The sequence below is a fragment of the Sphingobacterium populi genome, from assembly GCF_001586775.1.
In the GTDB taxonomy this organism is placed as follows: domain Bacteria; phylum Bacteroidota; class Bacteroidia; order Sphingobacteriales; family Sphingobacteriaceae; genus Sphingobacterium; species Sphingobacterium populi.
In genome coordinates, this window is record NZ_LQXS01000005.1 from 1 (window position 1) to 57671 (window position 57671).

51 protein-coding genes, 1 tRNA gene and 1 pseudogene (1 of these 53 running past the window's edge) are annotated in these 57671 nt (G+C 41.2%); 23 read left to right on the forward strand and 30 right to left on the reverse strand.

Annotated elements, in window-relative coordinates; all coding sequences use genetic code 11:
• Window positions 1–542 precede the first annotated feature (542 nt).
• On the forward strand, window positions 543–1220 hold the full coding sequence (trmD, locus tag A0125_RS12230) for a tRNA (guanosine(37)-N1)-methyltransferase TrmD (protein WP_066756583.1): 678 nt from the start codon (window positions 543–545) through the stop codon (window positions 1218–1220).
• A gap of 102 nt (window positions 1221–1322) precedes the next feature.
• Here the strand turns inward: trmD and rseP are convergent, their stop codons facing one another.
• The 5 genes from rseP to A0125_RS12255 all read right to left on the reverse strand — a co-directional run bounded on the left by rseP (window position 1323) and on the right by A0125_RS12255 (window position 7290).
• Entirely contained in the window at window positions 1323–2654 is a 1332-nt protein-coding gene (gene rseP, locus A0125_RS12235) for an RIP metalloprotease RseP (RefSeq protein WP_066756586.1), read from the reverse strand.
• Between the two features lie 61 nt (window positions 2655–2715).
• Window positions 2716–3867, reverse strand: a complete 1152-nt coding sequence (locus A0125_RS12240; RefSeq protein WP_066757254.1) for a 1-deoxy-D-xylulose-5-phosphate reductoisomerase — start codon at window positions 3865–3867, stop codon at window positions 2716–2718.
• Between the two features lie 14 nt (window positions 3868–3881).
• Window positions 3882–4670 (reverse strand): hypothetical protein, encoded by a 789-nt coding sequence (locus tag A0125_RS12245; RefSeq protein ID WP_066756589.1) that lies wholly within the window; start codon window positions 4668–4670, stop codon window positions 3882–3884.
• A 29-nt stretch (window positions 4671–4699) separates the two neighbouring features.
• Window positions 4700–6820, reverse strand: a complete 2121-nt coding sequence (locus tag A0125_RS12250) for a S9 family peptidase (RefSeq protein WP_066756591.1) — start codon at window positions 6818–6820, stop codon at window positions 4700–4702.
• 128 nt (window positions 6821–6948) lie between these two features.
• Window positions 6949–7290 (reverse strand): DUF3276 family protein, encoded by a 342-nt coding sequence (locus A0125_RS12255; protein ID WP_066756594.1) that lies wholly within the window; start codon window positions 7288–7290, stop codon window positions 6949–6951.
• A 274-nt stretch (window positions 7291–7564) separates the two neighbouring features.
• On the opposite strand from A0125_RS12255, the gene A0125_RS12260 reads away from it, so the two are divergent.
• Genes A0125_RS12260 through A0125_RS12270 form a run of 3 tightly spaced genes read left to right on the forward strand, consistent with a single transcriptional unit; the run spans window position 7565 to window position 10231 of the window.
• Window positions 7565–8434, forward strand: coding sequence for a LiaF transmembrane domain-containing protein (locus A0125_RS12260; protein WP_197464873.1), 870 nt, complete (start codon window positions 7565–7567; stop codon window positions 8432–8434).
• 14 nt (window positions 8435–8448) lie between these two features.
• The gene (locus A0125_RS12265; protein WP_066756599.1) at window positions 8449–9492 is read left to right on the forward strand and encodes a sensor histidine kinase; all 1044 of its coding nucleotides are present in this window, start codon (window positions 8449–8451) and stop codon (window positions 9490–9492) included.
• Complete coding sequence (locus A0125_RS12270; protein ID WP_066756602.1) at window positions 9485–10231, forward strand: LytR/AlgR family response regulator transcription factor; 747 nt, start codon at window positions 9485–9487, stop codon at window positions 10229–10231. The genes A0125_RS12265 and A0125_RS12270 overlap by 8 nt, the downstream gene beginning before the upstream one ends.
• Window positions 10232–10246: 15 nt before the next feature.
• Here the strand turns inward: A0125_RS12270 and A0125_RS12275 are convergent, their stop codons facing one another.
• From A0125_RS12275 to A0125_RS12290, 5 genes are read right to left on the reverse strand one after another with little or no spacing between them, the layout of a single operon-like run.
• Window positions 10247–11989 (reverse strand): RecQ family ATP-dependent DNA helicase, encoded by a 1743-nt coding sequence (locus A0125_RS12275; RefSeq protein ID WP_410528183.1) that lies wholly within the window; start codon window positions 11987–11989, stop codon window positions 10247–10249.
• On the reverse strand, window positions 11962–12147 hold the full coding sequence (locus A0125_RS16555; protein ID WP_317038821.1) for a hypothetical protein: 186 nt from the start codon (window positions 12145–12147) through the stop codon (window positions 11962–11964). The genes A0125_RS12275 and A0125_RS16555 overlap by 28 nt, the downstream gene beginning before the upstream one ends.
• Window positions 12148–14208: a ComEC/Rec2 family competence protein gene (locus A0125_RS12280; protein WP_156472541.1), complete on the reverse strand. Its 2061-nt coding sequence runs from the start codon at window positions 14206–14208 to the stop codon at window positions 12148–12150.
• Window positions 14205–16211, reverse strand: a complete 2007-nt coding sequence (locus A0125_RS12285) for a helix-hairpin-helix domain-containing protein (RefSeq protein WP_066756608.1) — start codon at window positions 16209–16211, stop codon at window positions 14205–14207. The genes A0125_RS12280 and A0125_RS12285 overlap by 4 nt, the downstream gene beginning before the upstream one ends.
• Window positions 16212–16248: 37 nt before the next feature.
• Window positions 16249–17043 (reverse strand): hypothetical protein, encoded by a 795-nt coding sequence (locus A0125_RS12290; protein WP_066756611.1) that lies wholly within the window; start codon window positions 17041–17043, stop codon window positions 16249–16251.
• A 269-nt stretch (window positions 17044–17312) separates the two neighbouring features.
• On the opposite strand from A0125_RS12290, the gene A0125_RS12295 reads away from it, so the two are divergent.
• Window positions 17313–18575 (forward strand): DUF819 family protein, encoded by a 1263-nt coding sequence (locus A0125_RS12295; protein WP_066756614.1) that lies wholly within the window; start codon window positions 17313–17315, stop codon window positions 18573–18575.
• Window positions 18576–18590: 15 nt separating this feature from the next.
• On the opposite strand, the gene thrC is transcribed toward A0125_RS12295, so the two are convergent.
• The 3 genes from thrC to thrA are packed head-to-tail and all read right to left on the reverse strand — an operon-like array spanning window position 18591 to window position 23394.
• Complete coding sequence (gene thrC, locus A0125_RS12300; RefSeq protein WP_066756618.1) at window positions 18591–19898, reverse strand: threonine synthase; 1308 nt, start codon at window positions 19896–19898, stop codon at window positions 18591–18593.
• A gap of 15 nt (window positions 19899–19913) precedes the next feature.
• Entirely contained in the window at window positions 19914–20909 is a 996-nt protein-coding gene (locus A0125_RS12305; RefSeq protein ID WP_082785029.1) for a homoserine kinase, read from the reverse strand.
• Window positions 20910–20946: 37 nt separating this feature from the next.
• Window positions 20947–23394: a bifunctional aspartate kinase/homoserine dehydrogenase I gene (thrA, locus tag A0125_RS12310; RefSeq protein WP_066756621.1), complete on the reverse strand. Its 2448-nt coding sequence runs from the start codon at window positions 23392–23394 to the stop codon at window positions 20947–20949.
• Window positions 23395–23830: 436 nt separating this feature from the next.
• Here thrA and A0125_RS12315 point away from each other — a divergent pair, with 436 nt between their 5' ends.
• Together A0125_RS12315 and A0125_RS12320 are read left to right on the forward strand one after the other, a co-directional pair.
• Window positions 23831–24406 carry a C40 family peptidase gene (locus A0125_RS12315; protein WP_066756624.1) on the forward strand — a complete coding sequence of 192 codons (576 nt, stop codon included), beginning with the start codon at window positions 23831–23833 and terminating at the stop codon, window positions 24404–24406.
• Window positions 24407–24517: 111 nt separating this feature from the next.
• On the forward strand, window positions 24518–25036 hold the full coding sequence (locus A0125_RS12320; protein ID WP_066756627.1) for a phosphoribosyltransferase family protein: 519 nt from the start codon (window positions 24518–24520) through the stop codon (window positions 25034–25036).
• Window position 25037: 1 nt separating this feature from the next.
• On the opposite strand, the gene A0125_RS12325 is transcribed toward A0125_RS12320, so the two are convergent.
• From A0125_RS12325 to A0125_RS16185, 3 genes are all read right to left on the reverse strand, one after another.
• Complete coding sequence (locus A0125_RS12325) at window positions 25038–26483, reverse strand: lytic transglycosylase domain-containing protein (RefSeq protein WP_066756630.1); 1446 nt, start codon at window positions 26481–26483, stop codon at window positions 25038–25040.
• A gap of 141 nt (window positions 26484–26624) precedes the next feature.
• A complete protein-coding gene (locus A0125_RS12330) occupies window positions 26625–26843 on the reverse strand; it encodes a twin-arginine translocase TatA/TatE family subunit (RefSeq protein ID WP_066756633.1) in 219 nt (72 codons plus the stop codon).
• Between the two features lie 101 nt (window positions 26844–26944).
• A complete protein-coding gene (locus A0125_RS16185) occupies window positions 26945–27214 on the reverse strand; it encodes a murein hydrolase activator EnvC family protein (protein ID WP_231863233.1) in 270 nt (89 codons plus the stop codon).
• On the opposite strand from A0125_RS16185, the gene A0125_RS16190 reads away from it, so the two are divergent.
• Window positions 27114–27593: a hypothetical protein gene (locus A0125_RS16190; protein ID WP_231863228.1), complete on the forward strand. Its 480-nt coding sequence runs from the start codon at window positions 27114–27116 to the stop codon at window positions 27591–27593. The genes A0125_RS16185 and A0125_RS16190 overlap by 101 nt on opposite strands.
• Here A0125_RS16190 and A0125_RS12340 read toward each other — a convergent pair.
• The 7 genes from A0125_RS12340 to A0125_RS15905 form a co-directional block, all read right to left on the reverse strand.
• A complete protein-coding gene (locus tag A0125_RS12340; protein WP_066756637.1) occupies window positions 27525–28211 on the reverse strand; it encodes a murein hydrolase activator EnvC family protein in 687 nt (228 codons plus the stop codon). The genes A0125_RS16190 and A0125_RS12340 overlap by 69 nt on opposite strands.
• A gap of 133 nt (window positions 28212–28344) precedes the next feature.
• Window positions 28345–29067 (reverse strand): DUF4292 domain-containing protein, encoded by a 723-nt coding sequence (locus tag A0125_RS12345; protein ID WP_066756639.1) that lies wholly within the window; start codon window positions 29065–29067, stop codon window positions 28345–28347.
• 16 nt (window positions 29068–29083) lie between these two features.
• Window positions 29084–30766, reverse strand: a complete 1683-nt coding sequence (locus A0125_RS12350) for a tetratricopeptide repeat protein (RefSeq protein WP_197464874.1) — start codon at window positions 30764–30766, stop codon at window positions 29084–29086.
• A gap of 267 nt (window positions 30767–31033) precedes the next feature.
• Window positions 31034–31255: a DUF6814 family protein gene (locus A0125_RS12355; protein ID WP_066756645.1), complete on the reverse strand. Its 222-nt coding sequence runs from the start codon at window positions 31253–31255 to the stop codon at window positions 31034–31036.
• Window positions 31256–31295: 40 nt separating this feature from the next.
• The gene (locus A0125_RS12360; protein WP_066756648.1) at window positions 31296–32840 is read right to left on the reverse strand and encodes an MFS transporter; all 1545 of its coding nucleotides are present in this window, start codon (window positions 32838–32840) and stop codon (window positions 31296–31298) included.
• A 59-nt stretch (window positions 32841–32899) separates the two neighbouring features.
• On the reverse strand, window positions 32900–33790 hold the full coding sequence (locus tag A0125_RS15900; RefSeq protein WP_197464875.1) for a hypothetical protein: 891 nt from the start codon (window positions 33788–33790) through the stop codon (window positions 32900–32902).
• Entirely contained in the window at window positions 33775–34284 is a 510-nt protein-coding gene (locus A0125_RS15905) for a hypothetical protein (protein ID WP_197464876.1), read from the reverse strand. Before A0125_RS15905 ends, A0125_RS15900 begins: the two co-directional genes overlap by 16 nt.
• A gap of 314 nt (window positions 34285–34598) precedes the next feature.
• Between A0125_RS15905 and rplM the strand changes: the two genes are divergently transcribed.
• The 7 genes from rplM (at window position 34599) to A0125_RS12400 (ending at window position 43753) form a co-directional block, all read left to right on the forward strand.
• Complete coding sequence (gene rplM / locus A0125_RS12370; RefSeq protein WP_066756651.1) at window positions 34599–35042, forward strand: 50S ribosomal protein L13; 444 nt, start codon at window positions 34599–34601, stop codon at window positions 35040–35042.
• Window positions 35043–35053: 11 nt separating this feature from the next.
• Window positions 35054–35440 (forward strand): 30S ribosomal protein S9, encoded by a 387-nt coding sequence (gene rpsI / locus A0125_RS12375; protein WP_066756654.1) that lies wholly within the window; start codon window positions 35054–35056, stop codon window positions 35438–35440.
• 18 nt (window positions 35441–35458) lie between these two features.
• Window positions 35459–36271 (forward strand): 30S ribosomal protein S2, encoded by an 813-nt coding sequence (gene rpsB, locus A0125_RS12380; RefSeq protein ID WP_066756657.1) that lies wholly within the window; start codon window positions 35459–35461, stop codon window positions 36269–36271.
• Between the two features lie 176 nt (window positions 36272–36447).
• Complete coding sequence (gene tsf / locus A0125_RS12385) at window positions 36448–37284, forward strand: translation elongation factor Ts (protein ID WP_066756660.1); 837 nt, start codon at window positions 36448–36450, stop codon at window positions 37282–37284.
• Window positions 37285–38012: 728 nt separating this feature from the next.
• Window positions 38013–41174: a SusC/RagA family TonB-linked outer membrane protein gene (locus A0125_RS12390; protein ID WP_197464877.1), complete on the forward strand. Its 3162-nt coding sequence runs from the start codon at window positions 38013–38015 to the stop codon at window positions 41172–41174.
• 91 nt (window positions 41175–41265) lie between these two features.
• Window positions 41266–43059, forward strand: coding sequence for a RagB/SusD family nutrient uptake outer membrane protein (locus A0125_RS12395; RefSeq protein ID WP_066756663.1), 1794 nt, complete (start codon window positions 41266–41268; stop codon window positions 43057–43059).
• A gap of 16 nt (window positions 43060–43075) precedes the next feature.
• Complete coding sequence (locus A0125_RS12400) at window positions 43076–43753, forward strand: DUF3823 domain-containing protein (RefSeq protein WP_066756665.1); 678 nt, start codon at window positions 43076–43078, stop codon at window positions 43751–43753.
• Between the two features lie 137 nt (window positions 43754–43890).
• On the opposite strand, the gene A0125_RS12405 is transcribed toward A0125_RS12400, so the two are convergent.
• Window positions 43891–44235, reverse strand: a complete 345-nt coding sequence (locus A0125_RS12405) for a DMT family transporter (RefSeq protein ID WP_317038822.1) — start codon at window positions 44233–44235, stop codon at window positions 43891–43893.
• Between the two features lie 767 nt (window positions 44236–45002).
• Here A0125_RS12405 and A0125_RS12410 point away from each other — a divergent pair.
• From A0125_RS12410 to A0125_RS12425, 4 genes are all read left to right on the forward strand, one after another.
• Window positions 45003–45410 (forward strand): hypothetical protein, encoded by a 408-nt coding sequence (locus tag A0125_RS12410; RefSeq protein WP_066756670.1) that lies wholly within the window; start codon window positions 45003–45005, stop codon window positions 45408–45410.
• 207 nt (window positions 45411–45617) lie between these two features.
• Window positions 45618–46544: a hypothetical protein gene (locus A0125_RS12415; RefSeq protein ID WP_156472542.1), complete on the forward strand. Its 927-nt coding sequence runs from the start codon at window positions 45618–45620 to the stop codon at window positions 46542–46544.
• A 526-nt stretch (window positions 46545–47070) separates the two neighbouring features.
• Entirely contained in the window at window positions 47071–47625 is a 555-nt protein-coding gene (locus A0125_RS12420; RefSeq protein ID WP_066756676.1) for an outer membrane beta-barrel protein, read from the forward strand.
• Window positions 47626–47830: 205 nt separating this feature from the next.
• Window positions 47831–48766: a helix-turn-helix domain-containing protein gene (locus tag A0125_RS12425; RefSeq protein WP_066756679.1), complete on the forward strand. Its 936-nt coding sequence runs from the start codon at window positions 47831–47833 to the stop codon at window positions 48764–48766.
• A gap of 564 nt (window positions 48767–49330) precedes the next feature.
• Here the strand turns inward: A0125_RS12425 and A0125_RS12430 are convergent.
• Window positions 49331–49404 (reverse strand) — tRNA-Met (locus A0125_RS12430).
• A gap of 256 nt (window positions 49405–49660) precedes the next feature.
• On the opposite strand from A0125_RS12430, the gene A0125_RS12435 reads away from it, so the two are divergent.
• The 4 genes from A0125_RS12435 to A0125_RS12450 all read left to right on the forward strand — a co-directional run bounded on the left by A0125_RS12435 (window position 49661) and on the right by A0125_RS12450 (window position 54489).
• Complete coding sequence (locus tag A0125_RS12435) at window positions 49661–50038, forward strand: START-like domain-containing protein (protein ID WP_066756683.1); 378 nt, start codon at window positions 49661–49663, stop codon at window positions 50036–50038.
• Between the two features lie 204 nt (window positions 50039–50242).
• Entirely contained in the window at window positions 50243–51613 is a 1371-nt protein-coding gene (locus A0125_RS12440) for an LptF/LptG family permease (protein WP_317038823.1), read from the forward strand.
• A 110-nt stretch (window positions 51614–51723) separates the two neighbouring features.
• Entirely contained in the window at window positions 51724–52935 is a 1212-nt protein-coding gene (locus tag A0125_RS12445) for a bifunctional 3,4-dihydroxy-2-butanone-4-phosphate synthase/GTP cyclohydrolase II (RefSeq protein ID WP_066756686.1), read from the forward strand.
• 120 nt (window positions 52936–53055) lie between these two features.
• A complete protein-coding gene (locus tag A0125_RS12450; protein WP_262507302.1) occupies window positions 53056–54489 on the forward strand; it encodes an NAD-dependent succinate-semialdehyde dehydrogenase in 1434 nt (477 codons plus the stop codon).
• 34 nt (window positions 54490–54523) lie between these two features.
• On the opposite strand, the gene A0125_RS12455 is transcribed toward A0125_RS12450, so the two are convergent.
• The 5 genes and pseudogenes from A0125_RS12455 to A0125_RS12475 all read right to left on the reverse strand — a co-directional run.
• Window positions 54524–55036 (reverse strand): outer membrane beta-barrel protein, encoded by a 513-nt coding sequence (locus A0125_RS12455; protein ID WP_066756689.1) that lies wholly within the window; start codon window positions 55034–55036, stop codon window positions 54524–54526.
• 5 nt (window positions 55037–55041) lie between these two features.
• Window positions 55042–55593: a CopD family protein gene (locus A0125_RS12460; protein WP_066756692.1), complete on the reverse strand. Its 552-nt coding sequence runs from the start codon at window positions 55591–55593 to the stop codon at window positions 55042–55044.
• 111 nt (window positions 55594–55704) lie between these two features.
• On the reverse strand, window positions 55705–56742 hold the full coding sequence (gene hemE / locus A0125_RS12465) for a uroporphyrinogen decarboxylase (RefSeq protein WP_066756694.1): 1038 nt from the start codon (window positions 56740–56742) through the stop codon (window positions 55705–55707).
• Window positions 56742–57257 (reverse strand): hypothetical protein, encoded by a 516-nt coding sequence (locus tag A0125_RS12470; RefSeq protein ID WP_066756697.1) that lies wholly within the window; start codon window positions 57255–57257, stop codon window positions 56742–56744. The genes hemE and A0125_RS12470 overlap by 1 nt, the downstream gene beginning before the upstream one ends.
• Window positions 57258–57275: 18 nt before the next feature.
• Window positions 57276–57671, reverse strand: a pseudogene (locus A0125_RS12475) (response regulator transcription factor); it runs 302 nt beyond the window's last position.

A 57671-nucleotide genomic window follows, 5' to 3' on the forward strand; every position in this document is an offset into this window, starting at 1 on the left:
TCTGTGTCGAATTTGTTGACCCTACGACGGTCACCGTAACCGCTGCCAGCGGATTCCCGCCAGATACAGAGGTCACTTTACCAGACACTGTTCTGTTCTGCGCTAGTGCCGACCCTATTGTAATCGAACACAGCACAAGAAAGCTAAGTAGTTTTTGCTTCATTACCTGTTTAGTAAGTATAAATAATTAATAGTTAGAAGATCACAATATACGTAAATTACATTTTTTAAAACAAAGGTTAATTAAATAATTTTTTAATGAATTAATAGTATGTTGTTTACTTAGCAGATTATTGACGTACAATATATATGGTCAATTATTTTAACCTATCTTCCTAAAGCACTTTTATTTTGGAATAGGCTAGCAATTTGAAAAGTCCTAGCTAATCGAGTATTCAGGCAAACATATAATTTTTCATTATCGTAAAGCCGCATTGACACTACTATCTTAATCCACTCTTTTCAAAGTATTTGATTAATTCTGTAACAAATAGCTATTTACACTGCTATCTTAAATCAAGTTTTTGCTCTACCTTTGCTACATGAGATTCGACATCATTACCGTATTGCCCAATCTGCTGGATAGCCCTTTTGCGCACTCTATATTGCAACGTGCACAGAAAAAAGGTTTGGCGGAGATCCATGTCCACAATTTGCGTGAGTACTCCACCAATAAACAAAAATCGGTAGATGATTATCCGTACGGTGGCGGTTCAGGTATGGTGATGCAGATTGAACCATTTGCCAATTGCATCGAAAAACTACAAGCTGAACGGCATTACGATGAAATTATCTATATGACCCCTGATGGTCAGACATTGAATCAGGATATCGCTAACTCTTACTCTGCAAAGAAAAATGTGATGATATTGTGCGGTCACTATAAAGGTATTGATCAACGTATTCGCGACATTTATGTCACTCAAGAGCTTTCTGTTGGTGATTATGTATTATCGGGCGGAGAACTTCCAGCTGCAATTGTAGTGGATGCCGTTGTTCGTCTACTTCCTGGTGTATTATCGGACGAAACCTCAGCACTTTCTGATTCTTTTCAGGATGGTTTATTGGATGCACCGATCTATACTCGTCCAGCAGAATGGCGTGGACATCGCGTGCCCGACATCCTATTGAGTGGCAACGAAGCGAAGATCACGGCATGGCGACATGAGCAGCAACTGCAGCGAACTACCGAACGTAGACCCGATCTTTTAGAAGATTAAAGGCATATTTATTACAATAAAAGACAAAAAGCCTACTTCTTCATGAAGCAGGCTTTTTGTCTTATGATAATTAACCTTCAAAAGCAAGGCTGATACTATGATTTATTGCGTCAGTTTAAAAATATCATTACCAAATACGAAGATCATTAAGGCAACGAGAATAAAGAAGCCCACCATCTGCGCTTTTTCTAGAAATGCATCACTCAAAGGCTTACCTTGGATCATTTCTACTAATAGGAATACCACATGCCCACCATCTAAAGCAGGTATTGGCAATAAATTCATAAATGCTAGCGCCATCGAGATCAGTCCGACAAGACTCCAAAAACGTGCCCAATCTACTTCGGTACCAAACATCGTAGCAATACCTACGGGTCCAGATAATGCTTTATCTGCTTTTAAGTCACCCCGAAAAATTTTACCAAATCCTTTGATATTATCAGTAATAACTCCAAATGCTTTTTGAGAACCAAGTGGCAATGACTCCCAAAAACCATAATTATACCTTACGATCGGCAATGAACTTGCCGCTGCGCTGTACAGCACACCGAGAGTTCCTTCGGCAGATACCGTTCCTGATAATGCTACTTGCTGTCCTTCTCGAATTACCTCAACCTGAATCGGTTTACCAGCATGTGCTGTTAGCACATTACTTACCTGATCTTGAAAAAGTACCGATTGGCTATTCAAACTTACGATACTATCGCCAGCTAAGATGCCCATCTTTGCAGCAGGATAATCGGCAACCACTTCATCTATCGGAGCGATTCTTCTTCGTGGTTGGATAAATTCATTGGCTTTATGCTCGGCGACCATATTACCCATATCTGCTGGCATTAATAGATCGATAGATTCACCATTTCGCTCTACTGTCAATGTAGCACCGCCAAAAAGCACGTCTGTATTTAAAAGATCTTGTGCAAAATGCTGTGGTACTTGCCCATTAACTTTTAAAATACGGTCGCCAGGTTCTATACCGACGGCCTTACCCACGATTCCAGGTACCACGCCGTCTGTCAACTTGGTGTTATCAATATCAGTGACACCATAATGAAAGGTAAGCATCCAAAAGACGAACACACCTACAATGACATTCACGATGATACCGCCTAACATCACGATCAGCCGTTGCCAAGCTGGTTTAGAACGAAATTCCCAAGGTTGCGGGTCTTGCTTCAACTGCTCTGTATCCATCGATTCATCGACCATGCCGGCAATCTTCACGTATCCGCCCAGCGGAAGCCAACCAATACCGTACTCGCAGCCTTTATAATTAAATTTAAATAGCTTGACACCCCAAGCATCGAAAAACAAATAGAACTTCTCTACTTTGATACCAAATGCTCGCGCTGCGAGAAAATGTCCTAACTCGTGCAACACGATTAACAAAGACAGGCCCAAGAGGACTTGCCCGATCATTACTAATACTCCCATTGAAAATTTAAAATCATATTATTAGAGGCCTTTCCGACCAAATCAATATCTATAACGTCATTTATTCTAAAAAGGTATGTGCTATCCGCCTAGCTTCTTGATCGTTCCAGAGGTAATCTTCCAAAGATTTTACCACCTGGTTACCGATCTTGGCCATTGTCTTCTCAATCACATCACTCATTCCCAGAAAAGAGATCTGATCCTGTAAAAACGCTTCGACTACTACCTCGTTTGCCGCATTTAAGACACAGGGTTGGTTACCGCCATTTTCCATGGCGATAAAAGCCAATTGCAAGTTACGAAACGTTTCCATATCCGGCTTATGAAAATCTAAACAACCGTATTTAGCAAAGTCAAATCGCTCGAAATCGTTACAAACTCTAGTTGGGTAGGCCATGGCGTACTGAATAGGTAATTTCATGTCAGGCAAGCCAAGCTGCGCTTTGATAGAACCATCTTGAAATTGTACCATCGAATGCACAATAGATTGCGGATGCACTACAACATCAATTTGCTCGGCCTTCAGATCAAATAGCCATTTCGCTTCGATCACTTCCAAACCTTTATTCATCAGCGAAGCAGAATCGATCGTAATCTTTGCGCCCATGCTCCAATTTGGATGCTTTAGGGCTTGCTCCTTAGTTACTCCGGCTAAAAATGCACGATCTTGGCCGCGAAATGGTCCTCCAGATGCTGTTAAGAATATTTTCTCTATCGGATTCAAATGCTCGCCCACCAAACATTGAAATATAGCGGAATGTTCGGAATCTACCGGCAACATTTGTACGCCGTGTTTTTTAACCAACCCCATCACCAGCTCGCCCGCCACCACAAGCGTCTCTTTATTAGCTAATGCAATATCTTTGCCGCTACATATAGCTTTGCACGTCGGCTCCAGACCAGCAGAGCCAACAATAGCGTTTAAAACCAGATCAATAGCCGGGTCTTGCACAACTTCTACCAAGCCCTGATTTCCCGAAAGAATAATAATATCCAAACCTACAAGACCTGCCTTTAGCTGATGTATTGCCTCATCGTGCGCCACCACGACATACTTAGGTTTGTATTTTATCGCTTGTGCAATCAGTAGCTCAATATTTCTACCGCCGGTCAGTACGCTAACTGTAAATCTATCGGGGAACGCATCTACCACTTCCAAGGCTTGTGTACCAATACTTCCTGTAGAGCCCAAAATGGCTATGTTTTTTTTCATCAAATCGTCCGACACTAAATTAAATTATCTATCAACGAAGGGTCATCGCTGCCCGCATAGCTCTTCATCATATCAACATACACAACCGACATTACGATGCTTACCATTGGAATCATCACAAATGAGTTAATAACACTAAAAATCTTGGCTACCAAAACGTAATTAAAATACTCAGCACTCACCATCAGCAAATGTGTAAAAGCTACGGCAAAGACGATTATTGCTAAACGAAAAACATTGCCGCGCGTAAGGGCTAGGCTAAATTTGTAAGCTTTAAATGTACCTGCTTGCTGTTCTATAATAAAGAAAGGATAAAATATAGTACGCAACACGACTATAAGCATGACAAAACCGGTCAATAAAGGGTGGATTTCATTGCGAATGGTATCCATATCAATATCCAGATATAACAATGGAAAGCATAAAACGTACATGAGCAAATAGACAAATCCTGCTAATATGGAGTACACGATCAAACCGCCAATGTATTGTGAAAACTGCCAAAATGAAGGCAAATATTTCCATAGGCCGATAGAAGGTTCTTCTTTCACCAAATGCACAGCGCGCTTCAACAACACGAGTTGCAAGCTAAAGTATAAAAATACAAATAACAATAACATACCTACCTTGACCAGGTTGGCATAGCCATCGAAATAGATGGATAACAGAGTCGACAGATTGGAAACCAAAAACAACAGTAGGCACAATCCTGCGATCGAGATATAGTGCCGGCTCAATATACTTATACTGCGCGTGATGACGTCATTTGCGCGAAAAGTACTTTCCTTTAAAAATTGTAACATAGACATAATAGGCGTCTAATAATAAGTTGCTATTTCAGTTCTTTTGGAACTGGTTTTTCTAACAAATATTCATAATAAAAACGAACGCGCTCTTTGAAGTCGTACGCTGATTTCCGACGCTCAAAACCATGCCTGCTGCCCGGATAGATCATAAATTCAAAGGGCACATCACGATCGGTCAAAGCATCTACCAGCTGGATCGAGTTTTGCAGATGTACATTGTCATCCAAATCACCGTGCATCAAACGAAGACCGCCTTTATACCCATTTACGTGTGTAAGCACTGATCCTTGCTTATATCCGTCAGGATTATCTTGTGGTGTATCCATCCAACGCTCTGTATAGTGCGAATCATACAGCTCCCAGCTCGTGACCGGAGCGCCAGCGATGCCAAAATCAAAATCAGAAGATCCTTTGGTGAGAGCCATGCAAACGATATATCCGCCATAACTGTGTCCTGTAATCAGTAATTTGTTTTTGGCTACCCAAGGTTTGGCCTTTAACCATTGTGCCACGGTTCCGTAGTCGATCAGTTCCCAATGTCCTAATTTACGGTGCATCAACGCTACGCCTTGTTTTCCAAAATGACCTGAAGCGCGGTGATCACATTCGATTTGGATAATTCCTTCGTTAGCCCAGTACTGCTTCGCTGTACCTTTCCAAGTATTGCGCACGCTACCGGCGTCGGGCCCGCCATAAATACTCATAATGACAGGGTATTGCTTTGTCTCGTCAAAATCCGTTGGATAGGTGACGATTACAGGCAAATCATACTGCCCGTCTGCAGATGGAATAGTAAAATAAACTGTTTTGCCCACCTTATATTGCTCAAAATCTGCCGATTTACTATCCTCTAGTTCTCGTACTATTTTACCATTCATATCAACCAATGCCACTTTCGTCGGTGTCTCTACGTTGGAGTACTCGGTTATGAAGTATTTGCCATCTGGCGATACCTTTACCCGATGTGTATAATCGCCAAAGGTTAGACGTTTAAGGTTTTTTCCATTAAAATCTACCCGGTAAAGATCAGACGTTGCAGAGTTTTCCTTTCTGGCATTGAAGTAAAATATCTTGTTCTTCTCGTCAATATGTGCAATGCTACTCACTTGCCAATCGCCAGTGGTAAGTGCATTGATCATTTTACCATCTAAGTTGTATAGGTAGTAATGTGCCCATCCCGTTTTATCCGATTTTAAGATGTAATGCTTGTTGTCAGCTAGGTATGTGATACGCTCATCGTGATCCAAATTGATCCAGGTTGGCTGCGTTTCGTCGTAAGTAGCGACTTTGGTACCATCTACTGGATTTACCTGATAAAATTTTAAATTGGTTTGATCGCGGTTCATCCACTGCACCATGATGGACTGGCTATTGAAACTCCAGTATGGTTGACCAAAGTATTGATCGTCTTCTTCATTAAAATCAGCCCATACCACAGGAGATCCGACCACTTCTACAAAACCTACACGCACGGTTGGATTTTTGTCTCCGGCTTTTGGATATCGCGTCTTTTCTACATAACCATGTTGGCCGGGTGAAGCATAAATCGGGAACATGGGCACTTCCGAATCATCAAATCGCATAAAAGCCAGACGCTTGCTATCGGGCGACCACCAAAATGCTTTGTATTGTGTAGACCTTCCTAGTATTTCTTCATAATAAACCCAAGATGACCAACCGTTGTATACTACATCAGACCCATCTGTTGTATAGCGAATCTCGTTGCCGGAAGATACCTCTACTGTGTACAAATCATTCTCCCTGGTGAATGCTACGTACTTTCCATCCGGAGATAAGGTGGGATTTTTCTCCTCAATCTCAGGAGAATTAGTTAGTTGCTTTGTTTGTCCATTCGCAAATGTAATCACCACATCATTTTTGTCCACAGCTACTTTGGTCGACTTATCGGCTGGATACGTATACGATGTCTCTACTCCCGTTTTTACATGTACTTTGTAAAGCGTGCTATTATCACCTACGATATAGTGATTGGCATCTGCCCAACCTCTGTATTGACGTAGCGGCTTGGTTAGAGAAGCTTCTTGTCCCCAAGATTGAGCATAATTTAACCGTTTCGTTTGCGCCACTGAATGACTAATAGCGAGAAAGCACAGCATCAACGCTGCGACACTAGAAAACTTATACATAATAAGATTTTACGTTTTGCTACGAAAATAGAAAAAATATAGCACTGCACTGAGCAATACCAAAATATAGTTATACAAAAAAAGCCACACGTACTAGGTGTGGCTTATCTATATCTAAGAATCATACTTTAAAAGGAGAAATTTTCTTTGGCGTCACCATAGGTACCTGTTCTTTCGAATACACCATCTTCTGGAGCACCTTCATATCTTTTCTCGACTACCTCTTGGTTATTTTTGATATAACTAACGACATCTTGCAAACCTTCCGCGAATTTCTCAAAATCTTCTTTATAAAGAAAGATTTTGTGTTTGATAAATTGGCCATCTTCGAAACGTTTTTTACTTTCTGTGATGGTCACATAATAGTCGTTTGACCGAGTTGCTTTAACATCAAAAAAATAAGTACGTTTCCCCGCTCTCACCTTTTTTGAAAATACCTCTTCGCGTTCTTTGTTTTCAAAATCTCCCATTAGATTAGTCAGATAAATTAAGTTTATGCTTTATTTTCTTGCATAAATATATAATAAATAAAATCATCAGGCCAAATTATGGCATAAAAAAAGTTAATTAATTTTTACATATTCGCGTAATTGAATTGACTTTGGTTAGCGATGCGTCTAAAATATTTCACCGATTAATAGTGCACGTTTACCGAAAAAAACACCTAGGATGCCTATTTCAGCTCGTTTAGCTGAATTTTTCGATCTACTTTCGAATCATCATAGGAACAATAAACACAACGTCATGAGTACACAAAACACAAATAACGATAACCGCCCACCAAAGTCTAATAATACGACAAATTTCGCAGGTGCGTTTATTATCTTATTCGGACTCGCACTCCTTCTTAAGAATATGCGACTCGACATCTTTCCTCGCTGGATATTTGGCTGGGAAATGATCCTGATTGTCATTGGTTTGGTGATTGGAGTCAATTCTAAATTTCAGAAGAAATCTTCGGTAATACTGATCGCTATTGGCTCTATTTTCTTGCTAAAAGACTTGGTCGGAATGTCTTTTGGAAAGTTTTTTATCCCGGCAATGGTAATTGCCATTGGTATTTATCTTATAAAGCGAAATCGTGTAGTGCCACCATTGCCACCAGAGCATCCTAATCGACCGGATGACGAATATGATTGGGACAAACGAGTAGATCCCGATTATGCCAGCGGCGAAATTTTTCCTCCGACTGGTAATTATACCGCATCGAGCCAGCCTGTAGACAGCCATTCGTCTACAGGCTCTGCCGCTTATGCAAATTACAGCGCGCAGCATGATAGCTATTTAAAAGTAGATACCTTTTTTAGCGATACCAAAAAATCACTATTAACTACCAATTTCCTTGGCGGCACCATCACCAGTGTATTTGGCAGTACGAAAATCAATTTTTTGCAGGCAGATATCAGGCAAGCTGTGGTGTTGGACACGTTTCAACTTTTTGGAAGTACTAAAATTATTATTCCTCCGCACTGGCAAGTATCAAGCAACGTTGCCTCTATCTTTGGTGAGCTGGATGATCGGCGGCCAATGTTGGACATTACGACCGATAAGAACAAAAAGATTTATATCACCGGAACATCCATTTTTGGCGGATTGACGATTAAGAACAACTGATAAGTATCTTATTTATGACGCAGACGCAGTATCCCAAATCGAAAAAATGGCTGATCCACACTTCATCGTGGATTATTTGTGTTTTGTACTTCTTGGTCGTTTATGGGCTATTGTGGTGGGTCAAAGTTCCCTTTGAAACGATTCTATACGATGGCGCCATCAGTGCACTGGTGATAACGGGCACATCGTATTTGATTTATACTTCATTGCAATTCTATTTACCTAAAAACAAGCAATTCTGGAAGCTATTTAGCTTTGCTATCATCTTCAGTGCGATCAGTGTTTTCTGTACGCGTTTTTGTCTTTTGCAGGTATTTTCGCCCGAACAGGTGGTTTACCTGACGTTCAGCATGCCTTTTCGTTTCGTGATCAATTTTTTGGTGATCACTTGTATCATGATTATCAACATTTTTTGGAACATCCAAGAAGAATACGAGGAAAATAAAGAGCGCAAAGCACAGTCCGAACGGATGGTACGTGATGCCGAGTTGTATAATCTCCGCCAACAACTACAACCGCATTTCTTATTCAATAGCCTCAATTCGATCATCGCGCTCATTGGGAGCAAGCCGCAGGAAGCTCGAAGCATGACTTTTCAATTATCGGACTTCTTGCGGGGCACTTTGCGAAAAGACGAAAAGCAATTTATTTTGTTAGAAGATGAATTGAAGCACTTACGTTTGTATTTAGACATCGAAAAGGTACGTTTTGGACATCGCTTAAAAACGATCTTTGATTATGACGAATCTATTTTAGTATCGAAAGTACCGGTCATGATTATTCAACCGATACTGGAAAATGCCATTAAATTTGGACTGTATAATGTAACGGGTGATGTGCTCATTACTATTGATGCATATAAGGAGGAAAATATGCTGTTTATCGTGATTACCAATCCTTTTGATATAGATCAGTTTGAAAACAAGAGCGGCACCGGATTTGGTTTATCTAGCATACAACGACGGCTTTACTTACTCTTTGGCCGCACCGATCTCTTAATTACCAATACCGATAATAACACGTTCATATCCACTTTAAGAATACCTCAATATGATTAAGACCATCCTGATTGACGACGAACCATTAGCCAGAAGCATATTATTAGAATACTTGCAATCGCATCCCGAATTTGATGTTGTGGCCGAGTGCAACGACGGATTCGAAGGAGTGAAAGCCATACAACAGCACAAACCTGATTTGGTATTTCTGGATATACAGATGCCCAAATTAACGGGTTTTGAAATGTTGGAATTATTGGACGATCAACCGCATATTATATTCACTACCGCATTTGATGAGTTTGCCATCAAGGCCTTTGAAAAAAATGCCGTGGATTATTTATTGAAGCCAATTAGCCCGGATCGCTTCGAGAAAAGCTTGGACAAGTTCAAAAACAACTTTAATAGTACGACTGACCCAAAAGCCAAGAAAAGTAGCGATCAATTGCAAGAATCTATGGAAGAACAAGGTCTGGAACGGATCGTCGTAAAAAATGGTTCGCAGATCAAAATCATTCCGGTGCAGCAAATCAACTTTTTGGAAGCCTACGACGATTATGTAAAAATCCACACCACAGAGGGCATGTTTTTAAAAAATAAAACAATGAGCTCTTTTGAGAAGCAGCTTGATGCCAAACAATTCGTCAGGATACACCGCTCGTTTATGATCAAAGTAGATCAGCTCGCGAAGATCGAACCGATGGAAAAGGATAGCTACATTGCGATTTTGCATTCGGGAGACAAAGTCAATATCAGCAAATCGGGTTATGCGCGATTGAAACAAGTAATCGGAATTTAAAGAACAGTGGGGGTATCAAAACCCCACACTCCAATAGTACAGATCTTCTTTGAGAATGATTTGCTCTTCATCCAATAAGCTTCTAAACACGTCCAGTTTTGCTTTTTCGGAACCGATACTAATTTGATCAATCAGCTCTTGCAAGTACAAAGGTTTTTCTAGAAGTAAGTTTTTAATCTGCTCCCTAATTTGGGACGAAATTTTTCCGCGATGCGCATTTACCAAACAAAGGTCGCACACACCGCATGGTGTAGTGCTATGCTCGCCAAAATAAGTTAACAACGCTGTACTTCGACAGTGTGTTGTATCCAGATATTGGTATACGGCTTTAGTCTGCTCTTCTTTTATTCGCCTTCTTTCTCGGATAAAAGCCGTATCAACATGCAAGTTTTTACGATCAATTCTAGGATGTAAAAATTGTAATTGTGGAGCGTCCGTTTTTGGCATATAAGTTATGAGTTCCATCTGTTGCATCGTTTGCAGCATATGTACGATCTCTTGGTAAGGCACACTTAGCGCCTTGGCAAATTCATATTCATTAATAGGTACGAACAAGTCAAAAGCACCACCGTAACTTCGTAAGATACGTTTTATCAATGGGTCGAACTTGGCAGACTGCACCTGAAACTTGTATAATTCCTGATAATCTACTTCAAACTTTAATCGTGAAGGGATAAAGACCGCCTCAGATAAACTTAGCCAGCCATCACGTTCTAAAAATTTCAGAGCGCTCAGCGTAGGTAGTAAATCGAATTTGTACTTTTTAGCAAAGTCCACTACATCAAAAGATAGTACCGTCCCTAAGCCGGCACCGTACGCGATCTGAAAATAGTTTGCTAACTGATGATAAACCTGCTGAATAAATGCTACCTCTGGAAAGGACGATTCCAAATTGGACCACAGTCGATCTCTATCTTCCTGATTGTACAAAAGTACGGGAAACGCTTTTTTGCCGTCACGTCCTGCCCTACCCGCTTCCTGATAATATGCTTCAAGCGTATCTGGTATATCGAGATGAATAACAAACCGTACATCAGCTTTGTCAATCCCCATACCAAAGGCATTCGTCGCGACGATTACACGAGTAGCATTACTCGCCCATCGCTGTTGTTTTTCGGAGCGTGTTGGCATATCCAGACCTGCGTGATAAAAATCAGCCGAGATACCTTGATTCATTAGAAAACGTGAAACCTCTTGTGTCTCGCGCCTGTTCCGGACATACACAATCCCGCTGCCTCCAATTTTTTGAATCACACGCATCATCCTGCCCATCTTATCCTCTTCAGGTAGCACCATATATCCCAGATTTTCTCGGTTGAAACTCTTGGTAAGTACATTCGACTTGGGAAACAACAATTTCTCCTGAATATCGACTATTACGCGTTCGGTAGCAGTCGCCGTTAATGCCAAAAAAGGAATGTTGGGATGCAATTCTCGCAACCGATGCAGCTGAAGGTAGGAAGGCCTGAAATCGTACCCCCACTCGGAGATACAATGCGCTTCGTCGATCGCAAAAAGATTCACCTTCATGTGGCGAATCCGTTCCCAGACAATGTCTGAGTACAATCTTTCGGGTGCCAGATATAGAAATTTAATGTTTCCGAAGATACAATTGTCTAGCGTAATATCGACCTCACGCTTAGTCATACCCGAATAAATGGCTACTGCCTGAATATCTTGCTTCCGCAAGCGCTCGACTTGATCTTTCATAAGCGCTATCAAGGGAGAGATTACGATACATATCCCTTCTTGAAGCATGGCAGGCACTTGAAAACAAATCGATTTGCCGCCACCCGTCGCATTAATGCCAACGTATCTTCCTGCATCAGCACTGCGTGGATAATCTCCTCTTGAAGCGGCCTGAATTGGTCATATCCCCAATACTGCTTTAATATGGAAAGGCTGGTCGGATTCATTTAATCTGTCTTCCAAACATAAGCAAAATTATCCTTTAAGGTGTAGTAGTCTACGCTTTGATCATTTAGTTCTGTACTATTTTTGGAGATATAAAAATTTCTGCTGCTACCGTCGAGTATATGCAGAGCCTTATTGCATGTTAGATCAGGTGTTAATCTGTTATTGTTTCGAACTAGAATCAGCGCAACATCTGCTGGCGGATTGTAAGCGCCAATATTCCACACATATAACGTTGCTTCACCCAACGTCAGTAAGCAATTTTCCTTGCCCGGGATCTTTACCAAGTGAATCTGATCAGTTGGCCGATAGGATCGCAAGTGCGGCATGACTGCATATTGGATACTGGGATGTTCTAAAGAATCCAACGTGCTAAACAATATTACTTTTTCGCGCTCGTACCATGCAATTGCTACATGCTGCCGCATTTGATAAATATATACTCCCTGATAATTGATCTTATCGTTCCATTGCCACAAAGAGGTGATCATTAGAAATAAAATGATAGCGCAAAGCGCATACAACGCGATCTTCATACGGTAATTTGCCGCAATGAAAAAGGACGTTAGTGCTCCAAATAGTATTATTACCTGTGAAGTGGTGTAGGAGAAGCCCTGCCAGATCGCACCGGGCAAATCTCCGATCCACTGTAAAGTAGTAACCATGATTTGAATAGCAAAACCTTCCAACGTACCCAGTAGCTGCGCAACAACGGGAATCGGCAGCAACATCAGACCAACACCAATGTACATGATCACGGTAGCCGGAATTGTGATGAGGAGATTAGCCAGTAGAAAATAATTTGGAAATTGTGCAAAGTAATACAACGTTAACGGAGTGGTCACGAGTTGTGCTGCTATAGATATATAACTATACTCTACCCCAACGCGTAGCCAACGATTGCGTGGAAGGTACCATGACCGCAGCAGTGGAAAAATCAAAAATATACCCAGCATCGCGAGATACGACAATTGAAAGCCAACTTCGAAAAGCATCTTGGGATCATACCATAAAATAAAAAAGCCAGATGCAAACAATGCATTTAAGCTCTGTTGTCTTCGACCATACCATTGGCCCATGACAAGGAAACTTATCATAATGCCTGCGCGCAATATGGGCGGTGCCATGCCCGTAAGTACAACATATAGCCATATAAAAGACAGCACCAATATGAAACGGAGCGACCGGCCAACTTTCCAGCGATCCAATGGTCGCAACAGAAAGGTTAGCAAAATAAAAACCATACCCACGTGCATTCCCGAAACGCTGAGGATGTGAATTGTTCCTGTACTAGTAAAGGTTGAATAAATTTCAGCATCCATCTCGGCACGATACCCAAATACGAGCGCTGAAGCTATAGAAAAGGCAGTTTGATCGCCGATGTTTGCCCGAAACTGTGCAACGACATATTCTTTCAAATACAGCACATAATTGTACCAAGTAGTGTGCGACTTCAAGATTACAAGTTGAGTAGAAGATAATCGTTGTTGATGGTGAATTCCACGATTAGCCAAATAATTTTTGTAATCAAATTCCTTCGGATTGTATGGCGGCGCTATGCGCTGTAAATTGGCAGCAAACTGTAATTGATCTCCATACTTTGGCTGCTGATAGAGTGCACTATCTTTGTAAACGGTGAGGAGCACTTGCCCAGAAACTGCATGGATAGTACCCGAAGAATCAATTCCTGCCAACAAAGATACGCGCATTCGCATTGTACTTTTCTTTTCCAATGGCTCATCCGCTACCTGACCAACAAGTTGCATAAAGTCTCGATCTGCTACGAAATCGATTTTATTTTCGGGCAGCGACCGACCATATTGCAGCATTCCTAAAGTGATCCAGCTACTGTATAAAAATAATGTAATAACCTTTGCTGGCATTGCTTGAAAAAAAGATATGAGCAGCAACAACAGCAGGCTAAAAGATACACCCATCATCCAAAGCACTAAATCATGCGTCCAGGAAAAGCATTGTGCCAAAATAACTCCTAGTAAGTAGGTGATCAATACTTTCAAAAACGGCATATCATCCGCTTCCAATCGAATAACCGGCCTACTCACCACCTGTACCTCATTTGTAGACGGATTTCACTACGCTGATCTCCTTCGATGGTATCCAATTGCGAACCAATGGTTTCTACACCAGGTAATTTTGTAATGGCGTATCGCGCCCACAGATCAGTACGCCTAGATATTCGCCAACGCATGTTGGCGTACGTTCGCCAACCTTTACCATAGTACATCGGAAAAGACGCTGCATACAGCACATCTTGCTCATACGCATAGATACGAGAATCAAAAGATTCTGTTGTGAAATATGCCAAGCGGGCGTTGCCCGAGATTTTATTATTTGGACTGCTCCACAAAATATCCTGAAACACCAATACTCCGAACTCCCGTGAAGTCAGCTCTTTAAAATAGTAGGATAATTCGGCACGAGATCGTACCGCCCAAGTACTATTGAGCTTATATTGAAAATCTACGCGTCCTTGATTACGAATCATGTCGGCCTGTAAATTCTCTGGCCTCGAAGGATCGGTTACATTTTCTTGGCGAAGCCGATGCCTCAATCTAAAGGTGAGCCTACCCTTTTTGTACCAGATGTATGAAAACTGAGACAGAAAATCAACCCCTGACGAAGGTGCATCTGCTCGAAAACGTAACCAAGGAAAACGAAACGCATCAAGGTAATTAATCCACTCTATCTGCCGCGACGGATGATACATCAGTCCGGAATAAAAGCCATGTTCATTCCCTAGCGTAGACAATTCTCCTATTGATTGAGCAAAAAAATGATGATAATTCGCTTCATAATAGCGATGATTTGCGACGACGGTCAATTTTGGATGAATACTTGCCATCAGTCCATTATTCGTAGCATACCCACTACCTACGCTGTGCGCAGCTTCACCGTACAAATAGGTATTTCCAAAGGTGTAGTTATAGTAGACACCAACATTAGTAAGCTGATCTCCTTCAAAAGAAAACCGATTTCGCAAGTCATTATTAGGCTGGATGTACCCATCGAATACGGTGGATAACCAAGTAAGTCCAAATTTTAATCTTTCCCGTTGATACGCCATATTCGCACCGTATACATATTGATTGATCGCACGACGGTAACTTTGCTCAGTCGGCGTGCGGCTGTATCCCGAATAGTTGATAGTACGAATCTCGCGTCGATCATCCATTTCTATCACATTACCGTTCAACTTATTCAAGGCTACAAAAGGAGTGACCGACCAATTTTGAAATGCAATTACTGCGGATGCACCTCGCATGAAGTTACTTTGATTGAGCGACTTGTATTGTAATAATCCAGCACCCTGCCGCGCTATGCTAGCCATCCATGCCCCTTTACCAAAGTGTAAACCATTCCACAAAATCAATCCCTGCCCCAATTGCAAAGCATAATCGCCAATAACAATACGTTTGAAAGGGCCCATATCCTTGAGCAATATACTTCCCGAATAAAAATCAAAACCGTACCGCTGTTCATACCGAAAAAACGGTTCGCCCGCATGCTTGTTCATATTTATTGCTACTTCTAGACGATTATCATAATTCATCCTAATTCGCGTAGCTATGCGATCTGGCGAGCCCAAATAGCGCGCACGATTTTCATCAGAAATCTGATAGCCCCGTTGGGTTTCTAAAACACGACCATACCGCACCATTATTTCGTAATTACTCTTTAGCAAAATATTACGCAAAGACAATTTCCGCCACTCGCTATTCGAACCGACGCGAACAAATCGCTGTAATAGGCGTACCGTTTTGATATCAAACCCATCTATTGCTTGCAATTCCATTACCGAGATGAATTGCCCACTATATTGACGGTGAAGCATCAAGTTGTTTATCTGAAGCGGACTCAAAAAGACCATCGCAGCAAAATCTTGCACTGTAGCTCGATTGAGATCGAGCGGCCGGACGAGGTATTGGCGAAGACGCTCTAAAATATCGCTTACATCCATATCGGGTGCCAACTCTTCCACCAGCTGCTCCAATATTTGCTCCTCCATAAAGGCATCTTCAAGATTTTGTGCCTGCGCCTTTATCATTAGTAACGACAGCAAGAATACCCAAAGCCCAGTACGGTTAGAACACATATGACAATCCTAATTGCGGCGAAGCGCCTAATTCTCGGTGAATCGACGCGGCCAGGTCTAAGTACAAATGTCGACGGCCCAGTCCTGCTCCTAAGTAATATTGTACTGGTTGGGCTGATATTCCACCTCGCAAACGATAAAATCGATGAAAACGATATTCTAAACCGGTACGAAGCTCCGGACTCTCCTCTTGTTGCCACCAAATATCTGTGGCCCAATAAACTTGCTCAGAAAACAAATAGCTCACACCAAGAAGTACTTCAAGCGGCCTTGAAGGAGCCATAGCTTCTGACGACTTTGCTATGGGTATTTCTTTAAGATATCCGCCAATTAGCAAATTATTATGCTCATACTGAACTCCGGCGGTTATCTGGTGAGTGGCTACTACTGCTATATCTTGCCAAGCTGCTCGACGCTGCTGAAAGCCTAATGCCGCACTCCACCTACCACCAAAAAGCAGTGAATAATTTAATCCCCAAGTAGTTTCCTTTAAGAAGTTTGAGCTTTGAGATTGATTAATTTGTGCAGCTAGTGAACCATTCTTTAAAATAGGAATCGCTCCATAGGCACCGAAAGTATTAAAATCCGACAAAGAATAGTGCCGCTGGTAAGCTATGCTGATACCATAGTCTTGCTGCCGCGCTATCCCCGCAGGATTGGCTACTGTGCTATGCAAGCCATAGTATGCGGCAGATATATTGCCCATTCCTAATAGCGCAGGCGCTTGAAATGACTGCCCCGAAGCGTTAATAATCGAAAATATGAAGATTAAAATACGAATCACATCTGATGTTAATAATTAAGTAAATATATTTCTTTTAAACTTATTTTAGAACTATTATTTAAAAATTATTAGCACTATGATTTTAACAATTCTGCGTACGACTGAATTGGTGCTCAATACGTTGTCGTTACTGCATGCCCATGTATACGTAAGGTTAAGGTTGTATTTTCACCAAACTATGACTATCGAAAAGGTGCACAATTTTTAAAAAACTATTTGCTGATATAAAATCACTACATTCAAAATAAATAAGCAAATTAAAACTATCCATGCAAATTCCAATACTATACGTAACTGCTGTTATTACTGATCAGGCAGTCATTCTCGGAATATTATTATCGATTTTAGGATTCGTATTTTATAGTTCTTCGCTACAAAATAAATATGTCGTCGGGTTTTACCGAGTTATTCCACCGCTATTGCTATGCTATTTCTTACCAGGAATCTTCAATTCGGCTGGTGTTTTTGATGGTGCTCAATCTCCCCTACCGCAGATTGGCAGTCGATACCTATTACCATCATGCCTCATTCTATTCTTATTGAATCTGGATTTTAAAGAATTATGGTCTTTACGTAAGCGCGCTGGCATCATGTTTATTACTGGGACTGTAGGCATTATAATCGGTGGCCCGTTTGCTGTATGGGTAACAGCTCTTTTTTCTCCAGACACGGTTGGTGGTGTCGGCGCTGATGCGGTTTGGCGTGGTTTGGGTACGTTAGCAGGTTCGTGGATTGGTGGTAGTGCCAATCAATTGGCGGTTCGAGAGATTGTGCAACCATCTACAAAGCTTTTCTCGGCGATCATCGCGGTCGATGTATTTGTGGCATATCTGTGGATGGCTGTCTTGCTGTACGGTGCTTCGCGGTTTGAGCGAATAGATCGCTGGTTTAGGGCAGATAGTGCCGATGTGGTTTTGCTCACTGCAAAAATGCAGCAGCGAGAACAGCAAAATAAGCGTAGTCCCGAGGTCAAAGATTTGATTCTAATGCTCAGCTTTGCACTAGGCGGTACAGGTTTAGCCACTTTTCTAGCGGAGCCAATCGCGATATACGTCCAAACACATCATCCCTCGCTAGCCAATCTATCTTTAACTAATACCTTCTTTTGGATTATATTATTTGCCACGCTCATCGGTATTGGACTTTCTTTTACTTCCGCACGTAAACTGGAATACGCTGGTGCCTCCAAGTTAGCAACTGTTTTGCTATACCTACTCATCGTCACCATCGGTATGCAGATGGATATTATGGCCATCAGCGATAATCTGGGATTATTTTTTGTAGGTTTTATATGGTTGTTGTTTCACGCAGTGTTGTTATTTATTGTGGGCTGGTACTTTAAGATACCTTTCTTTTACTTCGCATTGGGCAGCATGGCCAACGTAGGAGGCGTAGCTTCGGCCTCATTGACAGCTTCAGCTTTCCACCCTTCGTTGATCTCCGCGGCTGTAATTTTATGCGTATTTAGTTACGCGATTGGTACGTATGCCGCTTGGCTGACGGCCTTATTGATGCAAATGGTATCTCCCTAAGGCGCGATTTTAATTTTATTTATTGCTCATTAAATATTGCTTGAAAGTATCATAATTGGCGGACATCGATATAGCTTGCTTTTCTTTGCTATCGAAATGTTCGGCGCCTACAGGTAGCTGCACGTGCTGAAATACATCTGCAGGGATCGCATCTGGAAATTTGCAAGGATGTGCCGTCGAAAGTAGCACAGATGCATATGTTCCTGGATATTCTCCGCGATGTGCTTTAGCTGCTAGATACGCTATTGCTGTATGCGGGCAGGCCACATAAGCATACTTATCATATATCTCTTGTACGCCTTTTAGCGTTTCTTCATCATTGTACGTGTAGGTCCGAATCAAATGTTGTAAAGCCGATAAATCATGATCAAAGAGATCTTGAATACGCACCCAATTGCTTGGATTTCCTACATCCATCGCATTGGCCAAGGTTTGTACCGATGGTTTTGGTTCGTACTTGCCTGAATTTAAAAAACGAGGTACCGTATCATTGGCATTGGTAGCAGCAACAAAGTTTTTTACTGGCAAACCCATTTTATAGGCAAGCAATCCGGCTCCAATATTTCCATAATTACCACTTGGCACCGTAAACACGACCTCCTTAATACCTTGCAAGCGTAGTTGTGCATATGCCCAGAAATAGTAAAAGGTTTGCGGAATTAGTCGAGATATATTAATAGAATTGGCGGAAGTTAGTCGCAATTGTTGGTTCACTTCCGAATCATTGAATGCTTGCTTTACCAAAGCCTGGCAATCATCAAATGTACCATCTATTTCTATAGCACGTATATTTTTTCCGTTGGTAGTCAACTGTTGTTCCTGCACTTTAGAAACTTTGCCTTTCGGATAGAGAATCGTGACGCGTGTGCCAGGTACATCTAGAAAACCTAGCGCCACGGCACCGCCTGTATCGCCAGAGGTAGCCACCAATACGTCCAACAGTTGATCGTCTGCTTTGGAGAAATAGCCCATAATCCGACTCATGAAACGTGCTCCGAAATCTTTGAAAGCAAAGGATGGGCCATGGAATAATTCGAGTACACCGGTCTCGCTATCCAAAAAGTGGATAGGTGCGTCAAAATTAATAGCATCTGCCACGATATCTTTCAACGCTGCTTCGGGGATATCTTCACCTACATAAAGTTTTGCAATTTCTAGCGCAATATCTTGCAGGGAATATTGCGTGATATTTTTGATAAACAAGGGATCTAATTTGGGAATCTCTTCGGGCATATATAATCCCTTATCTGCGGGAAGTGAGTGGAATACCGCATTTTTAAAATCAGTGCGTAACGCTTTATTATTGGTACTGTAAAATTTCATCTTCTGTAAACTTATTTAATCTAATAATCTTGGACCTTCTGTATTTACGGCTGAAACGTAGGTATTACAATCTATCTCCTGCTTATCAAGGTGGTTCTTTATTGCAATAGTGATAGTTTTCGCCACGGCTTCGCTTTGCGTAATCGCCACTACAGATGGTCCAGATCCTGAAATACCAAAACTCAAAGCACCATATGACATCGCAATGGCCTTCATCTCCGCAAATTGCGGAATCAGAATAGCACGTACTGGCTCGATGATCACATCTTGCATGCTACGGCCGATCAACGCAAAATCATTTTGGTACAGACCTGCAACCAATCCTGCCACATTGCCCCATTGCACTACAGCATCCTTTAGTGGCACACGCTCCTTGATGAGCTGTCGGGCGTCTCTCGTTGGCACATCTACATGTGGAAATACTATTCCTGCATACATTCCTGCCGGAACAGGCAATGGCACAATATCTAAAGGTTCGTAGGAGCGAATAAGGGTTATTCCACCCATCAAAGCCGGAGCGACATTATCGGCATGCCCATGTCCGCAGGCCAACTTTTCGCCTTCTATGCAGTACGGCAATAGTTCTTCTTTGGTTAATGGATTTCCTAATAAGGCATTGACCGCAAATACGCCGGCTACGGTACTCGCCGAACTAGATCCTAATCCGCTTCCGATCGGCATGTGCTTTACCAATTCGATTTCGACACCAAATTCTTCTGCCAATCCCAAATCCTCCAACACTTTCATAGCGCACGCGCTAACCGTATTTTGCTCCGGATCGAGAGGAAGTCGACCATCGTCGCCCTTAATCGACGTAATTCGTACGCCCAGCTGCTTGACTTTCGTCATCGTCACCTCGTCGCCAGGAGCCTCCACTGCGAAGCCCAAAACATCAAACCCGCAGATCATATTTGCAACAGTAGCCGGAGCGAATACGCGCACTTGATTCAAAATATTATCCTTATTTATTCGCTGATCTACCATGAGCTCCGCACTTTTAACTTCATTCATATTTTATCTTTTTAGTTAGGTACTTTGATCTTATTATTTATGCACCGATGTTTACCAAATCGGCAAATACGCCTGCGGCGGTGACCTCAGCACCAGCACCAGGTCCTTTTACCACCAATGGACGCACCTTGTATCTGTCAGTTGTGAAAGAGATGATATTGTCGCTACCAGATAAGGAGTAGAAAGGATGATCAGCCCCCACCATTTCTAACTCGATGAATACTTTTCCATTAGCCAACTTGCCAATATAACGCAACACTTTATCCTCTGCCGCTGCGCGATCGCGCAGATCGTTAAAATACGCATCTGATTTCTGTAGCTCTGCGTAGAAATCGGGCACCGAAGTCGCTGCCAAACATGATTCTGGTAGAATATTCCCTAAAACCACATCTTCTGGTTCGATTTCGTGCCCGGCATCGCGAGCCAGAATCAACATCTTACGCATAAAATCTACCCCGCCTAGATCGTCTCTCGGATCCGGCTCTGTGTAACCTAGCTCTTGAGCTTGCTTGACCACGTCATAGAATGATACGCCATCTACGAAATTATTGAAGATATAAGAAATCGTTCCTGATAGGATTGCTTCGATTTTGAGTAAGCGATCGCCACTCATCATCAGATCCTTGAGCACTCTAACGATCGGCAGTCCGGCTCCCACGTTGGTCTCGTAATGGAAATCAACGCCATAGCGACGCGCAGTATCACGCAACAGTTTATAATTGGTAAAGGACCCTGAATTCGCGATCTTGTTGCACGTAACGATGGAGATACTTGCTTTAAAAATCTCCTCATAGTAAGTAGATGGCAACGCACTTGCTGTATTATCGATAAACACGCAGTTTGGTAGATTGAACAGCTTCATACGCTCTACAAAGATGGCCAGATCCGACACTTCACCTTGCTGCTCTAAAGTGGATTCCCAGGCAGAAAGATCAATGCCCGTGACATCAAAATGCATATTTCGGGAGTTGGCAATACCTACCACTTTGATATCAATATCATTGTGTTCTACAAGAAAATCATGTTGCTCCCGCAATTGCTTATACAGCGTAGCGCCGATATTACCAGTACCCAAGCTAAAGACATGTAATGTTTTATTTAACCGAGCGAAAAACGCATCATGTACTGCATTAAGTGCTTTCCCTAAGTTTTCTTTATCGATGATGACGGAGATATTTAACTCAGAGGATCCTTGCGCTATCGCACGCACATTGATTCCATTGCGCGCTAGTGCTTGAAATAGTTTGCCCGACATGCCGGGTGTGCGTTTCATATTTTCGCCCACGATCGCCAATACGGAAAGTCCTGATTCGGGCTGCGGCAAGATCAACTTACCCGCAGCGATCTCCAACTCAAACTCTTGATAAATTAATTGCTGTGCTTTGTGCGAGTCTTGCGGGCTTACCGCAAAAGTAATGCTATGCTCAGAAGAAGATTGTGTAATCAGGATTACATTTATTTGCTCGCGCGCCAGTAAACTAAATAACCGACCACTAAATCCCGTACGGCCAATCATCCCGCTACCAATCATATTAATGACCGAGATATCGCCGATAGACGAGATACCTTTGATCGGATACGGAGATTTCTCACTTTCGAACTGTATAACCGTACCGTCAAAATCTGGTTTAAACGTATTACGAATTACAATCGGTATCTTTTTGGTAAATGCCGGTAGCATCGTTGGCGGATAGATCACCTTCGCACCGAAGTAAGACAGCTCCATAGCTTCTGTGTACGATAGTGTGGCCAACGGAAAAGCTTTAGATACTATGCGTGGATCTGCCGTAAGCATACCATCTACATCTGTCCAAATTTCGATGCGCTCGGCATCTAGTGCTGCTCCAAAAATTGCTGCTGTATAATCAGAACCACCTCGGCCTAGCGTAGTAACTCGCCCAGCTTCGTTCGATCCGATGAATCCAGTCACAAAAAGTAATTTATCGGCATGTGTATAGCTCAGCGCCTGAATTAGTGGTATAGTACGATCTTGATCTACATTCGCCTGTCCAAAATTAGAATCAGTCTTGATGTAAGATGAGGCATCTATAAAAGCGACATCGGGAATTTCTTGTTCCATGATCTTCGATACCAAGTAGGTTGAGCAACGCTCTCCGTAAGAGATCAACAAATCCTTACTTTGTAAACTTAACTCCTGCAATACGGCTACGCCTTGCAGCAGCGCATCGATTTCATTAAATAAAAGTTTAAGACGTGTGAATACCGGATTCTGCAACTTAACTGGAAGCAATTCCTTCACCACCTCAAAATGTAGTGACTCCATCTTCGAAAGCCCTTCCTCAAAAGGATTTCCAGAGGCAGCATCTTCTGCCATAGACTGTAGGGTATTGGTAATACCCGACATGGCCGACAAAACGATAATCGGCTTCTCGCCTGCTTCGTATGATTTCTTAATGATTTTTAGTACAGAGCGAATACTCGCTACCGATCCAACAGATGTGCCTCCAAATTTTAAAACTTTCATATATTTAATAATCACGATAAATAAACACCATAAAAAAAGCCTCCCTCTTTTCGGAGGAAGGCTTTTGTATAACTTAAGTACGTTGAATCGCTACCATACAAAAACTTCCCCCGGCAAACTAATCCCGGTGGTAATAATTGTAATAATAGTGATTGATGAGCGCATGGCAAATAAAATTCTTTCAACAAATAAAGGGTATTATTTTAAATAATCCAAATAATTAGCAGAAAATTAAACAAATATTTAATTTAAGTTATTTAGCTAATTCTTTTTAGCACATGTATGGGATAAGTACGTGATTGCGACAATTATCATAGAATTGAAATAATTTCTCTTGCAACTCGCGTATCTATACATTACATTTGTGGTAAATACATAGAGAGTTGGGGGATTTACACCTAATGATCCATTTATTCATCAGCGAAAACGCGATTTAATGAAAACAAAGAAACTAGTAGCAGCAATGCTTTTCATAGGCTTATGTCTAGTGTCGCAGGCACAAACTAATCAAACAAAATCCTCTGATCCGGATAATCTGGCCAAAGAGTACTTTTCACAAATTATGGGCGTCGCTGTAAACGCTACTACCAACACCAAGCTTTATCAATTTGTATATGAGTGGATCGGCACACCTTATCGGTTAGGTGGCGACTCCAAGCGTGGTATCGATTGTTCTAAGTTTTCGTTGGCCGTATACGAAAATGTGTTCAATACAACCATCGGTTACAATAGTCGCAATCAGTATGCCAATGTAACTACTGTACAAAAAAATGACCTGCAGCCAGGTGATTTAGTATTTTTTAAAATACGGAGTAGAAGCATCACCCATGTCGGTGTTTATTTGGGAGACAACCAATTTGCCCATGCATCTTCGAGCAAAGGAGTGATGGTGAGTAATCTGGACGAAGCGTATTGGCGTCGCTATTACTTTAGTGGCGGACGCCCTAAGGTAGATCAAGATCGCGTTATGATGGCAAATATCGGTAGCGAAGAAGATAGCAACCTGAACTAAACAGCTCTTTTTACAGAGTTTTAAAATACTTTAAGTCTGAATGTGTGTCACATTCAGACTTTTTTATTTGAAAGATTTCCTATTTTTATAGCATTCAATCCCATTACAATTATGTCAGTGACAAAAACACTAGTTTTAAATAAAGAGCAGATCCATCAAAAATCTAAACGTATTGCATATCAGATTATAGAAGATAATTTTGATGAGACAGACATCGTACTGGTAGGGATTGCTGATAGAGGTTATGTATTTGCACAACGGCTACAGAAACTGTTGCAGGAAATTGCCCCAAAGATGAACATCGAACTGATGCGCGTGCAGATCGACAAACTCAAACGGCAGCTAGACGCCAGTGCTGATCAAGATCTGAGCCTTGCGCAAGATAAAGTAATTGTATTGGTAGACGATGTGCTGAATAGTGGTCGCACATTGGCTTATGGCTTAGGATTATTTTTAAATACGCCTCTGAAAAAGATGCGCACGGCTGTACTGATAGACCGTAGCCACCATTCTTTTCCTATTTTTAGCGATTACTTTGGACTCAAACTTTCTACTATCTTAAAAGAGCATGTAGAGGTAGAATTTGAAGAGTATGATGGTGTAGAAGCAGACGCCGCTTACTTATCGTAATTTAGATTCGACCTTTGCCACGAGCAACTTTGATTTTCTGACCTATCGATAGATGACTACTCTTAATATTATTGTCTGCTTTCAATTGTGCGATCGTTGCTCCCTTGTACCGAGAAGCAATTCCGGTTAACGTGTCTCCTTTTTTCACGGTGTGTACTACATAAGCTACTTGCTTGACTGGCTCGACCGTAGGTTTAGCTTTGTTCAGGTTCGACACCAGTCTTGTATCGACACGTGGATCTTCGGTTTTTTCAATCCAAAGTGTATTTCCCACGGCTACACTCTTGGACGAAAGATCGTTCCATGTTAGCAATTCTGCTACCGTAACGTTATACTTATTAGCTATTGTCGCCAGTGTTTCACCTGCTTTAACTGTATAATGAACGCCTTGAATATCCTTATCCTCGCCTTGTACGTCCGCTTGGTGTATAGCGATGTATAGCGAAGCATCATCTAAGTTCTCACGAATCGGCACGATTAACCTTTTTGGCTGAGCCACTGTGCCATTTACTTTTCCACGTTTAAATGCAGGATTATATGCTTGCATTACTTCTAATGAACAATCGACTGCTTGAGCCACCTGTTTCAGATCCACGTACCTATCTATCATCATGACTCGGTAAGGAAATTGTAAATCGGTCCTTTGAGCGACAAGCTGATGCGAATCAGCATGCTTCAACACATACGACATGGCAATAAATTTCGGAATATAATTGCGCGTTTCCTGCGGTAGATACGGGGAAAGTTCCCAAAATGTAGGTGCATGTAGTCCTGATCGCTGAATTGCACGTCGAACGCAGCCACGGCCACAATTGTAGGAAGCCAATGCTAGCAGCCAATCGTTGAACTCATCGTAAGCGCCCGTCAAATATTGGGATACTGCATATGTACTCAAATACACATCCTTACGCTCGTCTACGTAGCTATCTATTGCAAGATTATACCCTTTGGCTGTACCATAAATAAACTGCCAAGGGCCTAAAGCACCAGAGGAAGATAAAGTGTGTGGATTCAGCGACGATTCAACAACGGACAAGTATTTGACCTCTTCAGGTATGTTTGTTTCTGCAAAAATCTGCTCATATATCGGGAAATAGTATTCACTAAGCCCTAATAGCTTTTCCATGTAAGGCTTATAATTGGGCGAGATGTACTTATCAAGATATGATTTGACCAGATGATTATATTCTAGCGGAATGGTTTTTTGCATACGCTGAATGCGCTGTCCTACTACCACATCATCATGCGAAAAATTGATCTGTGCGCCATGCGCTTCTTTAATGGAATCGAGCTGCAGTGAGACGGACTCCCTCTCCTGCTCGAATTGTTTTTGGATGGAGTGCAACAATGGTTTTCGGAGTACGTTTCTTGTCCTTTTTTGAGCAATAGTCGTTTGTTGGAAAACCACTACAGAAATCAATAGTAATAATTTTATTTTATTGTCCATTATAAATCCGCAAGATTGATTTGTTTTAAATGGGCACCCGCCAGGATGCACACTGACCAGCATTAGAAACATAAAAAGCCAAAAAGTTCTGCTAAAGAAAAATTAGCAGAACTTTTTGGCCGTTATCTATCTAAGATCCTGTTATCTTGGATCGTTGATCGAGTCATTTCTTCTAGTATGAGTAGCGTCAGTATCTTCCGCAGTAGGCTCCTCGCGTTGCCCCTCTTTAAATTCCTTCACTCCTCTACCTAATCCACGCATCAATTCAGGAATTTTCTTCCCTCCGAAAAGGAGAAGAATGATGACGACAATAATGATAATTTCTTGCGTTCCTATAAACGCTAAATGTGCTGTATTCATAATATCTTTTCCTAATTACCTCATAACACTTATCCCAAATGTAGTCACTATCAGGGAATAATACTAATTTTTCAATTATTTTGTTACCAATGTAGTTTACTTTATCTCGCCAACCAACCGGATGGATCTTGCGGATTTTGACCTTGATATACTCCAAAGTTAAGTACTGGGTAGCCACGATCTGGGTCATCATCCACAGTACCGATGGTCTGTCCTCTCGATATTTTCTCACCTCGCCGCACAGAATGTGATTTTAAGTTAGAATACGTAGTGAAGAATTCACCATGTCTTACCACTACCAAACCAGGTAATGCTTGCGCTACCTCGCCATCGAAGACAGCCCTTACAGATGCATTTGAGCCGGTGCGAATTCCGACATCGAGATCATCGACTGTAACACCTCGTTCTACAGTTTTACGTCCAAATGCGCTAATAATATTTCCTTGTGCTACTGGCCAAGGTAGACGTCCACGATTCGATTTAAAATCTGCCGAAAGGCGCGTAGCTTCAGGTGTACTATTTAATACGTTAGAACCTGTTTTTTCCTCAATTTTTTTCTCTGCTTCTACTACCGTTGTACCAGAGCGCTTCGCTTCTGCTTCAGCTAGTTTACGGCGACGCTCTTCTTCTAACCGTTTTGCGGCAGCAACTTCACGTGCAATGGCAGTACGTATTGCTGCATCAAGTCGTTTTTTTCTCTTGTTGCTTGCTTGTCAATTGACTCTGGAAACCTCGCTCTTCGCGCACTAGTTTGCTTAGTTCTTGCTGGTGGTTCGACCGGTCTTTCGATATCACGTCGCGCTCTGCCCGCTGCTCAGCCAATAATTTGGCTTGTGTTTGCTTATCAACCTCTAGCTGTGCAAGCTTCAATTGAATTTCTTTTTGGGTCGCTTCGATCTCTGCGGCCTTTACTTTCCTAGCGTCATTAAATTGCTGTAGATATTTGACCCGCTTAAAACCTTGGTTAAAATCGCGAGAAGCGAAGATGAACATCATCTTGTTATATGCGTTCTTATTACGAAATGCAAAAAGTATCATTTTCTCATAATCTCTTCGCATCTTCTCCAACTCGGCTTCGAGAGCAGCTACCTCGCGTGTATTTTTAGTGATTTGATTGCTAATAATCTGCAACTCTTTATTAATCGTACTAATCTTATCTTCCCGCAGATTCAATTGCTTACTCAATGATGCAACTTCATTTTGGGAAAGTAACTTTTCCTGCAATTTAGCACGTAGGCCTTTCTGGAGCGTAGCAATTTCGGCATCTATTCTTTCTCTTTGCTTCTTCAGCTCAGCACTACTTTGTCCGAAACACAAAACCACTGCTAAACAGGCAAAAGCGATACTAAAGATTATTTTTTTGATCATAAGAGTTACCGGAACTAGCTATCCAATCATTTGTAAAGAGGCAAAATTAAGGATATTAATCAGTTATGATGACACGTATTCTGGTCTTTTTTTGATATTTTACGATATTTAACAGATCATCACCTTCTTTTTGTTAAAAGGGCATCTCCAATTTCTGGTTGAAGATCACTCTATTGTACTGCAGATCTGCTTTGACTTGCAACCCTTCTCCTTCTATATTTAGGATTAGGCGCTGTGGAAAAACATGCCCATCGAAAGACCCATATTGATCGTAAGACGCGTCAAGCACTTGGCCGAGTTGTTTATCTTCGATTTTCGTTGCATAAGGGCGATTCTTCGCATTCATCCCATATTGAAAGGTCACATTATCTTTGACTCCTGCAATAACGACATCATCCTCGCTACTCGCTACTTGTACTTGTGACGAACGCAATAAATCTGTAGACAAGTTGCCCACCAAAACATCTTGCAGTGATTTAAAGGTAATACCGGGATTGATGTAATGGTATACATAGGAAAATGGACGGGTGATCAATTCCTTTTTAGGGTATTTGGTTTGTATCTTAATACTATCTGGTGTAATCATCACGCGCGCCACCTCAATATTTAGTAATGCAGTGATGGATATCCAAATAGCCTTATCTCGATCGATCCGAATATGAGCGGTAGCATCATGGCTATTTTTGTCCATAGTTACTTTTGCTTTGGCCCGTCCTGAAAAGGTGAAGTAATCCAGATTACTCATCTCGAATGTTTTTATCGAGTTATCTGCGATCACATCAGCAGTGGGTACTTCAGTGGCTTTTACTGTTTGGCGGCGCGATGAGCACGAGGACAAAACAATGCTGGTAGTCATAAATGCACAAAAGCATTTAGTCAATATACTTTTTCTCACGAATCTTTTCCTTTAATTTATCTACATCTACAGACTTATCCTCATGTGCTAGGTTTAATGCTTTCTGCCATTGCGTTACAGCACTTTTTGTCTTACCTAATTCGGCAAGAATATCTCCATGATGCTCCAATAGTACTGCAGACGGCTTTTCGCCTTTCATAGCTCTCTCAATCCACGTTAGAGCCTCTTTAAACTTTCCTTGTTGAAACAACACCCAAGCATACGTATCCATAAAAGTGTGCGATGCTGGCTCTAATTCGGTCGCTCTTTGTGCATATTCTGCTGCCTTTTCTAGGTTCTCTTTGCGTACAGACCAATAGTACGCTAGGTTATTCAAAGCACTTGCATTTGTACTATCAAGAGCAATGGCTTCCTGATAGGCTGCATCAGAAACTTTAACCATATTTAGGGCATGATACAAATCTCCTAAAGAGCCGTATATCATCGATTTTACATAGTCATTTTCATTACTGCTATTATCTAGTGCTGCCTCAAGATATTCTCGAGCGGCTGTGGTGTCTTGATTGATGAAATAGGCAACTCCTGTGAAGTAAAATAGTACGGCATTATTTGGAAAATGAATCAGTGCTTCTTGTCCGTGCATAATACTTTCACTTAATTGATTGGCCGCCATCTCCACATTCATAAGTTTTCTCCAAGTATCTGCTTGGCGTGGGTTTATACCTAAGGATGTTAAATATAAGGATTTGGCCTCTGCCAAATTTTGGCTTTGCCAAAGGATATCTGCTTTAAAGTTATAATTTTCGGCAATGCGTGGATACTTCAATACCAGCATATTGGCCAAATCTTGCTTTTGTGGCAAGGTGAGCATATCGGGACTGGATGCAATCTGCGACATTACTCGATATTTTTCGGGATATGGAATGCTATCCGAGCGAAATGCGCTTTGCAATACGGAGTAAGTGTTTTGCTTTTTGTTCTGCTTATAATGAAAGTCAGCTAGATCAAAATACAAATTATCATTTTTTGTAATCGATAAACCATCTTCTAGCACTTTAACAGCCAACTTCCCATTACCAAGCTTTTCCTCCACGAATGCCAATGTACCATATACTTCGCGCAATGGAGAGCGTTGCTGATACCATTTTTCTAATATTGTACGTGCTTCTTTAAGTTTACCCATATCAATGAGTACCTCAGCCTTCACGACATCCAGTGTGTCAGAATTTCCGATTACTTTTGTGGCTTCATCGTATACGGCCAGTGCTTCATCGGATTTATCTGAGGCATGTAACATCAACATCTTCTCACGCAAAATAGCCGGATTATTAGGATAATATTGCAAAAGCTCATTCAATGTACGGACAATCGCTTCACCATCTCCCATCGATTTGTAGAGCCCGAGCAAATGGTTATTATAGGTCAAATCTTTAGGTTTTAGCCGAATAGCTTGTTGCGCAAATGGCAAACTAGTTTCTACATCACCCATTTGTGCGTATAATAATGATTTTGCGTAGTATGCTTCAGAGTAATCGGGATATTCTTGAATAAGGTTATCCAATAACTCGACACCTGCGTCTATCTGCCCGCTTTGAAGCAATTGTTGGAACTCAATTAATTTCTGCTGATACGCCGTATCAGGGTGTGTTTGTTGCGCTTCCGATCTCGTGAAGATGGCGAAGATTAACAAGATTGACAATGACAGTATTCTCTGAAAAGAACTTGTAAGCATATAATGATCGAACTAATATTACTGGAATTTCTTTAATTAAATTATCCTAAGATAGTTTAAACAAAAGTAAAATAATAAAGTTCGGTACGTTAATATGATTTTGAGTTTAGCAAAAAATTAACAAATTATCGCAAAAACCCTTATCATATCACCTGCGACTTCACTGAACTGACGGTCAGGTGTAAGAAAATTATTTTTTTAGGCCCTACTTAAATTGGAAAACGGCATTTTTCTTTACTCATCTTGTGTGTATTCTCCAATCAAGGCATAATAGCCAAATACCATAAGCCCGAGCACAATTAATGGCAGTAGCACAAACAAGATGATGATTCCAAAAACGAGGCCATCTTGCGTACCAGAAACGAATTTCGGCCAGCCAAAGGTAACGAGAAAATAACCCATGCCCAGAGCCAAGATAATCCAAACTATACCTAAAAATCTTTTTATCGCATTCATACTCATTTCATTTACATCAACAATTGAAAAAATAAATTCGTTAATCTGTATAGCGCGTGGTCATCTTTTTGGTGATATAGATCACACCGATTATGAAACAAATAGCACCTATAATAATCGGATACCAAAGTCCTTCTAGATAAAAATCGGCTTTACCCTCATTTTGCGCATTAGAAACGAAGTAGGTAGAGATCGCAGGCAACAAACCTCCAAAAATTCCGTTGCCAATATGATAAGGCAAAGACATCGAAGTATATCGTATACGTACCGGAAATAGCTCGACCAAAAAAGCAGCAATAGGACCATAAACCATCGTCACAAACAGTACTTGTATCCAAACCAGAAAGGTCAGAATCCATTTATCCGCGCTGTTCACCTCGATAGATTTGGCTTGTGCTATTTGTGTCTTTCCACTAACTATTTTTGAAACACCTTTCTCTAGATGCCATGTTCGAGTTTCTGTTACGACAGTACCGTCTTCAAAATACCGTATCGTGGTAAACACCGAATCTTGAATATCTCCTAACTGCTTTAGCGCCTGGTCTTCCGTTCGTCGTTCCACCATTTCAGTTTTGTTTTCCAGATTGGTCGTTTGGTACATTTTTTCATAAATCGCACGGTAGGACAAGATAGCAATTAGCATCCCCGACATCATCACCGCCTTTCGACCAATCTTATCGCTCAGCCAACCAAAGAAAATGAAGAAAGGTGTACCTCCTAGCAAGGCCAACACTAAAATAGTAATTACCTGTTCAGGATTTACGGACATCACGCGTTCTAGAAAGCTCATCGCATAAAACTGACCGGTATACCAAATCACTCCTTGCCCCATGGCTGCCCCAAATAAAGCAAGCAACACAAATTTGAGATTGTATCTGTTTCCAAAACTTTCTTTAAGTGGGTTAGTAGATGTTTTACCTTCCGATTTAGCTTTCGCAAAGGCTGGTGATTCGCTCATATTCTTACGGATCAGGTAAGACACGTAAACCATCAAGATAGACACCCAAAAAGGTATGCGCCAGCCCCACAAATCAAATTGCTCTGGCGTGAGCATAGTTCGGGTAAACAAGATGACTAGCAGCGAGATAAACAATCCTACAGTCGCCGTCGTTTGAATCCAAGACGTCCAAAATCCCTTTTGCCCCTTAGGCGCGTGTTCAGCTACGTACGTAGCTGCTCCGCCGTATTCGCCGCCCAAGGCCAAGCCTTGTAGCAAACGCATAAACAAAACAATAAATGGTGCGGCATAGCCAATCGTCTCAAAACTCGGCACGCAACCGATTATGAAAGTGGCTCCACCCATCAATAACAAGGTGACCATGAAAGTATACTTTCGGCCGATGATATCTCCTAAACGACCGAAGAACAACGCTCCAAAAGGACGAACGACAAAACCTGCCGCAAAGGTGGCTAAGGTCGACAGAAACGCAGCAGTTGGATTGTCAGCAGGAAAAAACTTAGTAGAAAGCACCACCGCAAGACTTCCGAATATATAAAAGTCATACCATTCGATCAATGTACCCATAGACGAAGCTGTAATAACGCTCCAAATACTACTTGGCTTACGTGGGATGGTGTTGTTCATACAATTTGGTTTTTATTGGTTGTTTAAAGTTATTAAATCTGATCAAATTATTTCTCAACTTACAGATAAATATGCAATTGCAGAATGAATTCACCACGAGAGCCATCTCGCTCACCAATGGCGCGATATACTGGCCGAGTAGAGTATTGTCCAGTGATTTTTGCGTGATGACCATCAAGTAACAAATTTGCCCCGATATCAAACTGTGAACTTGCAGATTGCAATTGTTCAAAGTTTTTGTACGAGTATGCACCAAAAGGTTGCAAACGAGCTTTTGGTTTTTCTTTCGTGGTTGGAATCAGATAGCCTGCCTGTGTATACCATATTTTTCCAGTACCAATCATTGGCTGTAGATTGCCGGGGCCAGCTAGCGCACGGGTACCGGTGAATTGCTGATCTTCTAGCGCGAGATTCATAATACCCAAATTACGCAAATAGTTTGGCCCCATATCGTAGTTATAAAAGACTGAATACATGGTCAAAGCAGCTTTCTTTTCGGGCATACCGATCGGCAAATCTAGAAATGCATCGGCTGAGAAGAGTCGAATATCATGTCTGTCGACTTCACCATTAACCATACTGCGAGTTGCTTTGGGCGCGCGATAAAAACCAGCTCCTAGGTTAAACACTTTTCTAGTACCAAGGTAAGAGCCAACCTTAAAAGGGAGTAAGTTTGATTCCCTTTCAAAAAACTGGTACTCCACATACCCAGCGGTCGATAGCCTTGTATTACCATTATTGTCCACCGCTATAGCTTGCTGCTTGCTAACAGCATCTGTAGGCGTGAGATTTGTTGCAAATGGTTTGTTGACGCTAAAACGATATTCCAAAGCAGCATATTTGCCCTTGGCAAAAAAGCCCATCTGCCGAGCGAATTGATCGGAATTCTCGATGAGCGGCCAGTTGAATATGGGCGCATCAACCGTCATAATATTTAGTGTCGAGGACATCGTAGCTCTAGAAAGCCCCATGTAATAATGTAAACCACCACCGAGGGATAAACTAAATGGCTGATCTGCGACGGCAATACGATGGCGTACTCGTTCCAAGCGTCGTGAAAGAAAATCCCTGGTTTTTTACCGGCGCCATTAGGGCCTGTGCCCTGAGCACCTGGACCAGGCACACCACCATTTACAAATGACTGATTATTGATTCCGACATGAGTAAATACTAAATAACGAGGAGTAAACTGGGCATACATCAACAAGCGTAAGCGCCTGTTTGCAATATCAAAACTATGATCAGCGGATTCGTCATTGATCATAGATCCCGGATTGTTTTGTATAGATCGTGCCCATATCTGGTTCCAAACGACAAAACGAATATATTTAGATCCTTCTTCATCAAGATTGAGTTTGATGCCCGAATCGTATTCCGACGATCCTTGTCCAAAGCTTGTCTGGCAGCACCAGAATATACAGAGAGTAGCGAGTACAATTTTCATGTATTATCAGAATAGGTTCTAAAATCGGTTGATCGTGAACTGGTATGTTGTATTGAGATCATCAACATACACTTAACACAAAACGAATATATAAATCTTTTTAATTAATTATTTAAATTTATAAAATATTTTATGAAGAAATTAGTTGGGATATCATCATATACGAACCGATACGTAGACCAACCTCACCATTGCAAAATAGATATGTGATTTATATTATAGGATGTAATAAATATTACTTACCTTTGCAGACCTTATTGTAGTGAGTACAGGAAGGAGAGCATTTATTAATTAATTTATTAAAACAAAAGCAAGTGAATACGTTAAGTTACAAAACTGTCTCTGCTAACAAAAACACCGTAAACAAGGAATGGATCGTTGTTGACGCTGAAGGAGAGATTTTGGGGCGCTTGGCAAGCGAGATTGCGAAAGTGATCCGCGGCAAACACAAGCCTACATTCACCCCACACGTAGACTGTGGAGATAATGTAATCGTTATCAACGCAGACAAAGTTAAGTTGACAGGAAACAAATTGGGCGACAAAGTATATGTTCGCTATACTGGCTACCCAGGTGGTCAACGTTTTGTTTCTCCAAAAGAATTAATGGCAAAGCACCCAGAGCGCATCATCGAGAAAGCGGTACGTGGTATGTTGCCTAAAAACCGTTTGGGCCGTGAGCTATTTAGAAACCTTTTTGTTTATGCTGGTTCTGAGCACAAACATGAGGCACAAAATCCAAAAACTGTTAAATTTTAAGGAGATTCATTATGTCAACAACAAATACTTCAGGTAGAAGAAAAACCGCTGTTGCCCGCATCTACTTAGCTGCAGGTAGCGGTAACATTACCGTAAACGGTAAAGACTACACAGTATATTTTCCAACATTGCCATTGCAATACATCGCTACTCAATCGTTGAACGTAGCGGAGTCATTGGCCAACTTTGATGTTAAGGTAAACGTACAAGGTGGAGGCATTAAAGGACAAGCAGAAGCTGTTCGTCTGGCAATCGCTAAAGCATTGGTAGAGTTAGACCCGGAAGTGAAACCAGCTTTACGTGCTAAAGGTTTGATGACACGCGATGACCGTATGGTTGAGCGTAAGAAACCAGGACGTCGCAAAGCTCGTAGAAGATTCCAATTCAGTAAACGTTAATCAAAGGAGGATCACAAAATGGCAAGAACAACATATCAAGATTTATTGGATGCAGGTGTGCACTTTGGTCACCTTACCCGTAAATGGGATCCGAAAATGTCTAAGTACATTTTCATGGAGCGTAATGGCATCCACATCATTGACTTGAACAAAACACTTACGAAATTGGAAGAAGCTGCTTCAGCTATCAAACAAATCGTAAAATCAGGTCGTAAAGTATTATTTGTAGCGACTAAAAAGCAAGCAAAAGAGATCATCGCACAACAAGCGAAAGATGTGAGCATGCCTTTCGTTACTGAGCGTTGGTTAGGCGGTATGCTTACCAACTTCGCTACAGTACGTAAGTCTATCAAGAAGATGTCTAACATCGACAAGATGCAAAAAGATGGTACTTACGACGTATTATCTAAAAAAGAAAAATTAATGATTCAGCGTGAGCGTATCAAGTTAGAAAACCTTCTTGGAGGTATTGCTGACCTAAACCGTCTTCCTGCTGCATTGTTCATCGTAGACGTTAAGAAAGAGCACATTGCGGTAGCTGAAGCAATGAAGTTGAACATCCCTACATTTGCGATGGTAGATACTAACTCAGATCCTACTAACATTGACTTCCCAATTCCTGCGAATGATGACGCTACTAAGTCGATCAATCTTATTGCAGAAGTAATTGGTAAAGCAATTCAAGAAGGACTTGATGAGCGTAAGCGCGATAAAGAAGATGAAGCTGAAAAAGAAGCAGCAGCTTCTAAAGCAGCTATCGATAACGGCGCAGAAGTTGCTGAAGAAGCGACTGCCGGAAAACGCACTCGTAAAGCAAAAGACGTAGAATAATCATTCTACCGACAAAAGCCGGACAGACAAGTGCTCGTTTCTGGAAGCTTCTGCTTCTGCAAACTAGCTTGCCTCTCCGGTTTTTACTTATTTATTATTAGGCTAACAATCAGTTCATATCGATAACCGATTTTGTTGGCCAAAACACAGATCTAAACTCAAAAAATAAACATATCATGTCAGTACAAATTTCTGCATCAGATGTAAACAAATTGCGTCAACAAACCGGCGCAGGTATGATGGATTGTAAAAAAGCATTAGTAGAGGCAAATGGTGACTTCGAAGCTGCTGTAGATTACCTTCGTAAGAAAGGTGCTAAAGTTGCTGCAAGCCGTCAAGATCGCGAATCTAATGAAGGTGTAATCATCGCAAAAGCAACTGCAGATGGTAAATCTGGAATCGTTGTTGAAGTAAACTGTGAGACAGATTTCGTAGCCAAAAATGCAGACTTCGTAGCTTTCGCAGAGAAGATCGCTGACTTAGCGTTGGCTAGCCAACCAGCTACCATCGAAGACCTTAAAGGTTTGGAGTTAGAAGGTCGCAAAGTTGCTGAATACCTGATTGAGCAAACTGGTGTAATTGGCGAGAAAATCGACGTTTCAAAATACGAATTAGTATCTGCTGATAAAGTTGTTGCTTATATCCACGGCAATTACCGTTTGGGTGTTTTAGTAGGTCTTTCTTCTGATGCTGCTGGAGTAGAAGAAGCAGGTAGAGATGTAGCTATGCAAATCGCTGCGATGAATCCTGTAGCTATCGACAAAGACGGTGTAGATTCTAAAACTATCGAACGTGAGTTGGAAATTGCTAAAGAGCAAATCCGTGCTGAAGGTAAACCAGAAGAAATGGTTGAAAAAATCGCATCAGGTAAATTGAACAAATTCTACAAAGAAAACACGTTGTTGAACCAAGAGTTTGTAAAAGATTCTTCGAAATCAATCGCTCAGTTTCTAGATAGCGTAAACAAAGGTTTGACAGTTACAGCTTTCAAACGCGTACAATTAGGCGCATAATCCTAAAGATAAATTTTGTTAGAAATCCTGTATCGAAAATCCGATACAGGATTTTTTTTGTGTACTGCAGCCCTGCACGTATTACCAATTGCCAACCAGTTGAGGTGCCGATCTTTTAGATCCAAACTACCAGATTGAACCATCTTTCGCTCATCAAGCGAAATTATACTCCTAAATCTACTTTTTCGAATGAGACGTAATGGCAAGTAATTGAGACACATGTGCTATTTTTTTCACCAGCACTTTTTGACATTTATCAATGGAAGATCGCTGCTACTTGCCCCTGTTTTCCTAACTGCTAACCCAGTAAACCAAGTATTTTTTTTGAGAAAATCAGTTTCCCAAAAGAGTATCAAAAAATGTGGTAATAAACGTCTGACATTGACTAATTGTTGTCGAGTTGATTACCATCAAACGCCAAAGATAAACTAAGTACAAAAATAACCATCTTATGAGAGCAAAAACCTTTTATTCTCTGACTAATGTGCCTGCTGTTACAGTGTTTTTGAATAATATGGATACAGCGTACCAATCTCGCTCGGGATAAATATACCTTCACAAAACTAATCAACCTTTCCTCTCAAATTGTATTCGATAGTCAGTAAAATCTTTAAACAAACTTGTTCATGCAAACATGAACAGGATGTGATTGCTAATAATTAACCTAATAGATTATGAATGTAAATGACTTTAACCTAAATCAATGGGTATGCTATAAAATGCGTTGTATGGGAGGCAGCATTAAACGCAAACTATTACCCATTTTCTGTCTGTACTTTTTATTACTTACCCAAACAGCACATGCGTGGGATAAGGAACACGCAGCATTAGAATTTGCCACCGTACAACGATCACTTACCGGTGTAGTTACAAATACTCAAAACACGACGCTAACCGGTGTAACCGTAACAGAAAAAGGAACTAGCAATAGTGTGACTACAGATCAAGATGGAGCATACAGCATCGTGATTAGAAATACGCAAAATGCTGTATTAGTCTTCCAATATATTGGACATCATCCAGTAGAACGTAATGTACCTGCAAACAACAATACACTAAATGTGGCACTGGAAGAAGACGAAACTGCACTTGAGGAAGTCGTAGTGACAGGTTTCGGAATGACCCAAAAGAAAGAGTCACTAACAGGATCGATCTCCGTCATCGGATCCAAAGATATTAGTAGATCTTTATCGCCTAATGTATCAGGAGCGCTTGTCGGAAAAATTCCCGGACTTAATTTTCGGCAAACCGATGGACGACCTGGCGCAACTACCAATATCCAAATCCGAAATATGGGTAGTCCATTATTCGTTATCGATGGTGTGCAGAAAGATGCAGCACAATTTAACAATCTAGATTTCAACGATATTGAATCTATTTCAGTACTAAAAGATGCCTCAGCAGCTATTTACGGTGTTCGCGCAGCCAATGGTGTTATCGTAGTTACTACAAAACGCGGAAGCCTCAACACCAAAAATACGGTTAGTTTAACTTCCAATTTTGGATTGCAAAACCTATCCACATTTCCAAGACCAGCAGACGCCGTAACCTATATAGAAAACTACATCCAATCAGAAACGGTACAAGGAATAAATAATTACAGATACTCCGCCGATGACTTAGCAAAATGGCGTACAGGTACAGAAAAGGGATATGAGCCATTCGATTGGTACGACTTCATTTGGAAAACTGCTCCACAAAACTATATCAATGCCAATGTTTCTGGTGGATCGGACAAGATCAGCTATTTTTTTAGTGTAGGTAATCTTAACCAAAAGGACGTAATTAAGAATTATGGTGGTTTCAATCGTACTAACGTACAGATGAACATCACCTCCAATATTTCGGATAAATTTCAGGTACGTGCCACCATGAATGCCAGACATCAGACCAAAGTAAATCCTGGTGTACCTGGTGAAGATGACTTGTGGCTACCGCGTTTCGCCACTTTTAGAAACTTACCTACTATTGGCCCTTTTGCCAATGGCAATCCTGCTTATCCAACATTAACGTCAAACGATCCGGGCACCAACTTCGGCTGGCTAACTTATGATCTCGCTGGAAAATTTAAAGATACCAGACGCGTTATCCAATTGAACTTTGACGCTTCTTATGAAATATTCGATGGGCTGAAAGCAAGAGGATTAGTCGGGTATTCTTATAACAATCAGCGACTGGAAAACCACGAATTTACGTATCAATTGTATGGTTATGATGAAGAAACAGATACCTACCCCGTAATTTTTCAAAACAATAATCCATGGCGCGAGCGCAGAATGGGACACGAGGAAGAGATGATCTCCAATATACAATTACAATACGATAAGAAAATAAATGGACACAATCTTTCTATTCTCACAGGTATGGAAAGTATTCTCCGGACAGAACCTACCAGTTGGCTACACACCATTCCAGATGCCAATGCGTTGAATTTGATTTATTTCCACAACATGGACCAATATTCGGATGTCGGAGACAATCCGCAAGCGCGATTGGGTTATATCAGTAAGATCAATTATGATTATCAAGGAAAATACTTGCTGGAACTGATTGGCCGACTCGATGGCTCTTGGAAATTTCCGACCAATGACCGCTGGGGATTTTTCCCAGGTGTAACGGCGGGTTGGGTTCCTTCGGAGGAAAATTTTTGGAAAAATAGCCGTGTAGGAAAGTTCGTCAATCACTTTAAATTAAGAGGCTCTTACGGAATCGTGGGACAAGATGATACGCCAGGTTATGCTCCATTTGATTATTTGGCAGGATATAATTACCGCCAAGGCGGGGCAATCATTGATGGAGAATATGTACTAGGTACGCAACCACGCGGATTACCAGTGACTACCCTTTCTTGGTTACGTGCCGAAATAGTAAATATCGCTTTTGATGCTGGCATGTTACAAAATCGTTTAACCACATCTTTCGAAGTCTTTCAAAGACATCTTACTGGCTTACCAGCTGCTCGATATGATGTATTATTACCTATGGAAATTGGATTTGGCTTACCCAACGAAAACCTTAATTCTGACAAACGTCGAGGTTTTGAAGGCGTGGTGCGCTGGACAGATCGAATTAATGATTTTACGTATTCACTGGGTGGTAACGTTACTTATTCGCGTTTTTACGATTGGAATCGCTATCGCCCACGTTTTAGCAATTCGTGGGATGAGTACCGCAGTTCGCTCGTACAGCGATATGGTTACCTTAATTGGGGTTTAGAATCAGCTGGCCAATTTCAAAGTTGGGATGAAATCGCTGGTTGGCAAGTAGACAACGACAGGCAGGGAAATCGTACGCTACGACCGGGTGATATTAAATATGTTGATCAGAATGGCGATGGTGTGATCAATCATTTAGACGAACGCCCTATCGGATATCGTCAAGATTCTACACCAATTCTCAATTTCGGTCTTAATTTTTCATTTGGCTATAAAGGTTTTGATTTGTCATTGGATTTTTCAGGAGGCGGCTTAAACACGTTCTACAAAGAATGGGAAATGCGTAATCCTTTTCATGATGGTGGCAATAATCCACAGTACTACTTTGACAACACCTGGAAACTTGCCGATATATGGGATGCAAATAGCGAATTGATTCCTGGGGATTATCCTATGCCACTCATTGGAAATAGTGCACACAGCAATTACTGGAACAGTGACTTTTGGAAACAAACTGTTCGATATATTAAGTTGAGAAATTTAGATTTTGGCTATTCACTTCCGCAGCGCCTTTTAGAACCACTTTCTATGTCTGGTCTTCGTGTATATTTTTCTGGACAGAACTTATTTACCTGGACAAACCTAATCGGAATTGATCCAGAAATGGATGCCACTAATGGCTTAGGTTACCCAACATTTCGCATCATGAATTTAGGCGTAAATATTAGGTTTTAATGTGTTGGTATAATCTGTATTAGTGTAAAAAGAAACGAATATGAAAACTACTTATAAATCAATTTTCAGAATAATATTGCTCGTTTGTAGCATGGCCCATCTTCAAAGTTGCTCAGACTTCCTAGAAAGGCAGCCCGATCAAATCCTTACCGACGACCAGATTTTTGGCGACAAAGTGATGATACGATCCGTATTGGCCAATTTTTATGGGCGAGTAACCTGGGGACAACATATCGGTGATTGGTACTCGTTTACTGTTCTAGACGAGGCAGGAAAATCCGATCAAGGACCTGACAATATGCAAAACTTCGGCAACTCGCACTGGCGTGTATCCAATTATGAATTGATACGTAACTTCAACCAGTTCCTAAAAGGCCTGCGCGCATCAACCGTGCTGAGCGAGAGCGAAAAGCAAGAGTATGAAGGTGAGGTTAGGTTTCTTCGTGCATGGACTTATTTTAATATGTGTCGCGGACTGGGAGGTATGCCTATTGTCGGAGATGAAGTATTTGAATACATGAGTGGCATGGATGTGGGCACCTTACAATACCCACGCGCTACCGAAGCCGAAATGTATGATTATATTATCGCTGAATGCGAAGCAGCTGCGCTTATGTTACCTGCAAGTACTAATACTAATGCTGCACGTGCCAATCGGTGGGTAGCGGTGATGTTGCAAGCCAGATCAGCAATATACGCTGGCTCGCTGGCGAACTACAACAATAAAATGACAAGCCCAATCCGCACATCAGGCGGTGAAGTAGGGATTCCAGCAAATTTAGCAAGTACCTATTACGAAAAGGCATTGAAAGCAGCACAAGAAGTGATCAATACGAGTCCTTATAGCTTGCAAATGACTAAGCCAGATGATTTAGAACGCAATTTCTATGAGGCGCTTAGCGTCAAAACTAATAATACCGAAGTGATCTGGGCGCGAGATCACGGATATCCAGGCGAAGGGCAACAGGTGAATTTTACAACAATGAACATTCCCGGATCACATGCCGAAGATATTGATCGTGCTGCTGCTGGTCCGATCTTAAATCTAGTAGAAGATTTTGAATATGTAGATAATCGGAATGGAGATATCAAAATTAGAGATGAGCAAGGTAATTTTGTTTTTTACGATGATCCATTGGACGCTTTTGCCAATAAGGATGCGCGTTTAGGTGGCTCGGTCATCTTACCGAATGCATTATTTCGGGGTACTGCCGTCGAAATTCAAGCAGGACACAAAGTGTGGAACAATGGCACTTGGCAAACTGTGACAAGTACGCCCGGAGAAAGGGACAATGCCGGCAGAATAATAACATCTGCCAACGGACCAAATCGTTCTAACGAACAGTTCATCAATAAAAGCGGATTTTTCTTCCGCAAGTTTTTGGATGAGACGCCAGGCGCTTCCACTCGAGGGCGCAACAGTGATATGTGGTATCCAAGATTCCGCTTTGCCGAAGCAGTATTAATCGCTGCAGAAGCTGCTATGGAATTAGGACAACAAAGTATCGCACTTGGCTATATCAACCAGGTTCGCGATCGTGCCGGAATTCAACATTTGACCGCTATTTCCATTGACGATATCATTCAAGAACGCCGTGTAGAATTTGCCTTTGAAAACCATCGCTATTGGGATTTGAAGCGTTTTCGCCGCGCACATATTATCTGGAATGGCGTGGTAAACAGCACTACCGCTCAGCACTGGGCTTTGTTTCCTTACCTTGTGGTGGCTCCTGGCACGCCAAATGACGGGAAATATGTGTTTGATCGCCTAACATTCAGTAACTCGTTACACCCAAGATTTTTCGAATTGCGCAACTACTATAACTTTATTGATTTGGGTTGGCAAAATGCAAACCCAAAGATTGTACTAAACCCTTTTCAGTAGCATGTTAATTTAGATTATGATGAAAAAAATATTATATACCCTATCCCTCTGTAGTGTACTAACGATGACCGGTTGTGGATTGGATAATCGCGACGAACCTGAATCAACCATTCGCGGACGAGTTGTTTATGACGGCGAACCGGTTGGTGTACGAGGTACAGGTGAAGCTGTACAATTGCAACTATTTCAAGACGGATATGAATTACGAAATCCCGTCCCTGTGTACGTTACACAAGACGGAAGTTTTGAAATCAAAATTTTTGACGGAGAATACAAATTAGTGACAAGGAATAACAATGGTCCTTGGGTAAACGATCGAGATACGACTGTCGTCCGTCTTCAAGGCATGGCCAATGTCGATATTGAGGTTACGCCGTTATTTACGCTATCTAATGTGGCGCTCTCACTAAGTGGAGGAAGTTTGTCTGCAAGTTTCCAGGTTGATCAAGTTACCCAAGGATGGGATATCGATTATGCAACTATTGTAGTTGGAAGAACATTATTTGTGGATGATGTTTCGTACACCGCTCGGCGTGATCTGAGAGATATAGACACGGGTGTACTTACGACCGAATTATTGGACTTGACCGAAAATGCTGATTTCAAAAATGGTAGAGCACTTTATGCTAGAGTTGGACTACGAGCAGCGGGTAAAGATCAATCTATTTATTCGCAGGTAATAAAAATAAGGTAGCTCACCTAGCACAATAAGTGCTTGCACATCATCGTCTATTAATTTACGCGGATGCAAATACACGGTGATAATTTCAAGAAAGACTCTTAGTTAAGGCTAAGAGTCTTTGTCGTAATATATGGTACTCCATATGTCGTTTAAAAAATCTTTAGACCCACGATCCCAGCAATAATGAAAGTCGCCGACAACATGCGAGGCAAACTGGCCGAATCGCCAAAGAACAATATACCGACCATCAAAGTTCCTACTGCACCAATACCTGTCCAAACAGCGTAAGCTGTACCAATCGGAATGGTTTTCTGTGCCATAAAAAGCAGCACTCCGCTTACTGCCATCGAAAACACCGCCATTATAATCCAAGGCAACTTACTAGTTCCGGGGTTTTGTGCCATCTTAAGACCAATGGGCCACCCAATTTCGAAGATTCCTGCAAAGACTAAAGCTAACCAGTTCATATGTTTGTCATTTAAATTCTGGCACAATAATCGTTAAGAATAGGTAGGATTACCAACAAAGAGTTACTAAAGCTGCCACTTGGCTACCCGAAACGTAGGTATAGGTGCTTGATGTGTGTAACTCTAATTAATAATTAGATAAATAGACTTTAACGCTATTTCGCGGTCGTAACATTATCTTTACAGGATAATGTAATAAGGGAAATGATTTTATTTATGTATCTACCCCCAAACAGTACACACGCTCACAAACCGCGTAATGCGAGCAAATGCCAGTTTCAGCACTAGTCCTAAACCACTAACTGCAATTCAATAAGTCGATGTAACGTTTTGGCAAAATAATCGTTTAAAGTAGTAGCGTTCTTGTAAGAGAAACAAACATAGCTAGCACAGTGTACGCTGGGAGATGTAATTGACTTTTAGAACCTTTAGAGATTTTTCTCTTTGAAACAGATGGTGAGAAATGGATCACATTAAAAAAATATAGATAGCCATGCCTCGGTTGCTGGCATCAAATTTATGCAGAAATAAGTAACTATTATTCAGTAATAATGTATTCATTAGCACCTACGAACTGAGTGCCACACTAATTTACTATTATTTATTTTCACAAGACATGTATAGAAGTAGGTCATCATTATGTGTGAAAATGGAGAGGGTCATTCCCACAGTCGAGTTTGTCTAGGTTGATTGGTAAAAATCACGATACAACCACTACGTGATCGATTAACGACAGCACGAAAGTAATAACACGAAATCAGCGCAAAAAACACAAAAATTTATATTTACACATTATGGGAAAAACAGCGATTAAGCAAAACTTCCATGGTATTCTGGAACCGCTCGTAAACTTTGGCCTCCAAAAGTACCACATTAAATCTTTCGAAACTAGAGGACTATTGCGCGAGAGCGCGGGCGGTATACTGTACTCAGGGCAAAGCCGAAAAGAAAAAGAGCTATTGTATGCTTTTCAAGACGGTGAACTGAACTCATGTATACTAATGTTTAATATGCAGGAAGCAAATATTGCTGCAGATGTTGCTCGGTTTTATGCAGAGCGGTACAAGTTGTCAGGTAAGATTGGTGATATGTATATATTCGAGTCACCAGACCAATCGTTTTCGGTAGCTGTATCTACTAACAAAGAGATGGGACTGCATGCTATGTACATTCGGAATCGGCAAAAAACACTCGTGAATTAGTAGCGCTTTTCTTAAAAGTAACGCCAGACTTTACATAGGGTTTTGATTCATCTCGCCCGAGAATCTATTCCCATTTTTTTTTGTAAAAAGTCATTACGAACTCGCTCGGCAAATTTTATAGGTGTCATCTTGACACGTATACTCGTTCTAACTCCATCCGCACTCAACTTCCTACCATATTCAAATGCCATCAATAAAGCCCTATTGATGTCGAAATATCTTCGCCTTCGCGAACGCTACCATTATTTTCGCTATATTAGAAACTACACCATTTTCCTTATTATGCTTAAAAATGTAATCAATCTCCGCTGGACTATTCTATTGTTTTTCCCATTATTCTTTAGCTGTACCACACATTATCTGGCGACGATGCAAGGTGTAGATATGGAAAAGAAAAATACAGATAGCACATTTTATAGTGGAACAGACACATTAGGCATATCGTACGCATTTAATAACGCAGATGGTTCAGTCCGAGTTCGTTTTGAAAACCATGGTGGGCAGTCGATGATCGTCGATTTAACTAAATCCGCTATCGTAATTAATGGCAAATCGCACGGCTTTATCGATGGTAAATCATTTGTACATGGTCGAATTGGAGGCCAAGCCACTACCTTAGATTGGTCTAACGATGGTACTTTTCAAGAAACGACGATCCGTGGTGGCTATAATGGATCAATATACAAAGATGAAGACATCCTCTTCATTCCTGCTAAATCTTACACAGTTGGTTCCTATTCAGGACTACATGAAGATATTTTACAACTATTTAAACAGAACTTCGTTGGTACACGTGGTCAGGTACTGCTTGATTATGACTATGTTCATGCACTTACAGCCGAATATGACAAAGCCCACTCACCTCTCCAGATACGAAGCCATGTTAGCTATGCGCTGCTAAATGTAGAAAATAAGCCGTCTAATTATAGAATAAGCAAACAAAGTTTCTATGCAACAAACCTCATGAGAATACGTGGTATTGGATCAAAACGTATAAGAAAGATGCTAGACACAAGGGCAGATATTACTGGTTTCTCTGTTGGGAACAAATCGGGTGTACTACTCGGTACGATCGCTGTGGTAGGTACAGTAGGCGCGGTATCAGCTTTGGTCGACTCTGGCGAAACACAATAATCTGATAATGCTGATGAGCAATAGCAAAAAATAGCATTTCTTAGCAAACAAAAACTCTCTAAAAAAGAAAAAGCTTCAAGTTTCCTTAAAGCTTTTTCTTTTTTAGAGAGCAGTTTCTGAAAGTACAACCTCGTTGATGATTTCTCACGAACACGTCTCCATGCTACTGGGAGCCGCTAGACTAATCAATGAACGCACCAGGCCGGAGTCCTGACACCTCATTGTAAAAAGAATGACTAACTGTTCTGCTATTGATGACTATGGGTGTACAATGAAAAGTACGGTAAAACCTAGCATTTTTCACAGGCTGAGCCTTGTACGAGGCATCTCTTTTTTACGCGATATGAATAGTTTGTTTTGTGTGTTAAACCACGTTTTAGCAGAAACCGTAGTTTTGGTTGTCAATGCCGTATTTTGGGTATTGATCGGCGCTAGCCCTCCCCTTACTTTTGTATCATGATGTAGCGGAATATACGAGAGTCGCTGCAGCAATTATTGAATAAATTACACTATAAAGTAAAATGTTATGAAAAAAAATGTATTAAAAATTGGTTTCGCTGCGTTGTTAGGTTTGTTTCTTACTAATTCCTTGTCAGCTCAAGAACGTGAAAAGGTACGTTTAAGCGTTGGGCCAGAAGTGTCTCTTCCAGTAGGTAGTTTTTCAGATGCGTTTGATTGGAGTATTGGTGGTTCTATTCAAGCAGACTACGCCATATATAAAAATGATCTTTATGTAACCTTGAATGCCGGATACAACAACTACTTCGCTAAAGATTTCGCAGGTGTTTCTTTTAATGATCTCCAGTTGATCCCTGTAAAAGCAGGTTTGAAATATTTTGTGGCGAAGAATTTCTATGTACACGGTGAGGCGGGAGCATCATTCGTAGCCAATAAAGACGATGTAGGTGCAACAAAATCTGCGGCGTTCGTCTATGCGCCACAGGTCGGATACCTAATCCCAGTTGGTGGTAAAAATTATATCGACGCTGGTGTGCGTTTTGAAGGTAATACCAAATTTACCGACAACGGTAAATCCAATAATGTGTTGGGATTGCGCGTAGCATATAGTTTCGGTTTGTAAAAACCTCAATTTTATTCATGTTAATTTAAACGGCTCTTCCCACAATGGGGTGAGCCGTTCGTCTATACATCTATTGCTACATCAAGAAGAAGAGCGATCCCTTCTTTTTTCACTAATCATATTATATTTCTGTGACTGTACTCTTTTAACAATTGACTAAATTTGTTCGAAAGTCAATTTTTAGGTTTTAAATCGGCATCAAGCCATGCAGAATAATAGAGTTTATAGAATACCAACCTCCGAGATTAAAGACATTACAGATTTAGTTTCTAATCAGCAGACGAGTTTACTTCCCGCTACGTCGAGCATTCTGACGAACGATTCCTTTACGGTGGAGTATCTTCAGGATGGTAAATCCTCCATTACGGAAGATCCAGAGAAGTATGTACTGTGCATGGTCGTGCAAGGCAGCGCTCTGATCGATGGGGCTGATCTGTGGCTTGATATCAGCAGCGGAAGCCTGCTTTGCTCTTCGGGAGGATTGTACTTAAAAGAGTGGACGGATGATTTTTCCTGTTTTGTCATCCATATTAAAAAAGATTTTTTGGAGGAAGTGTTGGCATTTGTTCCTTCGATACAAGATACGATTGATTCCAAGTTTGATCAACCTTTTGTTTTTTTTGTTGCAGAGAATGTCCAAAAACCTATTATTAGGCTTTTTGCCGATATCTATGAGGAGTTCTATAGCGGTAAATTTTTGCGCACGAGTATGCTAAAAGTGTTGTTGGTAGAACTGGTGCTAAAAGTAGTTCGAGCCACCCAGCTTACGCCAGCGGAAGTGGAAGTGGAACACACCACGTCACGTAAAGAATTGTTGGTGAAGGATTTTCAACAACGTGTAGACAAGCACTTTATGACTGTACGGCGCGTAAACCAGTACGCTTCTATGCTATTTGTGTCGGCCAAATATCTTAGCGAAAGCGTGAAGGAAGTGTTGGGTGTAACTGCGTTGCAAATCATACACGACCGGCTTTCTAAAGAGGCCGAATACTGGCTTTCTCAAACGACGCTTAGCGTGAAGGAGATTGCTTTTAAGCTGAACTTTGACAATAGCTCGCACTTCAGCAGATTCTTTAAGCGCTTTGCAGGTATCAATCCGGGGCAATTTCAGCGCCGCGTACAGGTTGCAGCATTGCGCTAACGACATTATGCTCCCTTTTATCTTCGGCCGATGTGGCTTAAGAGAGTAATCTTGAAAGCGGCAGCATTTTAAACTATAAGAGTTCTAACATACGTTAGATAGCATCGTCATGCTTTATCCTTTTATATTTTTAAATTTATCTTATTTGAAAAGCTTAATACGTTTAAAAGTAACTTGTTATTCACCACACAGTATTTAAGATTGCAAAAAGAAGAGTGAATGTGCCACAACCAGTAGCCTTAGTTCGACAAGTAGGTGACCAATTGCAAGTTTGCTATCAATCAAGCATTTGCGTGTGCCTAAGGTAATACAGCTGCATTGCGTCTATCAATATAGCAAAGTAAGCATGTACCACACGATCAACATCGCAGCACAAGGAAGTAAGATAAATCTTAGGCTTCGACAAAACTGCTCACACTTTATTAGATGTATAAAGATACATATAAATACTAATAAACTTAGCGCGATAGAGCAAAATAAAACCTCTTGCTATTGGCAAGAGGTTTTTCGTGTTTTTTAGATACGTCTAAATATCTTAAAATATTCGGCAATATGTAGCCTGTGTAGCGGGGAGCAGGATCGAACTGCCGACCTCAGGGTTATGAATCCTGCGCTCTAACCATCTGAGCTACCCCGCCGTTTTTCGTGTTGCAAATATAGTAATTAGGAATTACTATCAAAGGAAAAATAACAAATTTAGTTCTGAATTAGTTGCAAGATAAAGCAGTTTCATTTTTATCAGAGCGGACATAATGTATCATTAATTTCGCACATAATATACTTTATTTAACAGAATATTTGTGTATTATTACGGGCGGACTAAACCATCCCGTCGATCAGCACCGATGATCGGTAACCGTCCATTATAACGTAATTAATAATTCATCCTAGTGTATGGCAGAGAAAGCAAAATTGACCTTAGAATATGTAGTTAATTCTTCCCCTAGAATATTATTCCCGTATCTGTCTGAACCCAATGAATTGGCTCAGTGGTTTGCCGATGATGTAAATTATGCTGAAGGGATTTACGAGTTTGTATGGGACGATGAATCTTTCAAAGCAAAGCTTGTGCATTCGAAGGAGAATAAATGTGTAAAATACAAATGGCTAGATGACGATCCTTATTATTTCGAAATTGAAATAGTTTTGGACGAATTGACCAATGACGTTGCATTGAGCATTACCGATTACGTCAAAGAAGATAACATAGAGGATAGAAAGTTGATTTGGAACAATTCAATTAGCTATTTACAAAGTGTGATCGGCGCCTAAATTTCTGTACCTTTGTCTTTACTTTTTGCTATTTGTATAGTCTATAAAGAACGTTAGGCGTCTGGTAGGGATGAAGAAGATACACTTACTCATATTACATGCATTTATAAGACCGTTTTTAGTCACATTTACCATTGTGATGTTTGTCTTATTGATGCTCTTTTTGTTTAAGTACATTGATGATCTCATCGGCAAAGGCTTAGAATGGTACACCATATTAGAGCTGTTGGGCTATCAATGTATTGTACAGCTCACTATGCTTTGCCATTATCCATGCTATTATCATCGATCATGACGTTTGGTAATCTGGGTGAAAGCTATGAGCTCGTAGCCATTAAAGCGGCCGGCGTATCGCTTCGCAATGCCATGGCACCGTTATTCATCTTAGTAGGTATTTTTGCTGGAGGTGCATTTATTTTTTCCGATTATACGCTGCCTGTTGTCAACCTTAAAATGGGCACGATGCTATTAGATATAAGAAATCAAAAAGCAGATTTCCTTATTAAACCTGGAGTATTTAACAATAGTATCCCGGGATATTCGATCCGCGCAAGGAGTAAAAGTCAAGATGGCACCATACTGCACGATTTACTGATTTATAACCATACAACCAGCAGTAAAGCTACCAATATCCTAATCGCCAAAGAAGGCTACATGCATAACTCTGTAGACAATCAATTCATGATCTTGCAACTACGAGATGGCGTACAATATGAAGACGCAAGAGCCCGCAATGCGACGAGATATGACGAAAGACAACAATTTACAAGATTTCGTTTTAAAGAGTCTACTCAAAAATTCAGTATGGAGTCTTTTGGCGCACAGAAGACAGATGCAAGTTTGTTTAAGTCGCATCACCAGATGTTAAATCTCAAACAGCTGAAACACTACTCGGATTCTAATCATATACAGCTAGATAGTGTAGGTCATATTATAGCAGAAGATTCCAAAAGAAATATTAACTATTTTACTAACTATTATAACGAGAAACGTGATTCTTTGAAAAAGACTTTGGTCTCAACAGGGAACTATAGCTATCCTGATCTTGATTTGCAGTCGATAAGTGGTGATAAGCGGAATATTTTGAACAATGCCAATAGCCAAGTAAACTACGTGAAAGACATTGCTCAAAACAGAGGTCAGGAATACAAGCTGTATGTTGAAAAAGATATTCGCTATGATATCGAATGGCATCGAAAATTTACGTTAGCGGCATCCTGCTTACTATTGTTTGGAATTGGCGCACCCTTAGGTGCGATCATTCGCAAAGGCGGATTGGGCTTACCTGTGGTGATGGCTATCGTCTTTTTTCTAATATATCATGTAATCTTCACTATCTCGGAAAAAGCGGCCAAAGATGGCAGTTTAGATCCCATAATCGGGATGTGGATGGCTATTATTGTCTTAACTCCACTGGCGATCTTCCTTACGTACAAATCTACGACTGACTCTGCGTTGTTTGATATTGATCAGTACAAGATTAAGGCGCAGAAAACTTTTAACATATTGAAAGAGAAGGTTGAAAGATTTCGAGATCGTAATAAATCTAAAACTGGCTCTGATATAGCCGGATAAAGATTATGACAGCATCCTTATAGAATATCTTCGAATTACCACTAACTTTGTAATGAGTAAGCTAGCATCGCGTGTATGCGCACTAGTTACCATTTTTTTTAAGCAACAACATGAAAGTACAATTAAACACCATAGAGGAAGCCATAGCAGATATACAGGCTGGAAAAGTGATCATTGTTGTCGACGATGAAGACCGTGAAAATGAAGGTGATTTTGTAACAGCTGCACGCAACGCAACTCCGGAAATAATAAATTTTATGGCTACGCATGGCCGCGGACTGATCTGCGCTCCACTCACCGAAAAGCGATGCAAAGAGCTGGACTTAAACCTCATGGTTAATAACAATACCGCCGTGTATGAAACCAACTTTACCGTATCGGTAGATTTGCAAGGTTATGGTTGTACCACCGGAATATCATCATCAGATCGTTCTAAAACGATCTTAGCATTGATCAATCCTGACATTAAAAATGAAGAGCTCGGTCGTCCAGGACATATTTTTCCTTTGATTGCTAAGGATGGCGGCGTGCTACGGCGTACCGGACATACTGAAGCTGCCGTGGACTTAGCGCGGCTTGCAGGTTTTGAACCTGCTGGTGTGTTAGTTGAGGTATTAAAAGATGATGGCGAAATGGCTCGCCTTCCCGATTTATTAGAGGTAGCCAAACGTTTTGATCTCAAGATCATCAGTATCGAAGACCTGATTCAATACCGTTTGAAGTACGATTCGCTAATAGAAGAAGTTGTACAAGTCCATATGCCCACCAACTGGGGCGACTTCCAATTAAAAGCTTATCGCCAAAAAAACACTAATGAAGAACATTTGGCTTTAATAAAAGGTACTTGGGAACCTGACGAACCTATAATGGTACGTGTGCATAGCTCTTGTATTACGGGTGATATCTTCGGTTCTTGCCGATGCGATTGTGGCCCACAATTACACAAATCAATGGAGCTCATCGAGCAAGAAGGTAAAGGTGTAATCGTGTATATGAACCAAGAAGGACGCGGTATCGGCTTGATCAACAAATTGCAGGCTTACAAATTGCAAGAACAAGGAATTGATACCGTAGATGCCAATATTCAGCTTGGCTTCAAACCAGATCTTCGCGATTACGGCGTCGGTGCTCAAATATTACGCGCATTAGGCATTACTAAAATGCGCCTACTATCTAACAACCCGACCAAACGTGCTGGTCTTACCGGATATGGATTAGAAGTGGTAGAAAATGTGGCAATAGAAATTGCACCGAATGCGCACAATGAATTTTATCTCAGAACAAAACGAGATCGAATGGGTCATAGCTTAAAGAATATTTAATCAAACAAAAAGGACGAAAGCGTCCTTTTTTATTTTACAATAGTTTTGCTTTGCAACAGTTTCTGATGCGGATGTTCCTCTATCCGCTTGATACCGTAACAACTTATAAGAGTAAGGATCATGATGAAAAATACTAGGTTAATTGAAAAAGCGTATCTACTTGGTGAATTCGTAGATACAAAAAATAAATTTGACGTAATCAATCCTGCATCCAATACCAGTATTGGGCAAGTGCCCGATCTACCTTTGGACCAAGTGGAAGCAGCAATCGCCTATTCCGACAAAGCATGGCAAAGTTGGAAAACCACGCCGATCGGAGAACGCAGCCAATTGTTGCATCAATTATATCAGCTCACATTAAAACATCGTGAGCAACTGGCCGAAGTGATGACCTTAGAAAGCGGCAAACCCTTACAAGAATCCTTAGTTGAAGTCGATTATGCTGCTTCGTTTATCGTATGGTTTGCAGAAGAAGGCAAACGTGCTTATGGCGATACGATTCCATCGGTCAGTACTCGCAATAGATTACACACTATTAAACAAAGCGTAGGAGTCGTAGCAGCTATTACACCATGGAATTTTCCATTAGCAATGCTCACACGCAAAGTCGCTCCAGCATTAGCAGCAGGCTGTACCGTGATTTTAAAGCCGGCATCACAAACGCCGTTCACGGCGTTGGCTTTTGCCAAGTTAGCGCAAGATGCAGGCATTCCAGCAGGTGTATTTCAAGTTGTCACGTCGACCAATAGTAAAGCAGTAGGCAAATTATTAGCTTCTCACGACCTGATTCGTAAAATTTCATTTACCGGATCTACCGAAGTTGGGAGAACGTTGATGGAACAAGCCGCCAGCACGATCAAACGAACTTCTATGGAATTGGGTGGTAATGCGCCTTTTATTGTGTTTGACGATGCCGATATTTCTGCCGCCGTAGAAGGCGCAATAGCCGCCAAATTTAGAAATGCTGGACAAACCTGCGTTTCGGTGAATCGCTTTTATGTGCACGATGCTGTTTATAATGAGTTTGCTGATGCATTAACTCGCGAAGTAAGCAAGCTGAAAGTAGGAAATGGTCTAGACGAAGGTGTAAAAGTTGGTCCACTGATCAATGAGAAAGCAGTTGAGAAAGTACAAAAGCATGTGCAAGATGCGCTAGATCATGGCGCAAAAGCGAAAACTGGTGGAAAGCATTTGAAAGGCAACTTCTTTGCCCCGACGGTGCTTACAGATGTGGCTGCGGATAGTCTAGTAGCGAGCGAAGAAACGTTTGGTCCTGTATGTGCCCTATTTCGCTTCCACACAGAAGAAGAAGCAATACTGGCTGCAAATAATACACCATTCGGGTTAGCCGCGTATTTCTACAGCGAAAATGTACGGCGCTGTCATCGCGTTAGCGAACGATTGGAGTCTGGAATGGTTGGGGTAAATACCGGTATAATTTCTGACGCCTCGGCTCCGTTTGGCGGTGTGAAGCAATCCGGCGTTGGTAGAGAAGGCTCACATCACGGATTGGATGAATACCTAGAAATAAAATACATTAGCTACGGCCAGTAAAAGAAAAAAGCACCTTTAGAGGTGCTTTTATTCTTTACCAAATATGGTAGCGCAAACCGACCATCACAAAGTGCGGCCGATCATCCCTAAAACGCACTTCAGATTTTAGCTTATAGCCCGCATATAATGATAGCGCTACATCTGGCACATAGTAACTAACACCTACCTGCGCATTGAGCGTAGTACGTTGATGATAATCTTCATTTCGAATATTATTGTCGTCAAAACTAAGAATACGATCGTATTCACTGGCCGCTCCACCACCGGCAAATACATTCCAATTGTTGGTGGTACGATCCAAAAACGTATAGATATAGTCTGCTCCAAAGGCGGCAAAATCTTTCTGGCCATGCACCAACACTTGTACACCATGATGCAGTTCAAAATCATATTTACCTTGAATACCAAACGTCCCTCTGCCCCGCTCTCCAAATTCTGGTGCTTGCAAATTCATATCACCATAAAATCCAAAAGCCCAATCGTGTTCCTGTGCCTGCACAGTAGACAATCCGACAATAGCAACCAGTAATAGTAGTAGTTTTTTCATGTTATTTAGTTTTGATCTTGCGCCTTGCGCGCCAAATATCTTTTGTACGTTTTTATACCGATCATGAGCAGAATAGCTAACCCAACCAATCCACCAACTCCATACATCCACTGAAATGCAGATTTGAGAACCACAATGAATACGATGGCAAAAAGAAATATCGTCGATACTTCATTCCATAAGCGCAATTGTGCGGATGTCCACGTTAGCTTCTCATTCGCCAAGGCAAACATCATGCGCTGACATATGAAATGATATATGGCCAAGCCAGCAACAAAACCTAGCTTCATTTGCATCCAACCCATCGCTAATAATCCGGGATTTACCCACAGCATCGTCAATGCAGATGCAAACACCAGATACATCGCCGGCGTTGTGATTACCCACCACAATCGGCGTTCCATGATTTGAAATTGCTGATGCAATACACGATAAACTTCTGGCGATTTGGCTTTTGCCTCTGTATGATAGATAAAAAGACGAGGCATATAGAATAAGCCCGCCATCCAGCAAACCACGAAGATGATATGTATCGACTTAGCGTAAAGATATATCATGACCGTATTTCAAAGTGCAACGTGGGGTGCTCGTGTATAGTAATCGACCAATCACACAAGCACCCCACGTTGGTATAACAATAATTTTTAAAAGTCGTTTGTACGCTTTGCTTAATATCTGAATTCTTTTACGACTTCGATCGCGTATTTCACATTATCAAATGGAATATCCGGCATAATACCATGACCCAAATTGAAGATAAAGCCATCGACACCGCGCATGCGCTCAAACAATTGCAAGATCTTCTCGCGAATTACTTTTTTATCCGCATACAATACGAATGGATCCAAGTTACCTTGTACCGCGATATTCGCTGGTAAAGCTTGCTTGATGTTTAGCAGATCCGCATTCCAATCGACTGAAATTACATCTGGTTTGGCCTCAGCCATTACTGGCGCAAATACCGAACTTCCCTTGCAGAAAGAAATCACCGGGATATCCTGTCTGTTCAATTTGGAGATAATGTATTTGTTGTAGTGGTGCGAGAACTCATGATAATCATTCCACGATAGTGCCAAAGCCCAGCTATCAAAAAGTTGAATCGCGTTTACGCCAGCAGCGATCTGCATATTCAAATATTCCACCGTGACATCGGCTACCTTTTGCAAAATAGCATGTGCCAGCTCAGGCTCATTGTTTAGCATGAGCTTCGTTCTTTTGAAATCTTTGGAAGAAGCGCCTTCGACCAAGTAGCTCAAGATAGTGAATGGAGCACCTGCAAAACCAATTAACGGAATACTTTTATCCAAACGCTGTTGAATCACCTTGATCGCATCGGCTACATATTGCAAACGATCGATACAATCTACCGACAAACGTTCCATATCCGCTACCGTACGCACTGGATTAGCAAAACGAGGACCAACACCTTGCTCAAATGAAAGATCACCTCCCATCGCTTCTGCTGTGACCAAGATATCAGAAAATAGAATAGCGCCATCAATACCCAACAAATCTACTGGCAACATGGTAACATCAGCGGCGATCTCTGGTGTTTTGCACATTTCTAAAAAGGAATACTTATTCTTGATTTCCCAATATTCTTTCATAAATCGCCCAGCTTGGCGCATCATCCACACAGGCGGACGTTCTGTTTGCTGCGACCAAGCAGCACGGAGTAGCAAATCGTTTTGTAAGGTATCTTTCACTATATATGTTTATTAACTTCTGTTCTTATTTTTTCGACAATACTTTGCTGGCGCGCCGTTAGTTTCAATTTCTCAGCGACGTCCAAATAACCCACTACGCGTTCGTAGTCTTTTTTGCGCAAATTGATATTCGCTAGATTGACCAATACCATCCCTTTTTCATAATCTTTTCGCCATGGCAACCGCGAAGCCAATTGAAAATGATACTCTGCTTCTTCAAATCGCTCTTCCTTTAGCGCAATATTTCCCATCATAAATTCGTAGAAATTACGACGACCTTTGCGCAAGCGATCCGGATTATCAATCTCAGCAAGCAACTTTTTGGTGTTTTCGTAATCCTGACGGTGAAAAGCTTGCGTAGCAAGGTACACCGTCCCTTCGCGTAGATGACTCCATAGCAAATAAGCTAACGCACCGGCTAAGTACACGATAATGTTGTACTGCTGCACGGTGATGGCATATACAATAAATGTACATATGATCCCTGCCGCGATTAATCTCCCTCTGGTATTCATAGGTATTAGGGTAGCTTTCTAATCCATAAACTTGTATCCTACACCACGGATGGAGTGAAAGTAGGTTGGTCGTTTCTGATCTGGTTCAAAATATTTGCGGAATGTCAGGATAAAATTATCAATCGTACGGGTAGATGGATATACATCGTAGTTCCAGACTGTCTCCAAAATCTGCTCACGAGATACTGCTTCATTGCGTCGTTCGATCAACAATTTGAGCAACATCGTTTCTTTTTTGGTTAAAGAAGTGATCGTTCCGTCGGCATGATGCAATTCGTACGAATTGAAGTAGATCGTTTTGTCACCGATCACATACGAGTTCAGCTCTTTGAGATCATCGCCCTTCATGACCCGACGAATCAAGTTGCCTACACGTAGGATTAGCTCCTCAAGGTTGAATGGTTTTACCAAGTA

Bases quoted from the DNA above. Each gene is read 5' to 3' on its own strand.
- A0125_RS12265 (WP_066756599.1), top strand. From the start codon at position 8,449: ATGACGCAGACGCAGTATCCCAAATCGAAAAAATGGCTGATCCACACT.
- A0125_RS12240 (WP_066757254.1), bottom strand. From the start codon at position 3,867: ATGAAAAAAAACATAGCCATTTTGGGCTCTACAGGAAGTATTGGTACA.
- A0125_RS12320 (WP_066756627.1), top strand. From the start codon at position 24,518: ATGTCAGTGACAAAAACACTAGTTTTAAATAAAGAGCAGATCCATCAA.
- A0125_RS12270 (WP_066756602.1), top strand. From the start codon at position 9,485: ATGATTAAGACCATCCTGATTGACGACGAACCATTAGCCAGAAGCATA.
- A0125_RS12420 (WP_066756676.1), top strand. From the start codon at position 47,071: ATGAAAAAAAATGTATTAAAAATTGGTTTCGCTGCGTTGTTAGGTTTG.
- A0125_RS12445 (WP_066756686.1), top strand. From the start codon at position 51,724: ATGAAAGTACAATTAAACACCATAGAGGAAGCCATAGCAGATATACAG.
- A0125_RS12285 (WP_066756608.1), bottom strand. From the start codon at position 16,211: ATGATAAAGGCGCAGGCACAAAATCTTGAAGATGCCTTTATGGAGGAG.
- A0125_RS12425 (WP_066756679.1), top strand. From the start codon at position 47,831: ATGCAGAATAATAGAGTTTATAGAATACCAACCTCCGAGATTAAAGAC.
- A0125_RS12245 (WP_066756589.1), bottom strand. From the start codon at position 4,670: ATGTTACAATTTTTAAAGGAAAGTACTTTTCGCGCAAATGACGTCATC.
- A0125_RS12345 (WP_066756639.1), bottom strand. From the start codon at position 29,067: ATGACTACCAGCATTGTTTTGTCCTCGTGCTCATCGCGCCGCCAAACA.
- A0125_RS12400 (WP_066756665.1), top strand. From the start codon at position 43,076: ATGATGAAAAAAATATTATATACCCTATCCCTCTGTAGTGTACTAACG.
- A0125_RS12325 (WP_066756630.1), bottom strand. From the start codon at position 26,483: ATGGACAATAAAATAAAATTATTACTATTGATTTCTGTAGTGGTTTTC.
- A0125_RS12460 (WP_066756692.1), bottom strand. From the start codon at position 55,593: ATGATATATCTTTACGCTAAGTCGATACATATCATCTTCGTGGTTTGC.
- A0125_RS15900 (WP_197464875.1), bottom strand. From the start codon at position 33,790: ATGTCCTCGACACTAAATATTATGACGGTTGATGCGCCCATATTCAAC.
- A0125_RS12455 (WP_066756689.1), bottom strand. From the start codon at position 55,036: ATGAAAAAACTACTACTATTACTGGTTGCTATTGTCGGATTGTCTACT.
- A0125_RS12260 (WP_197464873.1), top strand. From the start codon at position 7,565: ATGAGTACACAAAACACAAATAACGATAACCGCCCACCAAAGTCTAAT.
- A0125_RS12315 (WP_066756624.1), top strand. From the start codon at position 23,831: ATGAAAACAAAGAAACTAGTAGCAGCAATGCTTTTCATAGGCTTATGT.
- A0125_RS12440 (WP_317038823.1), top strand. From the start codon at position 50,243: ATGGTACACCATATTAGAGCTGTTGGGCTATCAATGTATTGTACAGCT.
- A0125_RS12360 (WP_066756648.1), bottom strand. From the start codon at position 32,840: ATGAACAACACCATCCCACGTAAGCCAAGTAGTATTTGGAGCGTTATT.
- rpsB (WP_066756657.1), top strand. From the start codon at position 35,459: ATGGCAAGAACAACATATCAAGATTTATTGGATGCAGGTGTGCACTTT.
- A0125_RS12340 (WP_066756637.1), bottom strand. From the start codon at position 28,211: ATGATCAAAAAAATAATCTTTAGTATCGCTTTTGCCTGTTTAGCAGTG.
- A0125_RS15905 (WP_197464876.1), bottom strand. From the start codon at position 34,284: ATGAAAATTGTACTCGCTACTCTCTGTATATTCTGGTGCTGCCAGACA.
- A0125_RS12450 (WP_262507302.1), top strand. From the start codon at position 53,056: ATGATGAAAAATACTAGGTTAATTGAAAAAGCGTATCTACTTGGTGAA.
- A0125_RS12250 (WP_066756591.1), bottom strand. From the start codon at position 6,820: ATGTATAAGTTTTCTAGTGTCGCAGCGTTGATGCTGTGCTTTCTCGCT.
- thrC (WP_066756618.1), bottom strand. From the start codon at position 19,898: ATGAAATTTTACAGTACCAATAATAAAGCGTTACGCACTGATTTTAAA.
- A0125_RS12275 (WP_410528183.1), bottom strand. From the start codon at position 11,989: ATGCTTCAAGAAGGGATATGTATCGTAATCTCTCCCTTGATAGCGCTT.
- tsf (WP_066756660.1), top strand. From the start codon at position 36,448: ATGTCAGTACAAATTTCTGCATCAGATGTAAACAAATTGCGTCAACAA.
- trmD (WP_066756583.1), top strand. From the start codon at position 543: ATGAGATTCGACATCATTACCGTATTGCCCAATCTGCTGGATAGCCCT.
- A0125_RS12355 (WP_066756645.1), bottom strand. From the start codon at position 31,255: ATGAATGCGATAAAAAGATTTTTAGGTATAGTTTGGATTATCTTGGCT.
- A0125_RS12330 (WP_066756633.1), bottom strand. From the start codon at position 26,843: ATGAATACAGCACATTTAGCGTTTATAGGAACGCAAGAAATTATCATT.
- A0125_RS12415 (WP_156472542.1), top strand. From the start codon at position 45,618: ATGTCGAAATATCTTCGCCTTCGCGAACGCTACCATTATTTTCGCTAT.
- A0125_RS12295 (WP_066756614.1), top strand. From the start codon at position 17,313: ATGCAAATTCCAATACTATACGTAACTGCTGTTATTACTGATCAGGCA.
- A0125_RS12410 (WP_066756670.1), top strand. From the start codon at position 45,003: ATGGGAAAAACAGCGATTAAGCAAAACTTCCATGGTATTCTGGAACCG.
- A0125_RS12435 (WP_066756683.1), top strand. From the start codon at position 49,661: ATGGCAGAGAAAGCAAAATTGACCTTAGAATATGTAGTTAATTCTTCC.
- A0125_RS12255 (WP_066756594.1), bottom strand. From the start codon at position 7,290: ATGGGAGATTTTGAAAACAAAGAACGCGAAGAGGTATTTTCAAAAAAG.
- A0125_RS12305 (WP_082785029.1), bottom strand. From the start codon at position 20,909: ATGAATGAAGTTAAAAGTGCGGAGCTCATGGTAGATCAGCGAATAAAT.
- thrA (WP_066756621.1), bottom strand. From the start codon at position 23,394: ATGAAAGTTTTAAAATTTGGAGGCACATCTGTTGGATCGGTAGCGAGT.
- rpsI (WP_066756654.1), top strand. From the start codon at position 35,054: ATGTCAACAACAAATACTTCAGGTAGAAGAAAAACCGCTGTTGCCCGC.
- A0125_RS12395 (WP_066756663.1), top strand. From the start codon at position 41,266: ATGGCCCATCTTCAAAGTTGCTCAGACTTCCTAGAAAGGCAGCCCGAT.
- A0125_RS16555 (WP_317038821.1), bottom strand. From the start codon at position 12,147: ATGAATCCGACCAGCCTTTCCATATTAAAGCAGTATTGGGGATATGAC.
- A0125_RS12390 (WP_197464877.1), top strand. From the start codon at position 38,013: ATGGGAGGCAGCATTAAACGCAAACTATTACCCATTTTCTGTCTGTAC.
- rseP (WP_066756586.1), bottom strand. From the start codon at position 2,654: ATGGGAGTATTAGTAATGATCGGGCAAGTCCTCTTGGGCCTGTCTTTG.
- A0125_RS12470 (WP_066756697.1), bottom strand. From the start codon at position 57,257: ATGAATACCAGAGGGAGATTAATCGCGGCAGGGATCATATGTACATTT.